Annotated in this window: 57 protein-coding genes, 1 tRNA gene, 1 other RNA gene and 1 pseudogene (1 of these 60 running past the window's edge); 49 read left to right on the top strand and 11 right to left on the bottom strand. The window is 31.2% G+C overall.

Features of this window, described 5'->3' with window-relative positions:
- Nucleotides 1-218 precede the first annotated feature (218 nt).
- The 12 genes from rpsL to FBF22_RS02455 all read left to right on the top strand — a co-directional run bounded on the left by rpsL (nucleotide 219) and on the right by FBF22_RS02455 (nucleotide 9,604).
- The gene (gene rpsL, locus FBF22_RS02400) at nucleotides 219-605 is read left to right on the top strand and encodes a 30S ribosomal protein S12 (protein ID WP_002782934.1); all 387 of its coding nucleotides are present in this window, start codon (nucleotides 219-221) and stop codon (nucleotides 603-605) included.
- Between the two features lie 69 nt (nucleotides 606-674).
- On the top strand, nucleotides 675-1,145 hold the full coding sequence (gene rpsG / locus FBF22_RS02405; protein WP_002779471.1) for a 30S ribosomal protein S7: 471 nt from the start codon (nucleotides 675-677) through the stop codon (nucleotides 1,143-1,145).
- Nucleotides 1,146-1,157: 12 nt separating this feature from the next.
- Nucleotides 1,158-3,233, top strand: a complete 2,076-nt coding sequence (fusA, locus tag FBF22_RS02410) for an elongation factor G (protein WP_002797112.1) — start codon at nucleotides 1,158-1,160, stop codon at nucleotides 3,231-3,233.
- A 28-nt stretch (nucleotides 3,234-3,261) separates the two neighbouring features.
- Nucleotides 3,262-3,338 (top strand) — tRNA-Arg (locus tag FBF22_RS02415).
- Between the two features lie 17 nt (nucleotides 3,339-3,355).
- Nucleotides 3,356-3,505, top strand: a complete 150-nt coding sequence (locus FBF22_RS02420; protein ID WP_002854981.1) for a hypothetical protein — start codon at nucleotides 3,356-3,358, stop codon at nucleotides 3,503-3,505.
- A 5-nt stretch (nucleotides 3,506-3,510) separates the two neighbouring features.
- Complete coding sequence (locus FBF22_RS02425; protein ID WP_002854777.1) at nucleotides 3,511-4,212, top strand: tRNA1(Val) (adenine(37)-N6)-methyltransferase; 702 nt, start codon at nucleotides 3,511-3,513, stop codon at nucleotides 4,210-4,212.
- Nucleotides 4,202-4,576 (top strand): YkgJ family cysteine cluster protein, encoded by a 375-nt coding sequence (locus FBF22_RS02430; protein ID WP_002855009.1) that lies wholly within the window; start codon nucleotides 4,202-4,204, stop codon nucleotides 4,574-4,576. Before FBF22_RS02425 ends, FBF22_RS02430 begins: the two co-directional genes overlap by 11 nt.
- Entirely contained in the window at nucleotides 4,549-5,826 is a 1,278-nt protein-coding gene (locus FBF22_RS02435) for a lipoprotein (RefSeq protein WP_002855132.1), read from the top strand. The genes FBF22_RS02430 and FBF22_RS02435 overlap by 28 nt, the downstream gene beginning before the upstream one ends.
- Entirely contained in the window at nucleotides 5,823-6,599 is a 777-nt protein-coding gene (trpC, locus tag FBF22_RS02440) for an indole-3-glycerol phosphate synthase TrpC (RefSeq protein ID WP_002854779.1), read from the top strand. Before FBF22_RS02435 ends, trpC begins: the two co-directional genes overlap by 4 nt.
- Nucleotides 6,600-6,608: 9 nt before the next feature.
- Nucleotides 6,609-7,094 carry an HIT domain-containing protein gene (locus FBF22_RS02445; RefSeq protein WP_002854919.1) on the top strand — a complete coding sequence of 162 codons (486 nt, stop codon included), beginning with the start codon at nucleotides 6,609-6,611 and terminating at the stop codon, nucleotides 7,092-7,094.
- Nucleotides 7,084-8,082: a tRNA 2-selenouridine(34) synthase MnmH gene (gene mnmH, locus FBF22_RS02450; RefSeq protein WP_002854897.1), complete on the top strand. Its 999-nt coding sequence runs from the start codon at nucleotides 7,084-7,086 to the stop codon at nucleotides 8,080-8,082. Before FBF22_RS02445 ends, mnmH begins: the two co-directional genes overlap by 11 nt.
- 286 nt (nucleotides 8,083-8,368) lie before the next feature.
- Nucleotides 8,369-9,604, top strand: coding sequence for an ammonium transporter (locus FBF22_RS02455; RefSeq protein WP_002855055.1), 1,236 nt, complete (start codon nucleotides 8,369-8,371; stop codon nucleotides 9,602-9,604).
- 59 nt (nucleotides 9,605-9,663) lie between these two features.
- Here FBF22_RS02455 and hemH read toward each other — a convergent pair whose 3' ends face one another.
- Genes hemH through FBF22_RS02470 form a run of 3 tightly spaced genes read right to left on the bottom strand, consistent with a single transcriptional unit; the run spans nucleotide 9,664 to nucleotide 12,516 of the window.
- On the bottom strand, nucleotides 9,664-10,575 hold the full coding sequence (hemH, locus tag FBF22_RS02460) for a ferrochelatase (protein WP_002859048.1): 912 nt from the start codon (nucleotides 10,573-10,575) through the stop codon (nucleotides 9,664-9,666).
- Nucleotides 10,572-11,438 (bottom strand): Gfo/Idh/MocA family oxidoreductase, encoded by an 867-nt coding sequence (locus FBF22_RS02465; RefSeq protein ID WP_002859910.1) that lies wholly within the window; start codon nucleotides 11,436-11,438, stop codon nucleotides 10,572-10,574. Before FBF22_RS02465 ends, hemH begins: the two co-directional genes overlap by 4 nt.
- A 4-nt stretch (nucleotides 11,439-11,442) precedes the next feature.
- Nucleotides 11,443-12,516, bottom strand: a complete 1,074-nt coding sequence (locus tag FBF22_RS02470) for a DegT/DnrJ/EryC1/StrS aminotransferase family protein (RefSeq protein WP_002867665.1) — start codon at nucleotides 12,514-12,516, stop codon at nucleotides 11,443-11,445.
- 114 nt (nucleotides 12,517-12,630) lie between these two features.
- On the opposite strand from FBF22_RS02470, the gene alaS reads away from it, so the two are divergent.
- From alaS to FBF22_RS02485, 3 genes are read left to right on the top strand one after another with little or no spacing between them, the layout of a single operon-like run.
- A complete protein-coding gene (gene alaS, locus FBF22_RS02475) occupies nucleotides 12,631-15,159 on the top strand; it encodes an alanine--tRNA ligase (protein WP_002859051.1) in 2,529 nt (842 codons plus the stop codon).
- Complete coding sequence (maf, locus tag FBF22_RS02480; protein WP_002855005.1) at nucleotides 15,159-15,710, top strand: septum formation inhibitor Maf; 552 nt, start codon at nucleotides 15,159-15,161, stop codon at nucleotides 15,708-15,710. Before alaS ends, maf begins: the two co-directional genes overlap by 1 nt.
- Nucleotides 15,707-17,638 (top strand): penicillin-binding protein 1A, encoded by a 1,932-nt coding sequence (locus tag FBF22_RS02485; RefSeq protein WP_002885707.1) that lies wholly within the window; start codon nucleotides 15,707-15,709, stop codon nucleotides 17,636-17,638. The genes maf and FBF22_RS02485 overlap by 4 nt, the downstream gene beginning before the upstream one ends.
- A gap of 27 nt (nucleotides 17,639-17,665) precedes the next feature.
- Here FBF22_RS02485 and FBF22_RS02490 read toward each other — a convergent pair whose 3' ends face one another.
- Nucleotides 17,666-20,239, bottom strand: coding sequence for an AAA family ATPase (locus FBF22_RS02490; protein ID WP_032590777.1), 2,574 nt, complete (start codon nucleotides 20,237-20,239; stop codon nucleotides 17,666-17,668).
- 111 nt (nucleotides 20,240-20,350) lie between these two features.
- On the bottom strand, nucleotides 20,351-20,641 hold the full coding sequence (locus tag FBF22_RS02495) for a metal-sensing transcriptional repressor (RefSeq protein ID WP_002884545.1): 291 nt from the start codon (nucleotides 20,639-20,641) through the stop codon (nucleotides 20,351-20,353).
- A gap of 126 nt (nucleotides 20,642-20,767) precedes the next feature.
- Here FBF22_RS02495 and FBF22_RS02500 point away from each other — a divergent pair, with 126 nt between their 5' ends.
- From FBF22_RS02500 to FBF22_RS02550, 11 genes and pseudogenes are all read left to right on the top strand, one after another.
- The gene (locus tag FBF22_RS02500) at nucleotides 20,768-22,102 is read left to right on the top strand and encodes a S41 family peptidase (protein WP_002884543.1); all 1,335 of its coding nucleotides are present in this window, start codon (nucleotides 20,768-20,770) and stop codon (nucleotides 22,100-22,102) included.
- A gap of 1 nt (nucleotide 22,103) precedes the next feature.
- On the top strand, nucleotides 22,104-22,814 hold the full coding sequence (gene purC, locus FBF22_RS02505) for a phosphoribosylaminoimidazolesuccinocarboxamide synthase (protein ID WP_002854922.1): 711 nt from the start codon (nucleotides 22,104-22,106) through the stop codon (nucleotides 22,812-22,814).
- An 8-nt stretch (nucleotides 22,815-22,822) separates the two neighbouring features.
- Nucleotides 22,823-23,068, top strand: coding sequence for a phosphoribosylformylglycinamidine synthase subunit PurS (purS, locus tag FBF22_RS02510; protein ID WP_002884541.1), 246 nt, complete (start codon nucleotides 22,823-22,825; stop codon nucleotides 23,066-23,068).
- A gap of 1 nt (nucleotide 23,069) precedes the next feature.
- A pseudogene (purQ, locus tag FBF22_RS02515) lies at nucleotides 23,070-23,742 on the top strand (phosphoribosylformylglycinamidine synthase I).
- Nucleotides 23,714-24,910: an SH3 domain-containing protein gene (locus FBF22_RS02520; protein WP_002884539.1), complete on the top strand. Its 1,197-nt coding sequence runs from the start codon at nucleotides 23,714-23,716 to the stop codon at nucleotides 24,908-24,910. The pseudogene purQ and the gene FBF22_RS02520 overlap by 29 nt, the downstream one beginning before the upstream one ends.
- The gene (locus tag FBF22_RS02525) at nucleotides 24,891-25,583 is read left to right on the top strand and encodes a lysophospholipid acyltransferase family protein (RefSeq protein ID WP_002867672.1); all 693 of its coding nucleotides are present in this window, start codon (nucleotides 24,891-24,893) and stop codon (nucleotides 25,581-25,583) included. Before FBF22_RS02520 ends, FBF22_RS02525 begins: the two co-directional genes overlap by 20 nt.
- Nucleotides 25,577-25,945 carry a fluoride efflux transporter CrcB gene (crcB, locus tag FBF22_RS02530; RefSeq protein ID WP_002859058.1) on the top strand — a complete coding sequence of 123 codons (369 nt, stop codon included), beginning with the start codon at nucleotides 25,577-25,579 and terminating at the stop codon, nucleotides 25,943-25,945. The genes FBF22_RS02525 and crcB overlap by 7 nt, the downstream gene beginning before the upstream one ends.
- 72 nt (nucleotides 25,946-26,017) lie before the next feature.
- The gene (htpG, locus tag FBF22_RS02535) at nucleotides 26,018-27,844 is read left to right on the top strand and encodes a molecular chaperone HtpG (protein WP_002866408.1); all 1,827 of its coding nucleotides are present in this window, start codon (nucleotides 26,018-26,020) and stop codon (nucleotides 27,842-27,844) included.
- On the top strand, nucleotides 27,841-28,158 hold the full coding sequence (locus FBF22_RS02540; RefSeq protein ID WP_165433253.1) for a rhodanese-like domain-containing protein: 318 nt from the start codon (nucleotides 27,841-27,843) through the stop codon (nucleotides 28,156-28,158). The genes htpG and FBF22_RS02540 overlap by 4 nt, the downstream gene beginning before the upstream one ends.
- Nucleotides 28,158-28,592 carry a hypothetical protein gene (locus FBF22_RS02545; RefSeq protein WP_002869868.1) on the top strand — a complete coding sequence of 145 codons (435 nt, stop codon included), beginning with the start codon at nucleotides 28,158-28,160 and terminating at the stop codon, nucleotides 28,590-28,592. Before FBF22_RS02540 ends, FBF22_RS02545 begins: the two co-directional genes overlap by 1 nt.
- A gap of 3 nt (nucleotides 28,593-28,595) precedes the next feature.
- On the top strand, nucleotides 28,596-30,365 hold the full coding sequence (locus FBF22_RS02550; protein ID WP_002884536.1) for a Na/Pi cotransporter family protein: 1,770 nt from the start codon (nucleotides 28,596-28,598) through the stop codon (nucleotides 30,363-30,365).
- On the opposite strand, the gene FBF22_RS02555 is transcribed toward FBF22_RS02550, so the two are convergent.
- From FBF22_RS02555 to mltG, 5 genes are all read right to left on the bottom strand, one after another.
- The gene (locus FBF22_RS02555) at nucleotides 30,362-32,170 is read right to left on the bottom strand and encodes a penicillin-binding protein 2 (protein WP_002858598.1); all 1,809 of its coding nucleotides are present in this window, start codon (nucleotides 32,168-32,170) and stop codon (nucleotides 30,362-30,364) included. The genes FBF22_RS02550 and FBF22_RS02555 overlap by 4 nt on opposite strands.
- A 6-nt stretch (nucleotides 32,171-32,176) precedes the next feature.
- Nucleotides 32,177-32,473, bottom strand: a complete 297-nt coding sequence (gene fliE / locus FBF22_RS02560; protein ID WP_002856884.1) for a flagellar hook-basal body complex protein FliE — start codon at nucleotides 32,471-32,473, stop codon at nucleotides 32,177-32,179.
- Nucleotides 32,474-32,479: 6 nt separating this feature from the next.
- Nucleotides 32,480-32,974 (bottom strand): flagellar basal body rod protein FlgC, encoded by a 495-nt coding sequence (gene flgC, locus FBF22_RS02565; protein WP_002867675.1) that lies wholly within the window; start codon nucleotides 32,972-32,974, stop codon nucleotides 32,480-32,482.
- Nucleotides 32,975-32,983: 9 nt separating this feature from the next.
- Complete coding sequence (gene flgB / locus FBF22_RS02570; protein ID WP_002859066.1) at nucleotides 32,984-33,415, bottom strand: flagellar basal body rod protein FlgB; 432 nt, start codon at nucleotides 33,413-33,415, stop codon at nucleotides 32,984-32,986.
- A gap of 79 nt (nucleotides 33,416-33,494) precedes the next feature.
- Nucleotides 33,495-34,496, bottom strand: coding sequence for an endolytic transglycosylase MltG (mltG, locus tag FBF22_RS02575; protein WP_002859925.1), 1,002 nt, complete (start codon nucleotides 34,494-34,496; stop codon nucleotides 33,495-33,497).
- On the opposite strand from mltG, the gene FBF22_RS02580 reads away from it, so the two are divergent.
- The 21 genes from FBF22_RS02580 to FBF22_RS02680 all read left to right on the top strand — a co-directional run bounded on the left by FBF22_RS02580 (nucleotide 34,411) and on the right by FBF22_RS02680 (nucleotide 56,157).
- Nucleotides 34,411-36,981 (top strand): DUF3971 domain-containing protein, encoded by a 2,571-nt coding sequence (locus FBF22_RS02580; RefSeq protein ID WP_002884525.1) that lies wholly within the window; start codon nucleotides 34,411-34,413, stop codon nucleotides 36,979-36,981. The genes mltG and FBF22_RS02580 overlap by 86 nt on opposite strands.
- A 116-nt stretch (nucleotides 36,982-37,097) precedes the next feature.
- Entirely contained in the window at nucleotides 37,098-39,302 is a 2,205-nt protein-coding gene (locus FBF22_RS02585) for an NADP-dependent isocitrate dehydrogenase (protein ID WP_002884524.1), read from the top strand.
- Nucleotides 39,299-40,201, top strand: a complete 903-nt coding sequence (locus FBF22_RS02590; protein WP_002884523.1) for a malate dehydrogenase — start codon at nucleotides 39,299-39,301, stop codon at nucleotides 40,199-40,201. Before FBF22_RS02585 ends, FBF22_RS02590 begins: the two co-directional genes overlap by 4 nt.
- Nucleotides 40,202-41,365, top strand: coding sequence for an ADP-forming succinate--CoA ligase subunit beta (sucC, locus tag FBF22_RS02595; protein WP_002884522.1), 1,164 nt, complete (start codon nucleotides 40,202-40,204; stop codon nucleotides 41,363-41,365).
- Nucleotides 41,366-41,374: 9 nt separating this feature from the next.
- On the top strand, nucleotides 41,375-42,244 hold the full coding sequence (gene sucD / locus FBF22_RS02600) for a succinate--CoA ligase subunit alpha (RefSeq protein ID WP_002855278.1): 870 nt from the start codon (nucleotides 41,375-41,377) through the stop codon (nucleotides 42,242-42,244).
- A gap of 14 nt (nucleotides 42,245-42,258) precedes the next feature.
- Nucleotides 42,259-42,570: a 4Fe-4S binding protein gene (locus FBF22_RS02605; RefSeq protein ID WP_002884521.1), complete on the top strand. Its 312-nt coding sequence runs from the start codon at nucleotides 42,259-42,261 to the stop codon at nucleotides 42,568-42,570.
- An 8-nt stretch (nucleotides 42,571-42,578) separates the two neighbouring features.
- Nucleotides 42,579-43,703 (top strand): 2-oxoglutarate synthase subunit alpha, encoded by a 1,125-nt coding sequence (locus FBF22_RS02610; RefSeq protein WP_002818913.1) that lies wholly within the window; start codon nucleotides 42,579-42,581, stop codon nucleotides 43,701-43,703.
- Nucleotides 43,704-44,549 carry a 2-oxoglutarate ferredoxin oxidoreductase subunit beta gene (locus FBF22_RS02615; RefSeq protein WP_002818915.1) on the top strand — a complete coding sequence of 282 codons (846 nt, stop codon included), beginning with the start codon at nucleotides 43,704-43,706 and terminating at the stop codon, nucleotides 44,547-44,549.
- Nucleotides 44,546-45,103, top strand: coding sequence for a 2-oxoacid:acceptor oxidoreductase family protein (locus FBF22_RS02620; protein ID WP_002812564.1), 558 nt, complete (start codon nucleotides 44,546-44,548; stop codon nucleotides 45,101-45,103). Before FBF22_RS02615 ends, FBF22_RS02620 begins: the two co-directional genes overlap by 4 nt.
- A gap of 138 nt (nucleotides 45,104-45,241) precedes the next feature.
- Nucleotides 45,242-45,505, top strand: coding sequence for a DUF2018 family protein (locus FBF22_RS02625; protein WP_002854834.1), 264 nt, complete (start codon nucleotides 45,242-45,244; stop codon nucleotides 45,503-45,505).
- Between the two features lie 2 nt (nucleotides 45,506-45,507).
- Nucleotides 45,508-46,044, top strand: coding sequence for a hypothetical protein (locus FBF22_RS02630; protein ID WP_002855217.1), 537 nt, complete (start codon nucleotides 45,508-45,510; stop codon nucleotides 46,042-46,044).
- A gap of 13 nt (nucleotides 46,045-46,057) precedes the next feature.
- A complete protein-coding gene (locus FBF22_RS02635; protein WP_002858511.1) occupies nucleotides 46,058-46,951 on the top strand; it encodes a hexaprenyl-diphosphate synthase in 894 nt (297 codons plus the stop codon).
- Nucleotides 46,951-48,249, top strand: a complete 1,299-nt coding sequence (gene hemA / locus FBF22_RS02640) for a glutamyl-tRNA reductase (protein WP_002884520.1) — start codon at nucleotides 46,951-46,953, stop codon at nucleotides 48,247-48,249. The genes FBF22_RS02635 and hemA overlap by 1 nt, the downstream gene beginning before the upstream one ends.
- A complete protein-coding gene (locus FBF22_RS02645) occupies nucleotides 48,233-49,942 on the top strand; it encodes a proline--tRNA ligase (RefSeq protein WP_020837007.1) in 1,710 nt (569 codons plus the stop codon). Before hemA ends, FBF22_RS02645 begins: the two co-directional genes overlap by 17 nt.
- Nucleotides 49,939-50,328, top strand: coding sequence for an FxsA family membrane protein (fxsA, locus tag FBF22_RS02650; RefSeq protein WP_002854991.1), 390 nt, complete (start codon nucleotides 49,939-49,941; stop codon nucleotides 50,326-50,328). Before FBF22_RS02645 ends, fxsA begins: the two co-directional genes overlap by 4 nt.
- Complete coding sequence (hemC, locus tag FBF22_RS02655) at nucleotides 50,325-51,248, top strand: hydroxymethylbilane synthase (protein WP_002820769.1); 924 nt, start codon at nucleotides 50,325-50,327, stop codon at nucleotides 51,246-51,248. Before fxsA ends, hemC begins: the two co-directional genes overlap by 4 nt.
- On the top strand, nucleotides 51,245-53,047 hold the full coding sequence (locus FBF22_RS02660; protein ID WP_002867682.1) for a menaquinone biosynthesis decarboxylase: 1,803 nt from the start codon (nucleotides 51,245-51,247) through the stop codon (nucleotides 53,045-53,047). The genes hemC and FBF22_RS02660 overlap by 4 nt, the downstream gene beginning before the upstream one ends.
- Nucleotides 53,048-53,203: 156 nt before the next feature.
- The gene (locus FBF22_RS02665) at nucleotides 53,204-53,569 is read left to right on the top strand and encodes a FlaG family protein (RefSeq protein ID WP_002858519.1); all 366 of its coding nucleotides are present in this window, start codon (nucleotides 53,204-53,206) and stop codon (nucleotides 53,567-53,569) included.
- A gap of 2 nt (nucleotides 53,570-53,571) precedes the next feature.
- On the top strand, nucleotides 53,572-55,503 hold the full coding sequence (gene fliD, locus FBF22_RS02670; protein ID WP_002884515.1) for a flagellar filament capping protein FliD: 1,932 nt from the start codon (nucleotides 53,572-53,574) through the stop codon (nucleotides 55,501-55,503).
- Between the two features lie 11 nt (nucleotides 55,504-55,514).
- The gene (fliS, locus tag FBF22_RS02675; protein ID WP_002776169.1) at nucleotides 55,515-55,901 is read left to right on the top strand and encodes a flagellar export chaperone FliS; all 387 of its coding nucleotides are present in this window, start codon (nucleotides 55,515-55,517) and stop codon (nucleotides 55,899-55,901) included.
- Nucleotides 55,882-56,157: a hypothetical protein gene (locus FBF22_RS02680; protein WP_002776186.1), complete on the top strand. Its 276-nt coding sequence runs from the start codon at nucleotides 55,882-55,884 to the stop codon at nucleotides 56,155-56,157. The genes fliS and FBF22_RS02680 overlap by 20 nt, the downstream gene beginning before the upstream one ends.
- On the opposite strand, the gene rnpB is transcribed toward FBF22_RS02680, so the two are convergent.
- Nucleotides 56,155-56,475: RNase P RNA component class A (rnpB, locus tag FBF22_RS02685), an RNA gene on the bottom strand. The two genes, FBF22_RS02680 and rnpB, sit on opposite strands and share 3 nt — an antisense overlap.
- Nucleotides 56,476-56,588: 113 nt before the next feature.
- Between rnpB and efp the strand changes: the two genes are divergently transcribed.
- Together efp and FBF22_RS02695 are read left to right on the top strand one after the other, a co-directional pair.
- Entirely contained in the window at nucleotides 56,589-57,158 is a 570-nt protein-coding gene (gene efp / locus FBF22_RS02690) for an elongation factor P (RefSeq protein ID WP_002884512.1), read from the top strand.
- Between the two features lie 159 nt (nucleotides 57,159-57,317).
- On the top strand, nucleotides 57,318-57,671 hold the 5' portion of the coding sequence (locus tag FBF22_RS02695; protein WP_002884510.1) for a DUF969 domain-containing protein. Its footprint extends 339 nt past the window's final position; 354 of the gene's 693 nt are visible here — the first part of the coding sequence; it begins with the start codon at nucleotides 57,318-57,320; the stop codon falls past the right edge of the window.

Consider the following 57,671-nt stretch of genomic DNA (forward strand, 5'->3'; position numbering starts at 1 on the left):
TTTGGAATTTTTCATTTTATCTAAAATGAGTAAGATTATTTTTATAAGTAAAACAATAATTAAAAATTAGTTTATGTTTTATAAATATTAATGTAAATTATGTAGGTTTATTTTATAAAAATTTTTAAAAGCATTTAAATTATTTCTAGTTTATATTTTTGTAAGTAAATTTTAGATATCATCCAAAGTTTATTACATTTTTAAAGAAAGGAATTATTGTGCCTACCATAAATCAATTGGTTAGAAAAGAGCGCAAAAAAGTTTTAGAAAAATCTAAATCTCCAGCGCTTAAAAATTGTCCACAAAGAAGGGGAGTTTGCACTAGGGTTTATACTACAACACCTAAAAAACCAAACTCAGCGTTAAGAAAAGTTGCCAAAGTAAGACTTACTAGTGGCTTTGAAGTGATCAGCTATATCGGCGGTGAAGGTCATAACTTGCAAGAACACAGCATTGTTTTAGTGCGTGGTGGTAGGGTAAAAGACTTACCAGGGGTTAAATATCACATCGTTCGTGGTGCTCTTGATACAGCAGGTGTTGCAAAAAGAACAGTTTCTCGTTCTAAATATGGTGCTAAACGTCCTAAAGCAGGCGCTGCAAAATAATCATTCATACAGACAAATCCGTTAGATTTGATTTTGTTTGAGTAAAATTTAAAATTTGAAGGAAAAATAATGAGAAGAAGAAAAGCTCCGGTAAGAGAAGTCTTGCCTGATCCGATTTATGGTAATAAAGTAATCACAAAATTTATTAATTCTTTAATGTATGATGGTAAAAAAAGCACAGCTACAACAATTATGTATGGTGCTTTGGAAGCTATTGATAAAAAAGGTGGCGAGAAAAAAGGTATTGATATTTTTAATGATGCGATTGAAAATATTAAGCCTTTATTAGAAGTAAAATCTCGTCGTGTAGGTGGTGCAACTTATCAAGTTCCAGTTGAAGTTCGTCCTGCTAGACAACAAGCTTTGGCGATTCGTTGGATTATTTCTTTTGCAAGAAAAAGAAGCGAAAGAACTATGATTGATAAACTTGCAGCTGAGCTTTTAGATGCAGCAAATAGCAAAGGTGCTTCATTTAAGAAGAAAGAAGATACTTATAAAATGGCTGAAGCAAATAAAGCATTTGCTCACTATCGTTGGTAAGAAGGAGTGTGTATGTCAAGAAGTACTCCTTTAAAAAAAGTTAGAAATATCGGTATTGCTGCTCACATTGATGCGGGTAAAACGACTACATCTGAAAGAATTCTTTTCTTTACAGGTATGAGTCATAAAATCGGTGAAGTTCATGATGGTGCTGCAACTATGGACTGGATGGAACAAGAGAAAGAGCGCGGGATTACTATCACTTCTGCGGCTACAACTTGTTTTTGGAAAGATCATCAAATCAATCTTATTGACACTCCAGGCCACGTGGATTTTACAATTGAAGTTGAAAGATCTATGCGTGTTCTTGATGGTGCTGTTGCGGTATTTTGTTCAGTGGGTGGGGTGCAGCCTCAAAGTGAAACAGTTTGGAGACAAGCAAATAAATATGGTGTTCCAAGAATAGTATTTGTAAACAAAATGGATAGAATCGGTGCAAATTTCTACAATGTAGAAGATCAAATTCGCAACCGTTTAAAAGCTAATCCAGTTCCACTTCAAATTCCAATCGGTGCTGAGGATAATTTTAAAGGCGTAATCGATCTTGTAACTATGAAAGCTTTAGTTTGGGAAGATGATACTAAGCCAACGGATTATGTAGAAAAAGAAATTCCAGCTGAACTTAAAGAAAAGGCAGAAGAATATCGCACAAAAATGATAGAAGCAGTTTCTGAAACTTCAGATGAGTTGATGGAAAAATATTTAGGCGGAGAAGAATTAAGCCTTGAAGAGATTAAAACAGGGATTAAAGCAGGATGTTTAAGTCTTTCTATCGTTCCTATGCTTTGCGGTACAGCGTTTAAAAATAAAGGGGTTCAACCTTTACTTGATGCTGTTGTGGCTTATTTACCAGCTCCTGATGAAGTGGCAAATATCAAGGGTGAATATGAAGATGGCACAGAAGTTTCTGTAAAATCAACTGATGATGGCGAGTTTGCAGGACTTGCATTTAAAATTATGACAGATCCATTTGTAGGACAACTTACTTTCGTGCGTGTTTATCGCGGTTGTTTAGAAAGTGGTTCTTATGCTTATAACTCAACTAAAGATAAAAAAGAAAGAATTGGTCGTTTGTTAAAAATGCACTCTAACAAAAGAGAAGAGATTAAAGTGCTTTACGCAGGCGAAATTGGTGCTGTTGTAGGACTTAAAGATACTTTAACAGGGGATACTCTTGTAAGTGAAAAAGATAAGGTAATCCTTGAAAGAATGGATTTTCCAGATCCAGTTATTTCTGTTGCAGTTGAGCCAAAAACTAAAGCAGATCAAGAAAAAATGTCTATTGCTTTAAATAAATTAGCACAAGAAGATCCAAGTTTTAGAGTTTCTACAGATGAAGAAAGTGGCCAAACTATCATTTCAGGTATGGGTGAGTTACACCTTGAAATTATCGTTGATAGAATGCTTCGTGAATTTAAAGTTGAAGCTGAAGTAGGTCAACCACAAGTTGCTTATCGCGAAACTATTAGAAAAACTGTTGAACAAGAATACAAATACGCTAAACAATCAGGTGGTCGTGGTCAGTATGGACATGTATTCTTACGCCTTGAACCACTTGAGCCAGGTAGTGGATATGAATTTGTTAATGATATCAAAGGTGGAGTAATTCCAAAAGAATACATTCCTGCGGTTGATAAAGGTGTTCAAGAAGCATTACAAAATGGTGTTTTAGCAGGTTATCCTGTGGAAGATGTTAAAGTAACTGTTTATGATGGAAGTTATCACGAGGTGGATTCATCTGAGATGGCGTTTAAACTTGCTGCTTCTATGGGCTTTAAAGAAGGTGCTAGAAAAGCAGGTGCTGTGATCTTAGAGCCTATGATGAAAGTTGAAGTAGAAACTCCTGAAGATTACATGGGTGATGTTATTGGAGATCTTAACAAACGCCGTGGTCAAGTAAATAGCATGGATGAGCGTGGTGGAAATAAAATCATCACAGCATTTTGTCCTTTGGCTGAAATGTTTGGTTATTCTACTGATCTTAGAAGTCAAACTCAAGGTCGTGCGACTTATTCTATGGAATTTGATCACTATGATGAAGTTCCTAAAAATGTTGCGGATGAAATCATCAAAAAAAGAAACGGTTAAATTTTTAGCGGGATTTTTCCCGCTTTCTGTCCTCGTAGCTCAGCAGGATAGAGCGCAAAATTCCTAATTTTGAGGCCGTGAGTTCGAATCTCGCCGTGGACACCATTTTATGGGGTGTTATTATGATAAAAATTGCTTTTTTTATAACTTTTGTAATTTCTTTTTTGGCAGCACAAAGCCCAGTAAATTTTAAAGAAGATAATAATATAACAAAAGAACGAAATATATTTAAAGAACAATCTCCAAAACGCATTAAAATTCCAACGCATTAAAATATATGTCAGATCTGATTACGCTAGCACAATTATCACAAGGGTATCGTTACAATAGTGATTCTTTAATTTTAGCTGATTTTATTTTAAAACAAGGAATTAAAGGCGCTGTTTTTGATGTAGGTGCGGGCTGTGGTATCATAGGTATTTTACTTAAAAAAAATATTGCAAATTTAAGTTTATCTTTGATTGATATTCAAAAAGAAAATATAAAATTGATTGAAAAAAATTTAAAATCCAACAAAATACAAGGCGATATTTTTCATGATGATTTTAATCAATTTCAAATCATAAAAAAATTTGACTTCATAGTCTGCAATCCTCCATTTTATAGACAAGGAGCTTACAAGAGTGAAGATCAGCATAAAGCTATAAGTAAATTTCAGGAATTTTTACCCTTGCATAGCTTTTTAGCTAAAACAAATTCTATGCTTAAGCCAAATGGTGCTTTGTATTTTTGCTATGAAGCTTTAGCTTTAGATGAAATTTGTTTTATTTTAAAAGATATGAAAATGAAAATAACAAAGCTTTGCTTTGTACATACACATCAAAACAAAAAAGCAAGACTTGTTTTGATACAGGTAAAAAAAGGTTCAAAATCGCCTTGTGAGATTTTACCTCCTTTTTTTGTATATGAAAATGAAATTTTAAGCAAACAAATGCAAGAAATTCACTTAAGATTTAGGTTAAAAAGTTATGATATTTGATAAAAATTTTTCTTATGCTTTTGATGAAAATGCTTGTGAGAAATGCGGTGGAAAGTGTTGCACTGGAGAAAGTGGCAATATTTTTGCGAGCAAGGAAGAATTAGAAGCATTAAGAAAGCATTTAAATTTAGAAAGCAAAGAATTTGCTGAAAAATACTTGAGAAAAGTGGGCTTTAAAATGAGTTTTAAGGAAGTCGAATGTGAAGATGGTTTTGCTTGCATTTTTTTTGATACTCAAAAAAGAAATTGTAGTATCTACGATTTTCGTCCAAAACAATGCAGAACTTTTCCATTTTGGGAATATTTTAAAACACATCAAAAGGAATTAGAAAAAGAATGTATAGGTATTTGTTATTTGTCTTAGCAGCCTTTTTTTTGGCAGCTTGTGGAAGTTCAAAAATCAATGTTGTTTATCCTGATTATACAAAATATAAAAGCAATGATTTTGATTTAAGGGTTATGAAGGCTTATAATTATGAGTATTATAAACAATACAAAGAAGCCAGAGATGAATTTTTAAGTCTTTATCAAGATTATAATAATACTAATTTTTTAGAAAATGCATTTTTACTTACTTTAGCAAACAATCTTGACAAGCAAGCAGAGTTAGATAATCTAGCAAAGCCTTATTTAAATCAAAATGACAATCTTAAGCGACTTAGTGCTCTTTATGCTTTAAATTCAAATGATATCAACAATGCTCAAAAACTTATGAAAGAGCTTTTAACAAAAAAGGATAGTGATCCTAGAAATTTAGAGCTTTATGGTGATATTTTGGTTAAAAAAAATGATTTAAAAAATGCTACAAAATACTATAGATCTGCTTATAATCAAGTGCAAAATGAAGAAATTTTATTTAAACTCATAGGAATTTATGCGATTTTGAATGATACTTTAAATATTAAAAATGTTTTAGAATTTTCAAGAAAAACCAATGGTTGCACTCTCAAAACTTGCGTCTTGCTTGCTAAAATTTATTTTGATGAAAAAAATATCGAAGCTTTAAAAAGTATATATAAAGAGCTTTATCAACTTACCAAAAATAAAAGTTTTGTATTGGCTTTAGTTGAGCTTTTAAATTCTCAAGGCAAAACAGAAGAAGCTTTAAAAATTTCTTTGCAGTATGATTTAGATGATGACATTAAACTCGCTTTGTATCAGAATTTAAAACGCTTTGATGATGCTAAAAAAATGAGTTTAGCTCTTTATCATAAAACAAAAAATAAAGAATATCTTCTACGAGCGGCAGTTTTTGAATTTGAAGCTGCAAATGAAGCTAAAAAAATCACTCCAAAAGTAATTGATTCTGTAAAAGAAAAATTCGAACAGGCTATCGATAAAGATAGCAATGCTTTGTATTTAAACTACTATGGATATTTGCTTATAGATTATGATTTAGATGTTAAAAAAGGTATAGAGCTTGTGAAACTTGCCTTAGAAAAAGATCCACAGAATTTGTATTATTTAGATTCTTTAGCTTGGGGGTATTATAAACTAGGCGATTGTAAGCAAGCATGGGAAATTTTAAAACAAACATTAGATGATAAAGAATTTGCAAATTCTGATGAGAGCAAAGCTCATATAAAAGCGATAAAGGCGTGTATAAAACCATGATATTGGATAAAATTTTTGAAAAAACAAAAGAAGATTTAAAAGAACGCAAACTAAAACTTCCTTATGATATGTTAGGGCGTTCTTTAGCTTCAAATCCTTTCTTTCCAAAAGATGTGATTAAGGCTTTAAAAAGAGTAGAAAAAGAAGTTAAAATCATAGCAGAAGTAAAAAAAGCAAGCCCTAGCAAGGGAGTCATTAGAGAAGACTTTGATCCTTTGAGTATCGCTTTAAATTATGAGAAGAACAAAGCTGCGGCGATTTCTGTTTTAACTGAGCCGCATTTTTTTAAAGGTTCTTTAGAATACTTAAGTCTTATACGCCGTTATACGCAAATTCCTTTACTTAGAAAAGATTTTATCTTTGATGAGTATCAAATTTTAGAAGCTTTGGTTTATGGGGCGGATTTTGTATTATTAATCGCTAAAATGCTAAGCATGAAAGAGCTTAAAAAACTGCTTGAGTTTGCAAGACATTTAGGTCTTGAGGCTTTGGTTGAAATTCATGATAAAGAGGATTTGAGTAAGGCTATTTTTGCTGGAGCGGATATCATTGGTATCAATCATCGTAATTTAGAGGATTTTACTATGGATATGAGTTTGTGCGAAAAACTTATCCCACAAATCCCAAATTCAAAAATCATCATCGCAGAAAGTGGTTTAGAAAATAAAGAATTTTTAGAGCATTTGCAAAATTTAGGCGTTGATGCTTTTTTAATCGGCGAATATTTTATGCGCGAAAAAGATGAAGGAAAGGCTTTAAAAGCTTTGCTTTAAGGAGGGAAAATGCAGTATTTGTATGCACCATGGCGGAGTGAGTATTTTGAAAAAGAAAAAAGCATTTGTCCATTTTGTGATTGTGCTAATAAGATCAAAAGCGATGAAGAATTAGGCGTGATTTTTAGAGCAAAGCATTGTTTTGGAGTGATGAACCGCTATCCTTATTCTGCAGGGCATTTTATGGTGATTCCTTATATACATGAAGAGCATATAGAAAATTTAAGTGATGAAATTTGGCAAGAAATGAGTTATTTTGTGCGTTTGGGGGTAAAAATTTTAAAAGAGCAAATTCATGCAAATGGAGTGAATATCGGTATGAATTTAAGCAAGGATGCAGGAGCTGGCATAGCTTTTCATTGTCATTATCATCTAGTGCCACGCTGGTCAGGAGATACAAATTTTATCACAACCATAGGAGAAACTAGGGTTTGTGGCACTAATATAGAGCAAGTTTATCAAAAACTTGTTTTGGCTTTTAAAAATGCTCAGTGAAGTTGAATTTGTAGAGTTTCAAAAAGAAAATTTCTCTTTTTTAATCGATGCAAGAAGCCCTAGAGAATTTTTGCATTCTCACTTGATAGGAGCTTTAAATTTTTATGCACTCAATGATGAAGAATATCAAGAAATAGGAACAATTTATAAGAAAAATCAAGCTTTAGCTAAGGCTATGGGTGCGAGTTATATTTGTCAAAATACCGCTAAGCATATATTAGAAATCACTCAAAATTTTCGCATAGGAGAAAAGGTGGGGATTTATTGTTCTCGTGGGGGTTTGCGTTCAAAGTCTATCGCAGTGATTTTAAGTGAGCTTGGCTTTAGGGTGGTGCGTTTAAAAGGTGGGTTTAAAGCTTATAGAACTTTTGTAACGCATTATTTCGAAAATGAAATAAATTTTGATTTTTTTGCTCTTTGTGGTAATACAGGTTGTGGAAAAACAGAGCTTTTAGAACAACTCCCACAAGCTATAAATTTAGAAAAAATGGCAAATCATTTAGGCTCGTCTTTTGGTGATATTTTAGGAAAACAACCTACGCAAAAAGCTTTTGAAGCAGAACTTTTTCACAATATTCAAAATTTAGAAAATTTTGCTTTCATAGAAAGCGAAAGTCGCAAAATAGGGGATATTATCTTACCTTTGAAATTTTATGAAAAAATGCAAAAGGCTTTTAAAATTTATTGTTTTTGTTCTTTGGAAAATCGCGTTAGAAGAATACAAAAAATTTATCAAGAAAAAATGACTCCTTTGAAATTTCAACAATGTGTGCAAAAAATCAGTCCTTATATCAGCTTAAATTTACGCCAAGATTTGCTTCAAAGTTATGAGAGAAAAGAATGGCAAAAGCTTATTGTTATGCTTTTGGAGTATTATGATAAAACTTATAAAAAACCAGATAAGATTGATCTTGAGTTAAATACTGATGATATTTTAAAAGCTAAAGAAGAGCTTTTAGATCATTTTAAAGCGCAATTACTTTTTTAATATCAGATAATTTTATTAAATAATCAAATTTTTTCTTCATCATCTTGTAATAATCCTTTTTATCTTTGTTGTTTTTTAACTTGGCTCAAATTTTTATTTTAATGCTAGTAATTTTGAATTATAGAGAAGTAAAATATTTTTTAAAATACCTATTTATAGTAATTTAAGATAAAAAAATAAATTTTGATAAAAAAAATATATAAAATATTTCTTAAATTTATATTTTTTTAAATCATTTTAAATATAATTATCTCGCAATTAAATTTTTGTAAGAAAGGACAGGTAAATGAATGCGATAAATTCAAGTTTTATTGTGTTGTGTACTTTGCTAGTTTTGCTTATGACTCCAGCTTTGGCAATGTTTTATTCAGGTATGGTAAGAAGTAAAAATACTCTTAATACTATAATGAATTGCTTTATTGTTTTTGGTGTTATTACTTTACAATGGGTAGTGCTTGGATTTAGTCTTTCTTTTGGTAAAGATGAAGGACTTGGGCTTGTAGGAAATTTCGAGAATTTCCTCTTAGAGGGTATTAGCGGATACAACGCTTCAGGCGTTCCAAATATTCTTTTTGTGATTTTTCAAATGATGTTTGCACTTATTGCATCTGCCATCATAACAGGCTCTTTGGTGGGAAGAATTAAACTGGGTGTTTTGGTGATATTTCTACTTTTTTGGAGTACTTTAGTTTATGATGTGTTAGCACATATGATTTGGAGCAGTGAGGGATTTTTGCTTAAAAGAGGAAGTCTTGATTTTGCTGGGGGCGGTGTTGTGCATATTAGCTCTGGGGTTGCTGGACTTGTAGGAGCTTTGATGGTAGGCGCTAGAAAAAGTGATGATGAGGATAAAAACGCGCATTCTATTCCTTATGCTTTCTTAGGTGCGATTTTGCTTTTTATAGGATGGTTAGGTTTTAATGCTGGAAGTGCTGGCGAAATGAATGATGTTGCTATCAATGCTTTTATAGTAAGTATTATATCAGCAGCTTGCGGCTTTTTATCTTGGGTGGTACTTGAGTGGCTCATCCATAAAAAACCGACTATTTTAGGTGGACTTAGTGGGCTTGTAGCAGGGCTTGTGGGAATTACTCCAGCTTGCGGTTATGTAGATATTTATGCTTCTCTTGTTATAGGGACTTTGTCTTCTGTGTTTTGTTATTTTGGTTTAAGTTTTATTAAATACAAACTCAAATGGGATGATTCTTTAGATGCCTTTTCTTTACATGGAATCGGAGGTATTTGGGGAGGAATTGCCACAGGGCTTTTTGCAAGTGCTAAAGTAAATCCTAATGTGATTGCCCAAAATGCACTTGGCGAGGGATTTTTTATCAGCGGAAGTTTGGAACTTTTAAAAGAGCAAATTTTTGCTATTGTGATTTGTGTGGTTTTGTCAGCTCTTATAAGCTTTGTTATTTTTAAGATTATCTCTTGTTTTACAGATTTAAGAGTAAAAGAAGAAGTAGAGCAAAAAGGCTTAGATGTGAGTTTGCACGGAGAAAAAGCTTATACTTTAGCTTAGTTGGCTAAATTTTTACTAAAAAGTCCTTGTAATCATAAACAAGGACTTCAAAATCATTCTTAATTAAAATCAGACAAATACTTTAAAATAAAGTGGATAAATTCATCACTATCATTTGGGCAAGTGATTAAATCATAATCGCACTTTGCTAAATGTTTATACTCCATACCTAGCTCAAAAATCGTTTCAGAACAATCAATGCAAAAAGAAATAGGGTAAATCAGAGCTTTATCGTTTAAATTTGCCAAAACATCGCTTGTATTTGGTTCAAGCCATTTTACAGGGCCTAGTTTAGACTGATAAGCTAAAATAAATTCATCAAAATGATCTTTTAGCTTTTCTTTTAAAATTTCTACATGATCATTTACATGCTTTTCATATAAATCACCTTTATCAATAATGCTTTGTGGTAAAGAATGCGCTGAAAAAATCAAAATTTTGGCATCAAATTTACTTTTTTTAGCCAAAATGTGCGAAACTATCATCTCGTTATAAAGCTCATTTTTGTAAAAAATATCTATAGTTTTTACTTTTGCTTGAATTTTTTGCTTTGAAATTTCATTTTGCAGAACTTCTAAAGATGAAGTTACTGTGGTGCAAGAATGGTGCGGATAAAGTGGAAAAAGAATGATTTCATCACTTGCATTTAAAGTGTATTTTTGCAAAATTTCTGTGGCAAAAGGAGGAACATAAAGATTTACAAAATCAAATTTAAATTCATCTTGTTTTAAATTAAGCTTGTCACACAGGCTTTGAGTAAGTTCGTTTAAAGGGGATTTTCCGCCCATTTTTTTATAGTTTTCTTGCATGGCTTTAACGCGAGCCTTTGTTATGATCCATGCTACAAATTTTCTTAAAAATCGATTTTTGATTCCTAAAATATAAGGATCATTAAACATATTTTTTAAAAAAACTTCACAATCTTGTAAATTCGTAGCTCCGCCCATATTTAAAAATAAAACTAATTTCACGCAAACCTTTCTAAAATTTCTTGAACTTTGTAAGCATCGCTCGTGCTGGCTAAATGATTGGGTTGATTATCGATAAGTTTTAACAAAGCTTCGTGTTCTGAAAAAAGTGGACTTTGTTGAGTAAGTTCTATAAAATTTCCATCTTTTAATAAAGAAAAGTCATTTAAATTGGCTTCATAAAAATGATTTTTAGTAATAAGATGAATTTTTCTTAGTTTTTGTGTGCTATTCCAACTTTGATGTATGCTAGCAATACATTTTTCAAGCTCACATAGAATAATGCTTTCACTTTCTCTTGTTTGATCTTGGGTGTATTTTTTAAGCAAATTGGTTTTTGTTATTTCTTGTTTGCTTAAAAAACAAAGCAAATCAAGATCATGCACAGCCAAATCTTGCAAAATCCCTACATCGCTGATTCTTTGTGGGTAGGGTGAAAATCTTTGTATGTTAATGCTGATAATTTCTTCATTTTCAAGCTCTTTTTTTAGGGCTAAAACCGCAGGATTAAATCTTTCGCAAAAACCTACACCTACTTTTATGCTGTATTCTTTAGCTAAATTTGAAATTTCGTCTATTTCTTTTAAATTTAGAGCTAAAGGCTTTTCGATTAAAACGCATTTGCATTGTTTAAAAACTTTTTTTGCTATTGTTAAATGTGAATTTGTAGGTGTTGCTATGATGATAATATCATTATTTTGATTTAAAAATTTATCCAGATCATCATAAAAAATATCATCAAAAATATTTAGGTTTGGATTTTTGCAAAGATCAAAAAGTGCATTAAGTTTAAAATGAGAATTTTTACTAAGTTCATTTAAGTGGTTTTGCCCCATTTTTCCAAGGCCTATGATACCTATTTTCATGGAATCAATCTTTAAAAATACAAATAACTTGCTCTTGCTCTTCTTCACTTAAAAAAGGTGAAAAAGGCAAAGATAAGATGTGTTCGCTTGCGTATTCTGAATTTTTAAGTTCTAAATTTGAAAACTCACTAAAGCAAGGTTGTTTATGCAAAGGGGTTGGATAGTGTATAGCATAAGGTATATTAGCTTTTTCAAATTTTTGCAATACACTAGCTCTATCTTCAACTAAAACACTGTATTGTGCATAAGCGCTAAAAGCATTTGGATTAATTTGTGGAATTTGACAGTTTTTTAAATTTGCATTATAAATTTGTGCTAATTTTTGTCTTTTGTCTAATTCTTTTTCTAGGTATTTTAACTTAACATTTAAAATCGCTGCTTGTAAGGTGTCAAGGCGTCCATTTATACCTATAAATTCATGTTTATAACGCTGAGTTTGTCCGTGATTGAGTAAAATTCTTATTTTTTTAGCAATTTCATCATCATGGCAAAAAATAGCCCCGCCATCGCCATAAGCTCCCAAAGGCTTCGAAGGAAAAAAGCTTGTGCATGAAATTTTAGCTATAGAGCAGGATTTTTCTCCTTTGAAACTTGCGCCAAAACTTTGTGCACCATCTTCGATCAAAGTGATATTTTTATCTTTTAAAATTTCTTCTAAAGCCCTTAAATCACTCATTTGTCCAAACATACTCACTACTATAACAGCTTTAGTTTTTGGAGTTATTGCTTTTTGCACTGCTTCAAAATCAAGATTGTAATTTGATAAATTTATATCTACAAAAACAGGTTTTGCACCTACCAAGGCCACAACTTCAGCTGTTGCTATGAAAGTAAAACTAGGCACTATAACTTCATCATCTTTGCCAATATCTAAGGTTCTTAAGGCAAGATATAAAGCACTGGTTCCACTTGAACAACCTATAGCGTGTTTAACACCTAAAAAATGAGCTAAATTTTGCTCAAATTCGTTAAGCTTTGTACCGCCTATAAAAGAAGAGCTTGATAAAACGCTTTCAATTTCAGCATTGATTTCATCTTTGTATGCGAGATATTGGGCTTGAAGATTGATAAAATTCATAAAAAACCTTAGAGAAATAAAATTAAATAAAAATGTTTATTGTATTTTAGTTTTACTTAATTTAAAGTAATTTTGGTATGATATGTTTTTATAAAAATTTCTTTAGGAAAATTCATGGATATTAGAAAAGCTTATTTGGATTTTTTTGCATCAAAAGGACATGAGATAACCCCGTCAAGTCCTTTAGTTCCTGATGATGCAACTTTACTTTTTACTAATGCGGGTATGGTGCCTTTTAAAAGTATATTTACAGGAGAAATTCCACGCCCAAACCCTCCACGCAAAACAAGCTGTCAAACTTGTATAAGAGCGGGTGGAAAGCACAATGACTTAGATAATGTAGGATATACCGCACGCCATCATACTTTTTTTGAAATGCTTGGGAATTTTAGTTTTGGGGATTATTTTAAAGAACAAGCCATAGCTTATGCTTGGGAATTTGTAACTGAAGTTTTAAAACTACCTAAAGATAGACTTTATGTAACCGTGCATGAAAACGATGATGAAGCTTTTAATCTATGGCAAAAACACATTCAAAAAGAAAGAATTTACAAATTTGGCGATAAAGATAACTTCTGGCAAATGGGCGATACTGGTCCTTGTGGTCCTTGTAGTGAGATTTTTTATGACCAAGGACAAGAGCATTTTAACTCAAGCGAAGATTATATGGGCGGAGATGGAGATAGATTTTTAGAAATCTGGAATCTTGTTTTCATGCAATACGAAAGAAGTGCTGATGGAGTGCTTAGCCCACTGCCAAAGCCAAGCATTGATACAGGAATGGGGCTTGAAAGGGTAACAGCGATTAAAGAAGGTAAATTTAGCAATTTTGATAGCTCGCTTTTTATGCCAATCATCAATGAAATTTCAAAACTTTGTAATAAAACTTATGTTTATGAAAGCGGAGCAAGTTTTAGAGTCATAGCTGATCATATAAGATCAAGTGTATTTTTGCTTGCACAAGGGGTAAGTTTTGATAAAGAAGGTAGAGGTTATGTTTTGCGTCGTATTTTGCGTCGTGCTTTAAGACATGGATATTTGCTAGGTTTTAAACAAGCTTTTATGTATAAACTAGTTGATATTGTGTGCGATTTAATGGGCGGACATTATACCTATCTTAATGAGAAAAAAGACTTTATAAAAGAACAAATTCGCCTTGAAGAAGAAAGATTTTTAAGCACTATAGAAAATGGGATTGAAATTTTTAATGAAGAGCTTAAAAACACTAAAGAAATTTTTAGCGGAGAAGTAGCCTTTAAGCTTTATGATACTTATGGTTTTCCGCTTGATTTAACGGCTGATATGCTAAGAGAAAAAAATCTTAAAGTTGATGAAGAAAAATTTGAACTTTTCATGAATGAGCAAAAAGCACGCGCTAAGGCTTCTTGGAAAGGAAGTGGAGATAAAACTGCAAGCGGAGATTTTAAAAACTTACTTGAAAAATTTGGAGAAAATCATTTCGTAGGTTATGAAAAAGCAGAATGCGAAAGTAAAATTTTAGCCCTTTTAGATGAAGATTTTAAAGAAGTTTCCACCCTTAAAGATGCGGGTTGGGTGATGCTTGAAAACACACCTTTTTATGCAACAAGTGGGGGGCAAAGTGCTGATAGTGGATTTATAGCTAAGCGTGAAGTTTTAGATACGCAAAAGTTTTTTAATCTCAATCTTAGCTTTATAAAAGCAGGCGAAGAACTAAAAGTTAACGATATAGTTCATGCAAGAATCGATACAGAAAAAAGAGAGCAAATCGCACGCCACCACTCAGCCACTCATCTTTTACATCATGCTTTAAGAGAAATTTTAGGTTCTCATGTAAGCCAAGCAGGATCTTTGGTTGAAAGCAATAAACTAAGATTTGATTTTACTCATCATAAAGCTTTAAACAAAGAAGAGCTAGAAAGCATTGAAAAAAGAGTCAATAAAATGATTATAAACTCAAGCGAAGCTATCTTAGAAAATATGCCTTTAGAAGAAGCTAAAAAAAGCGGTGCTATAGCATTGTTTAATGAAAAATACCAAGGCAATGTGCGTGTTTTAACTCTAGGTGAAAGCAAAGAACTTTGCGGGGGAACTCATGTTAAAAATACTGCTCAAATAGGAAGTTTTTACATAGTTAAAGAAAGTGGTGTGAGTGCTGGAGTTAGACGTATTGAAGCTGTGGTTTCTAAAGCGGCTTTAGAATTTGTAAAAAATCAACTCGAAGAACTTTCTAAAGTAAAAGATGAACTTAAAAATAATGATATTTTAAGCGGGATTAAAAAGCTTAAAAATGAAATTTTAAGTTTAAAAAATGAGCTTAAAAATTCAAGTAAAACCGAGCTTGATTCTAAAAATATCCAAGGTGTTGAAATTTGCGTAAAACGTATAGATAATGGCGATATTAAAGCTATGATTGATGATTTTAAAAACAAATTTGCTAAAGCGGTGATTTTACTTATCCAAGTAAAAGATGAAAAAATCACTTTAGCAGCTGGCGTTAAAGATGTGCCTTTAAAAGCAGGAGCTTTGGTTAAAGAAGCGGCGCAAATTTTAGGTGGAAATGGTGGCGGAAGAGATGATTTTGCTACTGCAGGTGGAAAAGATTTAAGCAAAATCAATGAAGCTTTAAAACAAAGCTTAGAAACGATAGAAAAAGCACTTTAATGTTAATTCTTGCTTCAAGTTCCATTTCAAGAGCTAACTTGCTTAAAACCGCAAAGATTGATTTTAGGCAAGTTAGTTTTGATTATGATGAAAATTTAAATAAAAATATTTCACCTTTTTTATATGTTCAAAAAATAGTTCTTGAAAAAGAAAGACAATTTTTAAGTACTTTAGGCAAAGATTTTCAAAACCAAAATTTGCTTTTTGCAGATAGTATAGTTTGTATAGATGAAAAAATTCTTACCAAAGCAAAGGATAAAAAAGAAGCTTATGAAATGCTTGCCTTGCAAAATGGAAAGTATGCAAGTATTTTATCGGCTTTTTTGCTTGTAAAACCTGAAAAAAGAGTTTTTTCTCTTTCAAAAACTACGCTTTATTTTAAAAATTTTGATGAAAATGCTTTAAGAGATTATGTAGAAAATGATCTTTATAAAGGCAAGGCGGGTTGTATTATGTGTGAGGGTTTTCATCAAAATTTCATCACCCAACAAGTAGGAAATCTAAGCACTGCTTTAGGGCTTGATATCCAAACTTTAAAGGCTTATTTATGAAAATATTAAAATATATTTTTTCATTTTTTACTCTTTTGTTTATAGCTGGATTTATTTATGTGGCTTATCTTTTCACAAGTGCTGATACTGAGGGTTATACTTTTAAAGAATACAAACCTCTTCTTACAACACAAATTTACGATAGAAATGGCAAGCTTGTGGCTAATATTTTTGAACAACATCGTTTTTACGCTCCTTATGAAGAGCTTCCTCCACGCCTTATAGAAGCTTTGGTTGCTATAGAAGATACAAGCTTTTTTGAACATAATGGAGTTAATATCGATGCCATTTTTAGAGCTGCTGTAAAAATCATAAAAAGCGGTGGAAAAACCATGGAAGGAGCTTCCACTCTTACCCAGCAATTTATTAAAAACACGGAATTAACCCCTGAAAGAACTATTACGCGTAAAATTCGCGAAGCTTTGCTTGCTTATAAAATGGAAACCATTTTAACTAAAGAGCAAATTTTAGAAAGGTATTTAAATTTTATTTTTTTTGGACATGGGTATTATGGAGTAAAAACCGCAGCTTTGGGGTATTTTCATAAAAATTTAAATGAATTAAGCCTTAAAGAGATTGCTATGTTAGTAGGTATGCCAAAAGCACCTAGCAGTTATGATCCTACAAAGCATTTAGATCTTTCCATTTCAAGAGCAAATAATGTTATTTCAAGAATGTATAATCTAGGTTGGATTTCAAAAGCAGATTATGATACAGCCATTAAAGAAATTCCGCAAGTTTATGATGATACGCTTACTCAAAATGCTGCTCCTTATGTCGTAGATGAAGTGATTAAACAATTAAGCCCTAATATCAAAGACTTAAAAACAGGTGGATATAAAATCATTTTAAATATAGACTTAGATGTTCAAAATATGGCACAGAATGCTTTAAAATTTGGTTATGATGAGATAGTAAAACGCGATAAAGATGCAAATTTAAGCACTTTAAACGGAGCTATGGTCGTGGTAAATCATCAAAGTGGTGATGTTTTAGCTTTGGTAGGTGGAGTTGATTATGAAAAAAGTAATTATAACCGCGCTACTCAAAGTATGCGTCAACCTGGAAGCTCTTTTAAACCTTTTGTGTATCAAGTGGCGATTAATTTAGGATATTCGCCTATGAGTGAAATTGCTGATATTTCTAGAATTTTTGAAGGTGGAGCGGGTAATAATGAGGATTGGAAACCTAAAAATGAAGGGGGTAAATTTTTAGGTTTAATTACCTTAAAAGAAGCTTTAACAAGATCAAGAAATTTAGCTACCATTAATCTCGCACTTGATATGGGGCTTGATGTTCTTTACTCTAAACTAATGGAATTTGGATTTAAAGATATACCGCCTAATTTATCAATCGTATTGGGAAGTTTTGGTATTTCTCCTTTGGAGTATTCGAAATTTTATACTATGTTTGGGAACTATGGTACGATTAAAGATCCTCAAATTATCAGACAAGTTCAGGATAAAACCGGTAAAACCATCATGGAATTTAACTCAAATGAGCGTAAAGTCAGCGATGAAGCGCAAAGTTTTCTGGTTTTAGATATGATGAGAAATGTTGTTGAAAAAGGCACAGGGCGTAATGCAAGAGTAAAAGATATAGAAATAGCAGGAAAAACAGGAACAACGAATAAAAGTGTTGATGCTTGGTTTTGTGGACTTACGCCTGAAATAGAAGCAATCATTTGGTATGGAAATGATAACAACAAGCCTATGCGTTATACAGAAGGTGGGGCTAGAACAGCTGCTCCTGTGTTTAGAGAATTTTTAACTCAATATATAGAAAAATTCCCTGATACAACTAGAAAATTTAGCATTCCTAATGGAGTTTATCGTGGAAATTATAAAGGAGAAAGTGCTTATTATACCACCAAATCACCATTACCAAAAGCAAATATGAAATTTAATGAAAGCGAGATTATATTTTGAAAGTAGAAAGATCTACTTTCAAAATGATTAAGCTTTTTTGATGATTATTTCATCATCTTTTGCATCAATGATAATGCTATCATTTTCATGAAGTTCATCAGCAAGTATCATATCGCTTAATTTATCTTCTATAAGATCATAAATAGCTCTTCTTAAAGGTCTAGCACCAAAATCAGGGTCAAAACCATCTTTAGCGATTAAAAGGGCTGCATTTTCGCTTAAACTTGCTTTTATTCCCTTGTTTTCTAAGCTCATTTGTAAATCTTTAAATAAAAGCTTGACTATTTCATAAGCTTCATCTTTTCCAAGTGGATTAAAGGTGATAATATCATCTAAACGGTTTAAAAACTCAGGTTTAAAGAAATTTTTTAACTCATTTTTTACCGCATCTTCTTGTTCTTTTCCGCTTAAATTCATAATGGCGCTTGAGGCGATATTAGAAGTTAAAATGATAATGGTATTTTTAAAATCCACTGTTACACCTTTACTATCGGTTGCTCTACCATCATCTAAAATCCCTAAAAGCACATTAAATACATCTTTATGTGCTTTTTCAACTTCATCAAACAAAAGCACGCTATAAGGTTTTCTTCGTACGGCTTCAGTAAGCTCTCCACCTTCTTCATGTCCTATATATCCTGGAGGCGCACCTAAGAGTCTTGAAACACTATGTTTTTCCATAAATTCACTCATATCAAAGCGAATCATTGCTTTTTCATCATCAAATAAAAATTTTGCCAAAGCTTTGGCCGATTGTGTTTTTCCTACCCCTGTTGGCCCTAAAAATAAAAAGCTTCCTATAGGTTTATTGTCCGCATTAAGCCCTGCTTTGTTACGTTTAATGGCTCTAGCTAAAGCACTTAAGGCCTTATCTTGTCCTATGACACTTTCTTTTAAATGTTTTTCCACTTCTAAGAATTTTTGTTTTTCAGAAGTTAACATTTTTTGCACGCTAATACCCGTCCATTTGCTTAAAATTCCAGCAACCAAATCCTCATCCACTTGATTTTTAAGTAAAACTCCATTTTCACTCATTTTTTTCCATTTATCTTCTAAAATTTCTACTTCTTTTTCAAGACTTGGAATTTTTCCATACTCTAGCTCGGCTGCTTTTTGAAATTCACCTCTAGCTTTAGCCAAAGAAGCTTCATTTTTAAGCAGATCAATTTCTTTTTTCTTAGCACTTATGCCATCAAAAACACTTTTTTCATTTTCAAACTGTGAATTTAGGGCATTTTGTTTTTCTTTTAAATTAGCTAGTTCTTTTGCGATTTCATCGAGTCTTTTTTGATTTTTTTCATCATTTTCCATTTTTAAAGCTTCATTTTCAACTTCTAAAGTTTCTATATCTTTTCGTACTTTTCTTAAAGAACTTGGTTCGCTTTCAATTTGCATTTTTAGTTCAGCTGCAGCTTCATCGATTAAATCAATGGCCTTATCAGGTAAAAAACGATCTGTTATATAACGCTTTGAAAGTTTAGCTGCGGCTACTAAAGCACTATCATTTATGGTTACATTATGATGAATTTCAAGCTTTTCTTTTATACCCCTTAACATAGCCAAAGCCTCATTAACACTTGGCTCACCTACATTTACAGGTTGAAAACGGCGTTGCAAGGCTGCATCTTTTTCAAAATATTTACGATATTCTTTTAAAGTAGTTGCACCTATGGTATGGAGTTCACCTCTTGCAAGAGCAGGTTTTAAAATATTTGCCGCATCCATGCTGCCTTCACTCGCTCCAGCTCCTACTATAGTGTGAATTTCATCGATAAAAAGAATGATATTTTCACTTTTTATCACTTCATTAACCACAGCTTTTAATCTATCTTCAAATTCTCCTCTGTATTTTGCACCTGCAATTAAAGCACTCATATCAAGAGCGATGACTTTTTTATTTTGCAAAGATTTTGGAACATCTTTTTTAATAATTCTTTGTGCTAAAGCTTCTACTATAGCTGTTTTTCCTACGCCTGGTTCACCTAAAAGTATAGGGTTGTTTTTGGTTTTGCGTATTAAAATTTGCATTAAACGTTCGATTTCTTCTTCTCTGCCTATAACAGGATCAAGTTTACCCTCGCTTGCCTTTAAGGTTAAATCTATACCAAATTTATTTAAGCTATCTAAAGTTTCATCGCTTGTTTTGCTATCCATTTTTCGTCCCGCTCTTAGACTTTCAAGCTCTTTTTGAAATTCTCTTAAATCTAAAAATTGCGCCAAAATTTCTTTAATAGGACTTTTTTGACTTTCACTTATAAGCCAAGTATCCACACTTAAATAACTATCTCCATTAGCACTCATTAATCCTTTAGCATTTTCTAATGAATTTATAAGTTCATTGGAAAAGCGTATATTTTCACGGTTTACATTTGAACTCGTTGCAAGTTTTGAAATTCTGCTTTTAATTTCAAGCTCTAAGGCTTCTTTAGAAATATTTAATTTATTTAAAATTTGATTTAAAATACTTGCATTATCTACGCTTAAAGCCCATAAAAGATGTAAAGGTACAACTTCATTATTTTTAGAATGTATAGCTAAAGATGCTGCACTTTCAAGGTTTGAAAGCATATTATCAGTTAAAAAATCTTGTATATTTGCCATGTTTTATCCTTTATTTAGTTTATATACTTGCTATTATATAACTTTAGTCATATAATGTCAAGTTAATTGAGTAAAATTTTTTAAATAATAGGACAAATGACTAATTTTAGATTATTTCATAAACATATCTATAGCCTTGTTTAATTCTTCTATACTTTGAATATCATTTTCTTCTATAGCATGTACCATACAATGAGCTAAATGTTCTTTTAAAACTATTTTTGCAGTATTGTTAACTTCGGCTTTTACGGCAGCAAGCTGGATTAAAATTTCACTACAGTCTTTGTCATTTTCAACCATTCTTTTAATAGCGCTTAAATGCCCTATGGTTCTACTTAGACGATTGCAAACTGCTTTAAGATGTTTTTGAGAATGTGTATGAGTATGTTTTTCTTGGCACATTGTATTAACTTTCTTTTTGGAATTTTTAGTCTATTTTAACATATTTTTAAGAATTTAAATTTATTTACGAAGTTTTAAGCAATTTTTATTAAAATTTACTCTTTAAACTAATTAAACTAAAACTCAATGATGGAGCTTATTTTGAAAACAAAACGATTTTTTGCGGGTCTTGCAGGCTTTGCCACTACTTTTATTTTATGTCTATTTTTAACAAGTCATTTACAAGCTAAAGTTGATCAAAAAGAAGAGCAGGTTCAAAAACGCCTAGAAGCTTTAGATAAGCTTACAAAAACTCTTGCTATAGTAGAGCAATACTATGTGGATGATCAAAATATCAGCAATTTGGTGGATAAATCTTTATCAGGACTTTTAAGCAATCTTGATGCGCATTCTTCTTTTTTAAATGAAAAAGATTTTAATGATATGAAAATTCACACCAATGGTGAATTTGGTGGCCTTGGTATAACCGTAGGTATGAAAGATGGCGCTTTAACAGTTGTTTCTCCTATAGAAGGAACACCAGCAGATAAAGCAGGGATAAAATCAGGAGATATTATTTTAAAAATTAATGATAAGGCCACTTTAGGAATTAATCTCAATGATGCTGTAGATAAAATGCGTGGTAAGCCAAAAACTCAAATCACTTTAACCATTTTTAGAAAAGGTACAACAAAACCTTTTGATGTTACACTTACAAGAGAAATTATTAAGATAGAAAGTGTTTATGCAAAAATGATAGAAAATGAAAACATTCTTTATCTTAGGGTTACAAATTTTGATAAAAATGTTGTAGATGTGGCAAGTAAAGAACTTAAAAAATATCCTAATGTTAAAGGAGTTATTTTAGATCTTAGAAATAATCCTGGTGGACTTTTAAATCAAGCCATAGGACTTGTAAATTTATTTGTAGATAAAGGTGTTATTGTTTCTCAAAAAGGACGCATCGCAAGTGAAAATCAAGAATATAAAGCCGATCCTAAAAACAAAATTTCTAATGCTTCTTTGGTTGTGCTTGTAAATGGTGGAAGTGCTAGTGCAAGTGAAATCGTAAGTGGAGCTTTACAAGATCTTAAACGCGGTGTTATTGTGGGTGAAAATACTTTTGGAAAAGGTAGTGTTCAACAAATCATACCTATTAATAAAACTGAAGCTTTAAGGCTTACTATCGCAAGATATTATCTTCCAAGCGGACGTACTATTCAAGCAGTGGGTGTAAAACCTGATATTGAAGTTTTTCCAGGTAAAGTAAATACTCAAGAAGATGGTTTTTCTATAAAAGAAAGCGACTTAAAACAACATTTAGAAAGTGAGCTTGAAAAAATAGATAAAAATAAAAAAGAAGATAAACAAGAAAATAAAGACAATAAAAATCTAATCAGTCAAAAACAAATCAATGATGACGCACAGTTAAAATCGGCTATTGATACTATTAAAATTTTAAATATCAAACAAGGACAATAAAATGACAAAAAAAGAAATGCTCTACGAAGGAAAAGGTAAAAAACTTTTCAAAACTGATGATGAAAATTTACTAATTAGTGAGTTTAAAGATGATTTAACTGCTTTTAATGCAGAAAAAAGAGGCAATGAAAGTGGAAAAGGCGCATTAAACTGTAAAATCAGTACTGAAATTTTTCATTTGCTCGAAAAAAATGGGATTAAAACCCATTTGGTAGAAACTATAAGCGATACAGAACAAGTGGTTAAAAAATGTAAAATTGTTCCTATTGAAGTTATAGTACGCAATGTTGCAACAGGTTCTCTTACAAAAAGACTGGGCATTAAAGATGGCACTGTGCTACCTTTTGCTTTGGTGGAATTTTGTCTTAAAGATGATGCCTTAGGCGATCCTTTTATCAATGATGAGCATTGTTTGATTTTAAATTTAGTGCAAAATGAAGCTCAAATTAGTGAAATTAAAAATATGGCTAGAAAGATTAACTCTATTTTAACTCCATTTTTTGACAATAAAAATTTAAGGCTGATTGACTTTAAAATCGAACTGGGTTTAACTAAAGATAATGAACTTGTTTTAGCCGATGAAATAAGCCCTGATAGTTGTAGATTTTGGGATAAATTTAGTAATGAAAAATTAGACAAAGATAGATTTCGTCAAGATCTAGGTAATGTAAAAATGGCTTATGAAGAAGTTTTAAAAAGAATATTAAATTAAGGAAAAATATGGAAGTTATTGTAAATATTTCTTTAAAAAATGGGGTTTTAGATCCACAAGGCAAAGCGGTGGAAAAAGCTTTGCATTCTTTAAATTTTAATAGTGTTAAAGAAGTAAAAATAGTAAAACAAATCAAAATTTCTCTTGATGAGAAAGATGAAAAATTAGCCAAAGAACAAGTAAAAAAAATGTGTGAAGAGTTGTTGGTAAATAGCGTCATTGAAGATTATGAGCTTATAATTGAGAAAGAGTAAAATGAAAGTTGCTATTATTAGATTTCTAGGGACAAATTGTGAATTTGATACAGCTTATGCCTTTGAAAAACTTGGAGTAAAAACGCAGATTATTTGGCATGAAGAAAAAGAATTTGATGCAGATTTAGTTGTTTTGCCAGGCGGATTTTCTTATGGAGATTATCTAAGATGTGCAGCTATTGCAAAACTTGCTCCTGCTATGCAAGGTGTTTTTAATCATGCAAAAAAGGGAGGATATATCTTAGGTATTTGTAATGGTTTTCAAATTTTACTTGAAAGCGGTCTTTTAAAAGGTGCAATGAAGCATAACAACAATCTTAGTTTTATCTCAAAAAACCAAAATTTAAGAGTAGTTTCTAATGGTAATGCCTTTTTGAAAAATTTCAAAAAAGATGAAATTATTAATTTACCAATTGCCCATGGAGAGGGAAATTATTACGCTGATGAGGCTACTTTAAAAGAATTGCAAGATAAAGATCTTATTACTTTAAAATACGAGCCAAATCCAAATGGTTCTGTATTTGATATCGCAGGAATTTGTGATGAAAACAAAAAAATCTTTGGACTCATGCCACATCCTGAGCGTGCTTGTGAAAAAGTCCTAGGTAATGATATAGGTTTGAAAATGCTTAAAGGCTTTTTATTTTGAAAATTTTATTAACTTTAATTTTTAGTGTTGTTGTATTGTTTGGCAGGGGTGAAATTTCTGTATTTAGCGGCCAAGATGAAAATATGCAAAAAGAATTACAAAAATTACCCCAAGAAGAACAAAAAATTTATCAAAATATTCCGCCAAGTGATGAAAACAATGACTTTGAAAGCAATGTAGATGATCCTTTTGTAGCTAAAGGGAGTTTGGTTCTTACAAATAATGAATATCCAAGTAGGGTATATGTTGGAGAAGTTTTTCCTATTACGATCTATGCTCGCACTACGGAAAATACAAAATTTGATTTTAACATAAGCGTAGAAAAAACTAACTTATCTTTTTTAAATCCAGATGCAAAATGGGAATTTATCAATAACGAATATAAAACAACTTTATGGTTTGAAGCCAAAAATTCAAATGCTAGTTTGAGTAAAATTTCTATCAAACTTCTTAGAAATAATGAAGCTTTTCAAGAGGCTGATATCAATCTTAATCCTATCAAATTTGAAAATACTTTATCCAATAAAGATTTTTCACACCTTGTGGCAAGTTCTTTGGAAATTAAAAAAGTTAAAGCGAGTTATTTTGATGATGCTAATATCATTATGATGGTAGAACTAAACGCAACCAATACAAATCTTAAAAGCTTTTTTATAGAAGGAATTCAAAAGCAAGGTATTGAAAATTTAAAAGGGGATTTTAATGCTTCTAGTGCTTTTTATTATGCTATTTTGCCATTAAGTAAAACAAATTTTGAATTTTCGTATTTTAATAAGGACAGTAAAAAGCTTGAAAATATAAATTTAAAACTAAAAATTAGTGACGATGAGATCAGCACTCAGAGTGATTTAAATCCTGTAAATAAAGACTTAAATATTTATAAACAATATACCTTATGGTTTTTAGCGGTTTTATTTGGAGCTTTATTTGTATGGAGAAAAAATTACATTATTCTGGCTTTGGCAGTTGTTTGTTTTGCACTTAGTTTTCTTGTAGATACCAATACTCAAAATGCAATTATCAAGACTGGTTCTAGGGCTAAAATTTTACCTACAGAGCCTTCAACTTATTTTTATACGGCAAATGCAGATGAAAAAGTAGAAGTTTTGGGCAAAAGACAAAATTATATTAAAGTATTGTTTTCTGATGGAAAAATAGGTTGGGTTAATAAAGATGATTTACAAAAAAATTAAAGCTCTTTATTTTTGGATTTTTTTTGTTTTAAGTGTTGCTTTGGTGATTTTTTGTTTTTGCTTTACAAAATCTCAAAACACACTTTGGAAAATCCGCAAAATTTGGGCTAAATTTCAAAGATATACTATCTCTTATAAACAAGAAATCATTGGTACTTTTAATCCGCAAGCTCAGATGATTTTAATGAATCATCAAAGTGCTTTAGATATCATCGCTTTAGAAGAATTATATCCTAAAAATTTGTGCTGGATTGCCAAAAAAGAATTAGGAGAAATTCCTATTTTCAAAGTTGCTATGAAAAAACCAAAACTTCTTTGTATAGATAGAAAAAATCCGCGTGATTTGGTACGAGTTTTAAAAGAAGCAAAAGAAAGAATTAGTGAAGATAGGGTTTTGGCTATTTTTCCAGAAGGAACTAGATCTAAAAATGAAAAAATGCTTAAATTTCAAAGTGGAGCAAAAATTTTAAGTGAAAAATTAAATCTTAAAGTTCAACCCATTTTAATTGTGGATTCTGCAAAAATTTTAGACACAAAAAGTTTTAGTGCAAGCAGCGGAGTGCTTAAAATCATTTGTATGGATTTAGTCGATACAAATGATGACAAATGGCTTGAAAACACTAGAAAAAAAATGCAAGAATTACTCGATCAAGAAAGAGCTAAGCTTTGCTAAATACCCTTTTAGTTGTTGGTTTTGGGGGATTTATAGGAGCAATCTTAAGAATGTTTTCTATTAATTTAGTGAATAAATTTTTTCCTTATTCTATCAGCCTTGGAACTCTTTTTGTTAATGTTTTGGGTTCTTTTATCATAGGACTTTTGTTTTCTTATGCACAAAATAAAGGTTTATCTCCTTTACTTAAAAGCTTTATAAGTACAGGTTTTTTAGGAGCTTTTACAACTTTTTCTACTTTTTCTTATCAAAATTTACTTCTTTTGCAAAGTGGAAATTATCTTCATTTTGCGTTAAATATTATCTTAAATGTCTTTCTTTGCTTATTTGCCGCATGGCTTGGTTTTATAATTTTCAAATAAATCTTTAAATTTACTTTAGAATTTGTATTTTTTGCTAAAATACCACTTTAAAAAATCACAAAGGAAGTTAAAATGCAATTTCAAACCGAAGTCAATCAGCTTTTACAGCTTATGATACATTCTTTATATTCTAATAAGGAAATTTTTTTAAGAGAACTTATTTCAAATGCAAGCGATGCTTTAGATAAGCTTAATTTTTTAAGCGTAAGTGATGATAAATATAAAAGCTTAAAATTTGAACCTAAAATTGAAATCAAAATTGATAAAGATAAAAAAACTTTAAGTATTAGTGATAATGGTATAGGTATGGATAAAGATGATCTTATCAACAACCTTGGAACCATAGCAAAAAGCGGCACTAAAAGCTTTTTAGAAAATTTGAGCGGTGATGCTAAAAAAGATTCTCAACTCATAGGACAATTTGGAGTAGGTTTTTATTCTGCTTTTATGGTGGCTAGTAAAATCGAAGTTTTAAGCAAAAAAGCTTTAGATGATAAAGCTTATCTTTGGAGTTCTGATGCAAATGGTTATGAGATTAATGACGCAAACAAAGAAGAACAAGGAACAAGCATTACTTTATACTTAAAAGATGATGAGTTTGCTAATACTTATAAAATCGAAAGCATTATAGAAAAATATTCTAATCATATTCAATTTCCAATTTTCATGGAAAAAGAAGAATTTACTCCTGCTAAAGAAGGCGAAGAAGAAGGAAAAACTGAACTTAAAATTTCTCAAATCAATAAAGCCAACGCTTTATGGAGAATGCAAAAATCAAGCCTTAAAGTAGAAGATTATGAAAGATTTTATGAGCAAAATTTTCATGATTCAAACAAACCTTTACTTTATCTTCACACCAAAAGCGAAGGAAAATTAGAATACAATTCTTTATTTTTCATACCACAAAATGCACCTTTTGATTTATTCCGTGTGGATTATCAAAGTGGCTTAAAACTTTATGTAAAACGCGTATTTATCAGCGATGACGATAAAGAACTTTTACCAACTTATTTGCGTTTTGTGCGGGGGATTATCGATGTAGAAGATTTACCACTTAATGTAAGTCGTGAAATTTTACAAGAAAATCAAATTTTAAAAGGTGTTAAAGAAGCTAGCGTTAAAAAGATTTTAGGTGAACTTGAAAAACTTAAAAACAATGATAAAGAAAAATACTTATCTTTCTTTAAAACCTTTGGCAAGGTATTAAAAGAAGGACTTTATGGTTTTGGCGGAGAAAAAGACAGTCTTTTAAAACTCATGCTTTATAAAAGCACCAAAGGTGAAAATTTACGCTCTTTAGAAGAGTATAAAAATGACCTTCAAGGCGAACAAAAGGAAATTTTTTATATAGCAGGAAATAATGAAAGTTTATTAAGAACCTCTCCTTTGCTTGAAGAGTATAAACAAAAAAATATAGAAGTTTTACTCATGGATGATGAGATTGATTCTTTGGTAACTCCTATGCTAGAATTTGAAGGTTTGAAATTTGTAGCTATTAATCAAGTAGAAGATAAAAATGAACTAAGCGATGAAGAAAAAAATACTTTTGCTCCACTTGTAGCTAAATTTAAAGAACTTCTAAAAGATCAAGTTGAAGATGTAAGACTAACCAGTCGTTTAAAAGATAGTCCAAGTTGTATAGTTTATGATAAAAATAAACCTGATTTTGCTATGCAACAACTCTTAAAACAAATGGGTCAAGAACAAAATTTCAAACCTATTTTAGAAATCAATCCAAAACATGCTATTTTTACAGGTCTTAAAAACAACGAAAGTTTTAGTGCAGATATAGCAACCCTAGTTTTAAATATGGCAAAACTAAGCGAAGGTATGGGAGTGGATAATCCTGCTGAATTTAATGCAAGCCTTACAAAAATTATCAATAAGGCTTTTTCATGATAGAAAATATCCCTGCAAGTCTTTGGACAAAGCAAGATTTAAACGCATATCAAATTTTTGATGTGCGTACTCCTTTAGAATGGGAAGAGGGTATTTTACCTAATGCGCAATGTGTGGCTTTATATGATAATCAAGGGCTTTTAAATGCTAAATTTTTAGATGAATTTCAAAGCAAAAGAGATGAAAGTAAAAAACTTGCTTTTATTTGTCGTAGTGGCTATAGAAGCATGGTTGCAGCTGAATTTATAGCTGAAAAATTGGGACTTGAAAGCATCAATTTAGATGGCGGAATGCTAGCCCTTAAGGGTTGTTAATGCTAGGAATTTATTTACTCATAGCAGCTTTGTCTTTTTTAGCTCTTTATTTTGCTGTTAAAAAGCTTACTTTAAATATAGACGAGCAAACCCTTTTAGAGCCTATTAAAATGGATGTTTATCCGAAATTTTGCGATTTAATCGATGAAAAAATCAGACAATTTAAAGAAAATGTCCAAAATACTAATTTAGCATTAAAAAATTCTGATCAAAAAGATGAATTTTTAGAAAAACTTGGGGATTTAAGCAGAGAGTTGACTTTCATACAAACCATGAATTTAAGCAATAAAAACGATAGTATCTGGCAAAATGAACTTTTTTCTTTTTTAAAGGAATTAGAAAATTTATTGCTTGAGTATCTAGAAAAAGGCGAAGAAGAAGCCGAAAATTTAAGAGAATTTCTGATGAATGAATTTGAAAAACTAAAAGGTTAGGCATTGCAAGAGGAAAGAAATTCTTTAAAATATTTTAAATTTATTTCATGGAGTATTTTTACTTTAGTTCTGATTTTTATTTTAATTCGTTATGACGAGCTTGCCAATCTTTTAGCAGGAGTGGCAATACTTCTTATTGGAATGACTAATTTAGGTATAGGTTTTAAAGCTTTTAGTGGTGGTTTGCTTGAAAAAATTTTAGCGAAGTCAACCGATACAAAGATAAAAAGTATACTTTTTGGTACTTTAAGTACTTTAATTATGCAATCTTCAACTTTAGTTTCTATTATTACGATTTCTTTTTTGAGTGCAGGGCTTATTTCTTTGGGTGCGGGCATAGGGATTATTTTTGGAGCAAATTTAGGAAATACGGCAAGCTCTTGGCTGATTGTTGGTTTGACAAATATTAAAATTTCAATGCTAGCTATCCCACTTTTGATTATTGGAGTATTATTTTTCTTTCAAAAAGATAGTGTTTTAAAAGGTTTGGGTAATATTTTTATTGGTATAGGATTTTTCTTTTTGGGTGTGGATTATATTAAAAGTGGTTTTGAAAATTTTAAACATATAATTGATCTTTCTCGTTTTGATTTTGCTGGTTTTAAAGGAGTTTTTGTTTTTTTAGGATTAGGTGCTTTGCTTACAGGAGTTATGCAATCAAGCACAGCTACAATGGCTATGATTGTTGCTGCTTTACTTGCAGGACAAATCAGTTTGGAAAATTCCTTAGCAGCAACTTTAGGCACTAGTGTTGGAGGAGTTGTAACGGCTGTTTTAGCTTCTTTAAGTACCAATATTGAAGGAAAGAAATTAGCGTTTGCAAATTGTATTTTTAATTTTGGTATAGCTTTTTTAATAGTGCTTATTTTTCCTTATTTTATACATTTTCTTAATTTTTTATCCATTGTATTAAACATAGAAGATATAGCTTTGAAAGTAGCATTATTTCACACTTTGTTTAATTTAATTGGCGTTGTGCTTTTTTCATTCTTTACTCCTCAAATTGTTCTTTTTTTAAATAAGATAGTAAAAGCTCCTAAAGATAAGAATAAAGACAAGCCTTTATATCTTGATGGTAGTTTGGTTAAGTTTAGTGACACAGCCATCGAAGCTTTAAGGAAAGAAAGCGAGCATCTTTATAACAATACCTATGTAATTGTTGCTCATGCTATAGGTTTTAGTCGTAAAGATATACAAAGTGATAAAAGTTTTAAAGAAATTTTAGAAAATAAAAAGTGGTTTAGTAAAAATGTGGATTTAGACTATTTGTATCAAACTAGGATAAAGGTTCTTTTTGAAGCTATTATCGATTTTTCAACTAAAGCACAAGTTTATATTAACGATGAAACAAAGAATCATAAAATTTTTACCTTTAAGATGGCAGCTAAAAATTTAGCCGAAACAACTAAAAATTTAAAAATTATCCAAGCAAATATTAAGAAATATTCTAGTTCTTCTAATGAATTTTTGGCTTTAGAGTACAATAAAATTAGATCGAATTTAGGAGAGCTTTTAAGAAGTATCGAAGAGCTTAGAGTTGTTGAAGATCGTGAAAAGCTTTATTTGATTATTAAAAATCTTCAAAAAGGAAAAGAAATTTTAAAAGAAATCGATACTTTAACCTTGAGCAATGTTGAACATCTTATTTCAGTAAGAAAAATCACAACAGCTGAAGGAATTTCAATACTTAATGATACAACTTTTGCTGCTAAGATTGCTGAAGAACTTATAGGTGCTGTTGAGGTGATATTTTCTAAAGATATATCAAACTAGTTGTTTGTGCTAGTTTGGTTATTGTCTTGTATAGGCGTTAGAAATTCTTCATTGATTAAAATATCAACAACATCTTTAAACATAGGCAAAGCACTTTGTGCAGCATAATAACTATAAGGTTTAGTAGGATGTCTTACGAGAACTCCTATGGTATAGGCGTGATTTAAATCATTTGCAAAACCAAAAAAGGATGCATTGTAGCGATTTGAGGTGTAACCTTGTCTTTCGGCTATTCTTGCCGTTCCTGTTTTACCTCCTGCAATAATACCTTGTGTAATTGCCTTTTTTCCTGTTCCTTTTTCTATAACATTTATAAGAACATTTTGCATCGTTTTAGCGGCTTCGCTAGAAAGAATTTTTTCTTTTTTTACATCATCATCAAGATTTGTAAAGCGTCCATTTTGATAGAATTTTTCAGCTAAACGTGGTGTGATATAAAACCCATCATTGTTGAAAACATTATAAGCTGCAAGGAGTTGTATAAAGGTTGTTTTAAGTCCATAACCATAACTTAAAACAGATTTTTCTATATCTCTTAAGCGCTTAGGATTTGGAATTTCTCCTTTTTGTTCATAGGGTAGATCAATACCACTTTTTTCGCCAAATTTAAATATTTTAAGTCCTGATACGATTTCTATATTGTTAAGCCTTTTAGCAATTTGTATCATGCCTATATTTGAAGAATATCTTATAACTTCCTCCATAGTCATTTTGTCCATTTTGTGATCGTCTTTGATGGTGAAACGTCCTAGCTTGTAAGAACCGCCATAAGTATTAATCACTTCATCCATTTTTATTTTACCAAGTCTTAAGGCTGTTGTAAAGATAAAAGGTTTGATAACAGAACCTGCTTCATAGCCGTATTCTATAGCGCTTGCATTAAGAACTGATAGATCCTTTCCGCGATTTTGTGGGTCATAACGCCTTGAGCTTGCTAGAGCTAAAATTCTTCCTGTTTTACTTTCCATTACCCCAACGATGATTTCATTGGCTTTTAAATCCTCATTTCTTTGATCTATAGCTTTCTCTATACTTTTTTGCAGTTTTAAAGAAAGATTTAAATATAAATCACAACCATTGATCTTTTTTTGTTGTAGTGAATTTAGATTTAAAATAATATTTCCACCTATATCTTTAAGTCCTTGAATTTTTTCATTTTGAACAGGGCTTAGACATGCATCGTAGTATTTTTCTAAACCTTTAACTCCTATATTTTTTAAAATTCCACTTTCTGGATCTAATATCATTTTAGTATAACCGATAATAGGAGTAAAAGAATCTTTTGACATGTAAATTCTATCTTCTTCATGTTCGATGATATTTAATCCTCTTGTTTCAACTCTTCCTGAGTTATTTGTAAAAGCTTTGAAAAAACCTTGTATATAAAGTTTTTTAGCAAGATCTTTAAGGTAGCTTGCTTGCTTGGAGTCTAAGTTTTGTAAAAGAACAAAATTATAAGAGCGTTTTTTTTGATTTTGCATTCTTTTTTTAATATCTGCTACTTGATCGTTACTTATCCCACTATAAATTTGAAAAAGCTTTAAAAATAGATCAAATTTATCTTTGTTAATGCTTCTAAGATCAATTTCAGCACGATAAATTTGTTTAGAACTTGTGATAGTAAAATTATCTTTGGTTATAATCGATCCTCTTAGAGCAAGAGCGTATTGATCTTTTTCAGTGTTAGGTATATGACGTTTTGATGTAAGAAAAAAAGTAGAGCTGATAAAAATAATCATAAACAAAAGTGCCATGCAGTAGGCAAAGGCAACTTTTGAAACCCTATTTTTTTTATATTCTTGCATTAGGGTTTAAATTTGAGTTCTTGTGATTTCTTTATAAGCACTGATCGCTTTATTTCTTACTTCTAGCATAAATTTCATGCTGCTTTCAGCTTTAGTGATAGCTATAGCTGCTTGATGTAAATCTTTTACTTGTCCTGTGGCAATGTCTGTCATTGCAGCTTCTCCACTTTCTTGTGCTTTATTTAAATCATCGATTTCATTTTTAAGCATCTTGGCAAATTCATCACCAATTCCTGTGGAATTTTGACTTTTGTTGGTATTTGAAATATTATTATTTAACCTTAAATCATTAATATTGTTCATTTTTTATTATCCTCTTAATAAATCAATCGCACTTTGAGCTATAGTTTTTGCACTTGTAAAAGCACTTACATTGGCTTGATAAGCTCTTGTAGCTTCAATCAAATCTGCCATTTCAATAACAGGGTTTACATTTGGATACGCTACATAACCTTCAGCATTTGCATCAGGATGACTTGGATCATACTTCATACGAAAATCTTTGTCATCTCTGACCACTTTATCCACTACAACACTTTGAATAGCAGGTTTAGCTTCTTCTGGCGAACTTGGATCATTTAAAGGATTTTCATATTTTAAAAAATTATTATCTTTGTTAATTCGCTCATTTAAAAGCTTATCAAAATCTGTTGCTTTAAAGATCACTTCGCGTCTTCTATAAGGCCCACCTTCAGCTGTTCTTGTAGTGTTTGCATTAGCTATATTAGAGCTAATAACATTCATTCTAAAACGTTGAGCACTTAAACCATAACCACTAATATCAAAATCACTTAAGTATGCCATAATTTACCTTTAACTTAATTTAGAGCTTGCATCAAGTATAGAACTAAAGATATTGCTTTGTCTTCTTAAAACTCCATCAAGAGCTGTTATCATAACTGTATTTTTACTCATTTCTGTAGTTTCTACATCTAGATCAACAGTATTTGCATCATTTCTTGCTAAATGACCATCTCTTAAGTAAATAGTAGATTTACTAGGATCAGGAAATTTCCAAGGTTTTTGATGCCCTTCTTCGGTTACTGCCAATTCTAATTCTTTTTTGTCATTTTTTTTGAAAATTTCATTTGCACGATTTACCAAAGCTGTTTCAAATTCAATATCTCTTGCTTTATAAAAAGGAGTATCAACATTTGCAAGATTGGCATTGATGAGTTGATTTCTTAGATTTCTACCCGCTAAAGCACCAGTGACTAGTTCTTTTGATTTAAATGGGTTAATCATTTTTTATCCTTTTTATAATTTTTAATATTAACAAGCAAATACTGTTCCAATTTAACTATTTTGTATAAAAATATCAAAATTATTTTCCTTTTTGTAAATTTATGGCTTTATTGTGATCATCTATATTTGTGCTAAAAATATGAACTCCAGTATTTTTATCACGCACAAAATATAAATAATCTGTCTTTAAAGGAAAAATAGCTGCACGAATAGCAGCTAAAGAAACATTACAAACCGCTTCTTTAGGCAATCCTGTAAATTTATAGGTATTATAAAAGCTATTATCTTGTCTTATTCTTTGTGGGGTAACTTTTACATGGGAGTAAATTCCATAATTTAAAGTTCCATCCATTTGAAGCTTCATACCTTTTTTAAGTCGATTGTAAATTACGCTTGCAACTATAGGCATTTCATTGTCATTAGCAGCTTCTTTTTGTATTACAGAAGCGATGATGATATATTGGTGCCATTTTTTTGGATTATAATCACCAAAAATTTTCTCAGAAGTTTTTTTATTGGAAATTTCAGCATGGTTTAAAAGCATTTGAATGAGTAGATTTTCTGTAATGCCTTTCGGGATTTTATAAGTTTCTGGTAAAAAAACTCCTTCATCATAAGGAGCTTGAGCTTGAAATTCTTTTAAAAGTATATCTTTATCAAGTCCAAGTTGTTTGGCTGCTTGTTCTAGAAAGATTACGCTTGTTTCTCCTGGGATAAGAGTAATGGTTTGAAGTGCTGCTTTAGCAATAGTGAGTTTATGTAGAAATTCAGCTCTATTTAAATCTTTTGTACCTATGTTGATCCAGCCTGATTGAGGGTGTCCTAAAAAAAATAAAATATATTTATCAATATTACTCATCTGATATTTATTTTGCTTTAAATATGTTATAATTTGAGAAATTGAACCTTGGGGAATAAATACCACAGAATTGCTTTTTAAAGGCTGAGTTAGATAATAAAAAATCCCCAAAATAAATATCAAAAAGAAGTTGCGTATGAAAAAGAAAATTTTATATATTGTTGTATTTTTTGTTGTGCTTATATTAGCTTTGTTTATAGTGCTTAAAAATGGAATTGTCATCTCTAGTATCCAATTTGATTTTTTAAAATTGGAACAATTATATATTAAATTAGATAAAAAATTAATTGTACGAGCAAAAAATATCACTATAAATGAGACTCAAAATTCCGAAATTTCATCACAAACCCACTCTTCTGACAATGCTTCAACAGAGATTTTAAAAATAACAAAAAATTTAAAATATCTATATACTTTTATTAAAGAGATTGATATACAAAATTTAAATATAAAAGATAATCATGTGCGTATTTTATTTAAAGATAATGAATTTTTTATAGATAATGATTTATTGTTTTTAAAATTAACATTACAGCGTCAAAATAAAGAACTTATAGCTGATATTAAAAAACTTTTATTAAAAGATTATGATTTAAGTATTGATGGAAATTTAAGCATCAATACTAAGAGCGAGTTTTATTATTTTCAAGGTAGAGCAAGTGGAGAATTGCTTGACTTTAACGCAAGCATCTCTTACAAAGATAAAAATTTAGCTTATAAAATAGAAGATTTAAACATTAGAAATATTACGGAAATTTTTAAAAGAGTTAATAAAAGAATAGAACTTCCGCAGAGTTTAAATCTTTGGGTAGCATATAGGGCTAAGGGAGAATTTTATCATTTAGATTATTTGCAGGGCTTTATAGATTTTACTAAAGATAATTATTATTTAGACAATATTAGTGCATCAGGTTATGTTAATAATGTCAAAGTTCGCTTGGATGATAAAATGAATGCTATTGAAATTCCAAAACTCGATTTAAATTTAAACAAACAAAAGCTCGATTTTGTCTTTAATAAAGCTTTCTATAATGGTGCTGATTTAAGTTCTGGTAAGGTTTATCTATATGATTTGTTTGATGAAAAAAAAGTTGGGATTTATTTGCGCATTAAGTCTGATAATCTAAAATTTGACGAAAAACTTGCTAAAGCTTTAGAGGATTATCATTTTTCACTACCTTTTTATCAAAAAAGCGGAAAAATTAAAAGTGATTTGGAACTTAAAATTGATTTTCATGATAAGGGTGAAATTTCTTATAGTGGTATTTTAGCTTTAGAGAATGCTAGTATTTCTTTGGCTGATTTTAATATTACAAAAGCATTTGTAAAATTAAATCAAAATGATTTAAATATAGAAAATGCCAGTGTTAAAAATGGCTTTTTAGAAGCTGATTTTAATGCTAAATTTGACTTACAAAAACAGCAAGGAAATTTCAATACTCAGATTTCAAGGCTTTATTTTGACAATGGAGAGCTTTTAGATTTAAAAAATCAAAATGTAGAAGTAAAATTAGATTATTCGCAAAATGTTAACATTAGCATTCCTCAGTGGAATTTGATTTTAAATTTTAAAGATGGACTTGAGGCTAATCTTAATAATCCTAAGATTTTATTTTCATTTTCTCCATTACTTAAAAAGCTTGGGTTTATCGATGCTAAAAATGTTTATTATAAAACTTTAAATTTTGAAGATTTTAATGCAAGTGTTAATGATGCTTATTTTAAAAATAATTTACTTATCAACGGTCAAACTCCTTATGAAAATGATAGCTTTGATATTGTAAAAAATAAGGGCATTATGGAAATTCATACTCAAAGTGATACAGCAAGTGCTAAAATAAGTTCTGATAATAAAGAAATTCATTTAAAAAATTTAAGTTATATTTATAGAAAACATTCCAACTCTTCAAATTCAACATTTGATATTGCTACTAATACCCAAAATATTAGTTTTGGTGGAGCAAATGTAGCTTTAATTTTGGCAGATTCTAATAAAACTTTGGCTTTTGATAGAGTAGAAGCTGATTTAAAAGGCAATGCTTTAGATCTTAAAGGTTCTAGAGGAAATGCAAAATTTGATCTTTATTATTCTTCTAATGATTTAAATTTAAACGTTAGCAATATTGATGATAATTATTTAAATGAGTTTTTACAAAAACAAGCTGTTCAAGATGGAGTGTTTAACTTAAGTATAAAAGGAAGTGGATTGGAGTATTTTGATGGACAGATCGATTTTAAAAATACTTATGTGAAGGATTTAAGAGGTATAAATCAGCTTATTTCCTTTATCGATACTGTACCAAGTTTATTGATGTTTAAATCTCCAACTTTTAATCAAAAAGGTTTAAGCTTACATGATGGAAAGATTATTTTTAATAGAAAAAAAGATCTTTTAAGTGTTTCAGCTATTAATTTAAATGGCGATAGTGTAGATATATATGGTTTAGGATCAGCAAATTTAAGATTAAATACAGTGGATTTTAGTTTAGAGCTTAAAACTTTAAAATCAGCTTCAGAAGCTATATCCAAGGTTCCAATTTTAAATTATGTAATTTTAGGTAAAAATCAAGAAATTAGCACAAACTTAAAAATAGATGGAAGTATAGATGACCCTAAATTTCATACCGAAATTTTAACAGATACCCTAAAAACCCCTTTTAATCTTATTAAAAATATCATACAACTTCCTGCTAATTTACTTAATTAAAAATATTTAAAGTTTGTTTGAAAACTAAAACAAACTTTAAACTTACTCTTGCATTTTTTTTTATTTGTAATATACTTAAAAATGAAAATAAAAATAAGTATTTTAAAGGACTAAAAATGCAAATTACTTATACCTTAACAGATGAGTCTCCAGCTCTTGCGACTTATTCGTTTTTGCCTATAGTGAAAGCTTTTTTAAGTAGGGCACATATAGGAGTAAAAACCTCGGATATTTCTTTGTCTGGAAGGATTTTAGCTACTTTTAGTGAGTATTTAAAAGAGGAACAAAGATGTGAAGATGCTTTAGAACTTTTAGGTGAGCTTGTCAAAAGATCGGATGCAAATCTTATTAAAACCCCAAATATTTCAGCTTCTATTCCTCAGCTTAAGGCGGCGATTAAAGAATTGCAAGATAAGGGTTACATGTTACCAAATTACCCAGATGAGCCAAAAAATGATGAAGAATTGCAAATTAAAACAAAATATCAAAAAGTTTTAGGTTCAGCGGTTAATCCTGTATTAAGACAAGGAAATTCAGATCGTCGTTCAACAAAAGCGGTAAAAGATTATGCAAAAAACAATCCTTATCGTGTGGTTGAGTTTAATCCAAACTCAAAAACTCGTGTTTCTTACATGAAAGAAGGGGATTTTTTCTCTAATGAAAAAGCGGTTTTAATCGATCAAGATTGTGTGGCTAATATAGAATTTACAAGCGTTGATGGTAAAAAAGAAATTTTAAAAGAGGGCTTAAAACTTGAAAAAAATGAAATTTTAGACGCTACTTTTATGGATGTGCAAAAACTTCAGGAATTTTATGCAAAAGAAATTAAAGCAAGCAAAGATGATGATGTGCTTTTTTCTTTGCATTTAAAAGCTACAATGATGAAAGTAAGTGATCCTATACTTTTTGGTTATGCGGTAAAAGTATTTTTTAAAGAATTATTTATCGAATTTCAAGATGAATTTGAAAAATTAGGCATTAATCCAAATAATGGTTTAAGTGAGCTTTTAAGTAAGATCGAAAATTCAAGCAAAAAAGATGAAATTTTAAAAAAATACAATGAAATTTTAGCTAAATCTGCAGATATTTCTATGGTAAATTCAGATAAAGGCATTACAAATCTTCATGTTCCAAGCGATGTTATCGTTGATGCTTCTATGCCTGCAATGCTTAAAAATGGCGCAAGATTGTGGGATAAGGAAGGTAAGGAAAAGGACACAAATGCCGTAATTCCTGATCAAACTTACGCAACTATTTATGAGGCGGTTATTGAAGATTTGCATAAAAATGGTACTTTAAATCCTTCAAAACTTGGCAGTGTATCTAATGTAGGTTTAATGGCTAAAAAAGCTCAAGAATATGGATCGCACGATAAAACCTTTGTGGCTAAAGAAGAAGGAACTTTTAAAATAGTTTCTAACGGTAAAGTTTTATTAGAACATAAGGTTAGAAAAGGTGATATTTATAGAGCTAATCAGGCTAAATTTGATGCAGTGTTAAATTGGATTGATTTAGGTATAGAAAGATCAGAACTTAGTGGAGCCGAAGCTATTTTTTGGTTAGATAGCAAAAGAGCTAGTAATAAAATCATGATAACTTTGGTACAAAATCGTTTAAAAGAAAAGGGTAAAAATGTAGCCATTTTAACTCCAAAAGAAGCTTGTTTAAGAAGTTTAGAGTTAATCCGAGAAGGTAAAGATGTTATTTCTATCACGGGTAATGTTTTAAGGGATTATTTAACCGATCTTTTTCCTATTTTAGAGCTTGGAACAAGTGCAAAAATGCTTTCTGTTGTGCCTATGTTAAATGGTGGAGCTATGTTTGAAACAGGAGCAGGGGGTTCAGCACCTAAACAAGTAGAACAATTAGTCGAAGAAAATCATCTGCGTTGGGATAGTTTGGGTGAATTTTTGGCTTTGCAAGCAAGTTTGGAATTTTATGTAAATAAGTGTGGCAATCATAAAGCTAAGGTTTTAGCAGAATGTCTTGATGAAGCTATAGGCGAATGGCTTGAAAATAATAAAGCTCCATCAAGAAAAGTCAAAGAAGATGATAATAGAACAAGTCATTTTTATTTAGCAATGTATTTTGCAAATCATTTAGCAAGACAGGCAAGTGATATGGAGCTTCAAAGCTTTTTTAAAGATATCGCCCTAGAGCTTTCTTCTAATGAAGAAAAAATCAGAGCCGAATTTAACGATGCACAAGGTGTGAAAGTGGATTTGGGTGGGTATTATAAATTTGATGATGAAAAAGCAAATAAAATCATGCGTCCAAGTGCAACTTTTAACGCTATTTTAGAAAAAATAGGACAAAGATGAAAATCACTGTTATAGGGGCTGGCAATGTAGGTTCAAGCGTAGCTTATGCTTTGATTTTAAGAGAAATAGCAAATGAAATTGTTTTAGTAGATATTAACGAGGATTTGCTTTACGCAAAAGAACTAGAGCTTACTCAAAGCATAGCTGCTTTAAATTTAAATATAGATTTACTTTGCACTAAAGATTATACTCATACCAAAAATTCAGATATAGTGCTTTTTAGTGCAGGTTTTGCTAGAAAAGATGGGCAAAGTAGAGAAGAATTGCTTCAGTTAAATACAAGCATTATGCTTGATTGTGCTAAAAAAATTAAAGATTTTACAGAAGATCCGCTTTTTATTATTTTAACTAATCCTGTGGATTTTCTACTTAATACTCTTTATGAAAGCGGGATTTTTTCATCAAAGAAAATTATAGCCATGGCGGGTGTTTTAGACAATGCAAGATTTAAGTATGAACTTGCCAAAAAACTTAATGTCAAAATGTCAAGAGTGGATACAAGACTTATTGGTTTTCATAATGATGATATGGTTTTGGTAAAATCTTACGCAAGTGTTAAAAATAAAAATATAAGCGAATTTTTAAATGAAGAAGAATTTGAGGATTTAGAAAATGAAGTTAAAACAGGTGGAGCTAAAGTAATCAAACATCTTAAAACTTCAGCTTATTTGGCCCCTGCTAGTGCTTGTATAAGAATGCTTGAGTCTATAAGAAGTGGCGAGTTTTTACCTATGAGTGTGATTTTACATGGAGAATTTGGAGTGCAAAACAAAGCCTTGGGAGTTATGGCAAGATTAGGACTTGAAGGTGTGATTGAAATCATGAGAATGGATCTTAGTTTGCAAGAAAAAGACAAATTAGAAAAATCTTTAATCAAATATCAATATAAAGGAGAATAAATGAACATACATGAGTATCAAGCAAAAGCAATTTTTGTAGACAATGGCATCCCTACCTTAAAGGGAAAAGTTGCATTTAGCGTAGATGAAGCTGTGGCTAATGCTAAAGAATTAGGCGGTAGTGTTTGGGCAGTTAAAGCTCAAATTCATGCAGGAGGCCGTGGTCTTGGTGGTGGTGTTAAAATCGCTAAGAATTTAGATGAGGTAAAAGATTATGCAAGTAAAATTTTAGGAATGAATTTAGTAACTCATCAAACAGGACCTGAAGGCAAACTTGTGCAAAAACTTTATATAGAAAGTGGTGCTAATATAGTAAAAGAGTATTATTTGGCTATTTTGTTTAATAGAATGGCAGAGCAAATTACCATTATCGCTTCAAGTGAAGGAGGGATGGATATAGAAAAAGTAGCCAAAGAAAGTCCTGAAAAAATTGCAAAAGTAGGTATTGATCCACAAATTGGATTTAAAATGTTTCATGGACTTGAAGTAGCGAGAGTTTTAGGACTTGATAAAGATGAAGGCAAAAAACTCATTTCTATGTTAGCTAAACTTTATAAGCTTTACATGGATAAAGATATGAATATGCTTGAAATCAATCCTTTAATTAAAACTGCAGAAGGGGATTTTTATGCCCTTGATGCAAAATGCAGTTTTGATGATAGTGCGCTTTATCGTCATCCTGAAATTGCTGAACTTAGAGATATTACTGAAGAAAATCCTGCTGAAAGAGAAGCGGCTGAATTTGGCTTAAGCTATGTGAAATTAGATGGAGATGTAGCTTGTATGGTAAATGGTGCGGGTCTAGCAATGGCAACTATGGATATTATTAATTATAGTGGTGCAAAACCTGCAAATTTCTTAGATGTAGGTGGGGGAGCTTCTCCAGAAACTGTTGCAAAGGCTTTTGAAATTATTTTAAGAGATAAAAATGTAAAAGTTATATTTATCAATATCTTTGGTGGTATTGTTCGTTGTGATAGGATAGCAAATGGAATTTTAGAAGCTACTAAGAATGTTGAGGTAAATATTCCAATTGTAGTGCGTCTTGATGGCACTAACGCAGCAGAAGCAAAGACAATTTTAGATAATTCAAATCTTAAAAATATCAAAGCATCAACCAATCTTAAAAACGGTGCAGAGCTTGTAAAAAGTTTAGTAGGATAAGGATGGAAAATGAGTATATTGGTTAATAAAAATACAAAAGTAATAGTTCAAGGTTTTACAGGTAAAGAAGCAACTTTTCACGCTGAGCAATGCATGGCTTATGGTACAAATATAGTTGGAGGTGTCACCCCTCATAAAGGCGGACAAACTCATTTAGGTAAACCAGTTTTTGATACCGTTGCAGATGCGGTTAAAGCAACAAAGGCTGATGTGAGCTTGATCTTTGTCCCTGCTTTTGCTGTGGGTGATAGCGTGATTGAAGCAGCTGATGCGGGTATTAAGCTTGCAGTTGTAATCACCGAGCATACGCCTGTAAAGGATATGATGTTTGCTAAGCAATATGCCAATAAAAAGGGTATGAAAATCATTGGACCAAATTGTCCAGGTATTATCACTTCTGAAGAATGTAAGTTAGGTATTATGCCAGGTTTTATTTTTAAAAAAGGTTGCGTGGGGCTTATTTCAAAAAGTGGAACTTTAACTTATGAAGCTGCTAATCAGGTAGTTCAAGGTGGTTATGGAATTTCTACTGCAGTAGGAATTGGTGGTGATCCTATCATAGGTCTTGCTTATAAAGAACTTTTAAGTGAATTCCAAAAAGATGATGAAACTAAAGCTATTGTAATGATAGGTGAAATTGGTGGTAGTTTGGAAGTGGAAGCGGCTAAATTTATTAAAGAAAATATTAGCAAACCTGTGGTAGCATTCATTGCAGGTGCAACTGCTCCTAAAGGCAAAAGAATGGGGCATGCAGGTGCCATAGTAGGAAGTGCTGATGAAAGTGCTGCAGCTAAAAAAGAAGCTTTAAAAAGCTATGGAATTCATGTGGTGGATTCTCCGGCTTTGATTGGTGAAGAAATTCAAAAAATATTAGGTTAATAAAGGAAAAAAACATGAGTATGACAGCTCCAAAAGATACCCCTGTTTGGGTAGATGAGCATAGATGTAAAGCATGTAATATTTGTGTTAGCTATTGCCCCGCTGGGGTTTTAGCTATGCGCGATGATGTGCATGCGGTTTTAGGACAAATGATAGAGGTGGTACACCCTGAATCCTGTATAGGCTGTACCGAGTGTGAGACACATTGCCCTGATTTTGCTATTATGGTGGCAAAAAGAGAGGAATTTAAATTTGCCAAACTTACTGCTGAGGCTAAAGATAGAGCTGTAGCCGTAAAAAATAACAAATACAAAAAATTAGCATAGGAAAAATAATGAGAGAAGTTATAGCAACAGGTAATGTTTTAATCGCCAAAGCTGCGATTGATTGTGGATGTAAATTTTTTGGAGGTTATCCTATTACACCAAGTTCTGAAATTGCACATGAATTAAGCCATATGCTTCCTGCAAATGATGGAACTTTTATACAAATGGAAGATGAAATTTCGGGTGTAAGTGTGACTATTGGTGCTGCTATGAGTGGCGTAAAATCAATGACCGCAAGTAGTGGTCCTGGAATTTCGCTTAAAGCAGAGCAAATCGGTCTTGCTTTTATCGCTGAAATTCCACTTGTTATTGTAAATGTTATGCGTGGTGGTCCTTCAACAGGTCTTCCAACAAGGGTGGCTCAAGGGGATTTATTTCAAGCAAAAGCACCTACTCATGGGGATTTTGCTAGTGTGGCTATCGCACCAGCGAGTTTAGAAGAAGCTTATACAGAAACCATAAGAGCGTTTAATTTGGCTGAAAAGTATATGACTCCTGTATTTTTACTTATGGATGAAACTGTAGGGCATATGAATGGTAAAGCGGTATTGCCTGATTTAAAAGATATAGAAATTATTAATCGTAAAAAATTCACAGGCGATAAAAAAGATTATAAACCTTATGCAGCGGGCGAAAATGAACCTGCAACACTCAATCCATTTTTTACTGGCTATCGCTATCATGTAACCGGACTTCATCATGGAGATATAGGTTTTCCAACAGAAGATGGCGCTATAGTTAAGAAAAACATGGAAAGACTTATAGGTAAAATTAAAAACAACCAAGATGATATTTGTACTTATGAAGAATATATGCTTGATGATGCTGAATTTTTAATCATAGCTTACGGAAGCGTAAGTCGTTCTGCTAAAGAAGCTATCAATAGGCTCAGAGAAGAGGGTATTAAGGTAGGACTTTTCCGCCCTATCACACTTTATCCTGTAGCTGAAAAGAAAATTGCTGAAGTGGTAAGCAAATTTAAAAAGGTAATGGTAAGCGAATTAAATATGGGACAGTATCTTGAAGAGATTGAAAGAGTAACTTCGCGTCGCGATTTTATTAGTTTGCACCGTGCAAATGGTCGTCCTATCACTCCAAGTGAAATTATTGCTAAGGTAAAGGAGAATATATAAATGGCTTTTAATTATGATGAATATCTAAGAGTAGATAAAATGCCTACTCAATGGTGTTGGGGATGTGGCGATGGTGTTGTTTTAAAATGTATTATCCGCGCGATAGAAAAACTTGGTTGGAATATGGATGATGTTTGTCTTGTTTCGGGTATAGGTTGTAGTGGCAGAATGAGTTCTTATGTAAATTGCAATACCGTGCACACTACTCATGGTAGAGCTATTGCTTATGCAACAGGCATAAAACTAGCCAATCCTAGCAAACATGTTATTGTAGTAAGTGGCGATGGTGATACTTTAGCAATTGGTGGAAATCATACTATACATGGATGTCGTAGAAATATAGATTTAACTCATATTGTAATCAACAATTTTATTTATGGGCTTACTAATTCTCAAACTTCTCCAACTACTCCAAAAGGTTTTTATACAGTAACTGCACAATTTGGAAATATCGATCCAAATTTTGATGCTTGCGAATTAACTAAAGCCGCTGGAGCTTCTTTCGTGGCAAGAGGAAATGTTATTGAGGCAAATAAATTAGAAAATTTAATTTATAAAGCTTTAGCACACAAAGGTTATAGCTTTGTTGATGTTTTCTCAAATTGTCATATTAACCTAGGTAGAAAAAATAAAATGGGTGAAGCAGTGGCTATGCTTGATTGGATTAAAAATCGTGTTGTGGATAAGTCTAAATTTGAAAGTATGGATTTTGAAGAAAGAAAAGATAAATTCCCAACAGGTGTTTTATATGAAGATAGCACGCAGCCAGAATATTGTCATGCTTATGAAGAAGTGCGTCGTGCAGCCAAAGAAAAAAGAATGGTTGATTTAGGAGCCTTAAAATGAAATATCAATTAAGATTTGGTGGTGAGGGTGGTCAAGGTGTTATCACCGCAGGAGAAATTTTAGCAGAAGCAGCCATTAAAGAAGGTCGTCAAGCTTTTAAGGCTTCTACTTATACTTCACAAGTGCGTGGCGGTCCTACTAAGGTGGATATTATCATTGATGATAAAGAAATTTTATTTCCTTATGCTGTAGAAGGGGAAGTAGATTTTATGCTTTCGACTGCAGATAAGGGTTATAAAGGTTTTCGTGGGGGTGTAAAAGAAGGAGGTATTATAGTTGTAGAGCCAAATTTAGTACATCCTGAAAGTGAAGATTATAAAAAATGGCAAATTTTTGAAATCCCTATTATTACCATAGCTAAAGATGAGGTAGGAAATGTGGCTACTCAATCAGTTGTTGCACTTGCAATTGCTGCTTATATGAGCAAATGTATAGATTTAGATGTTTTAAAAGAAACTATGCTTCATATGGTTCCTGCAAAAACTCGTGATGCAAATGCTAAAGCTTTTGATCTGGGTGTAAAATACGCCACTCAAGCAAAACCATATTCATAATAAATTCCGCATCATGCGGAATTTAACTTCTAAAATTTTACACATTGCAAATAAAATTTAAATTTTAATTATTTTAATTTAGCTACTTTTAACGATTAAAATTTTATAATCAAAAACTTATATTTTCAAGGAAAATTAATGGATTTTTTTGATGAAATGTTTAATAAAACTCCAAAAGAAAAATTTATAGAAATTATACAAAATGGAAATTTAGGAGCCTTAGAAAAAGTTTTTGAGGAATTTTTTGCTGATCATATTGCTATGGTGGAACTTTTGGAAAAACAAGGTCTAACAGAAATGGATGTAAAAAATTTCATATTAGAAAATGGTGATTTCATAGAAGAAAGGCAAAATGATATTTATATAGAATTGGGCGCAAAAATTTTAGGACACGAAGGCTAAAATTGTTTAAAATAAGCCCCTATTTAATTTGTATTTTTTTTATTTTTAGTAATGTTTTAGCATCTGAACCAACTTTTGATTATACTTATAAATTTATACTTAAAAAAGATGAGAGAGCTAGTGTGCAGATTAAAGAAATAGGCTATGAAGATAAGGTGCAAAATTTTGATTTTTATTGGACTTTGTTTGATAATACTAATATCATCGTACATTCGAAATTTCGCAAATATCCGCGTCAATTTGTGATGAGTTTAAGAAGAAATTTAGATTGGGTAACTCAAACTTTAATACCTGATTATACCAATCCACACATTGATAGAGCAAGACTTATTTTAGAATTTAGTGGTTATAATAAAGGTTTGGCAACTTTTACGGTTTATATAGAAGATAAGGAATCTCGCTTAATGGTAGAATTTTTAGATCCGAGAAAAAAAGCTTTACAAAATCCACCGCAAAATAATCAGGTTGTTCCTATGATTAATTTTAACGAACCTCAGGTAAAACCATTAACAAGCAAAGAAAATAATAATAGCAATTAACAAGGAAAAGATAGTGCAAAAAATAGATGAATTAATAAAACAGTTTTTAGAAGAACTTGGCTATGAACCTATTTTAAATATGCTTTCAAATGTAAAATCAGGAAAGAAATTACGCTCTAAATTATTATTAGCTATCGCAGATGAGAGTGAGATTGCTTTTAAAATTTGTGCAGCTATAGAATTGATACATCTTGCTAGTTTATTACATGATGATATTATCGATGAGAGTGAATTAAGGCGTGGGGCAAGATCTGTTAATGCTGAATTTGGTACAAAAAATGCTCTTATGTTGGGCGATATTTTGTATTCAAAAGCCTTTTATGAATTAAGTAAAATGGATGCTAGATTTGCAAGTATTATTTCAGACGCTGTTGTAAAGCTTGCTATAGGCGAACTTATGGATGTTGATTTGGGAGAGAAATTTAATATCAATAAAGAAGCTTATTTGAAAATGATCTATAATAAAACAGCTGTTTTGATCGAAGCAAGTGCGAGATGCGGAGCTATTTTGGCTGGATTATATGAAAAAGATTTTGCAGAATATGGAAAAAATTTAGGACTCGCTTTTCAGATGATTGATGATATTTTAGATATTAAGAGTGATGAAAAAATTCTTGGAAAACCTGCTATGAATGATTTTAAAGAGGGTAAGACTACCTTACCTTATATTTATCTTTATGAAAATTTACAAGAACAAGATAGGATATATTTGCAGACTTTATTTAAAAAAGATTTAAATGAAAATGAAAAAGAGTGGCTAAAAACTAAATTTGAAGAACAAAAAGCTTTAGAAAAAGCTATTTTAGAAGCTAAAACTTATGCAAAAAAGGCTAGTAAAGCGATTGAAAAATATGATAATAACAAGCTTAATGATATTATTAAAGCTATGATAGATAGGGAATTTTAATGTATTATTGTATATCTTTTACTCATAAAAATACAGATATTGCCTTAAGGGAAAAGTTAAGCTTTTCCAATGAAGCTAAAAAAAGTGAGTTTTTAAAAATCATTAGCACTCATGAAAATATTGAAGAATGTTTGGTTATAAGTACTTGCAATCGTGTTGAAATTGTTGCTTTTGTAAAAATGGCCTGTGCGGAGTTTATTGTTAAATCTTTGGCTTTACTTTGTGATGTTGATAAAGATATTTTACTTGAAAAAGCTGATATTTTTGAAGATAGTGGAGCAATCCACCATCTTTTTTCTGTAGCAAGTTCTTTGGATAGTTTGGTGGTTGGAGAAACTCAGATAGCAGGACAATTAAAAGATGCCTTTGCTTTTGCTGTAAAAAATAATTTTTGTGGAGTACACCTTTCAAGAGCAGTACATAGTGCTTTTAAATGTGCTGCTAAGGTACGCAATGAAACTCAAATTTCTAAAAATTCTATTTCTGTAGCTAGCGTTGCCGTGGCAAAAGCAAAAGAACTTGCAGATTTAACGCAAAAAAAAGCTGTTGTTATTGGAGCTGGAGAGATGGGAGAACTCGCGGCAAAACATTTAATTGCTGCGGGTGCTAAGGTGATTATTTTAAATCGTGATTTACAAAAAGCTAAAGATTTGTGTGAGAGACTTGGTGTTTTAAGCGAATATGATAGTTTAGAAAATTTAAAAAAATATTTAAATCAATACGAGTTTTTTTTCTCAGCTACCAATGCACCAAATGCTATTATTACAAATTCTTTAATAGAAGAACTTTCTTATAAAAGGTATTTTTTTGATATTGCAGTTCCAAGGGATATTGATATCAATGAAAATGAAAATATATCTGTTTTTGCTGTAGATGATCTTGAAATTGTGGTTCAAAAAAATTTAGCACTAAGAGAACAAGAAGCTCGTATGGCTTATGGGATAATAGGTCGTGAAACAAGTGAATTTTTTAGGTATTTAAACGATTTGGCTTTGATGCCTATTATCAAAGCTATACGCTTGCAAGCTAAAGAATATGCAGATAAACAACTTGAAATTGCGTTAAAAAAAGGATATTTGAAAAAATCTGATAAAGAAGAGGCTAGAAAGTTGATTCATCAAGTTTTTAAGGCTTTTTTACACACGCCTACTATGAATTTGAAACATTTACAAGGTAAAATGCAAAGCGATACAGTGATTAATGCTATGCGTTATGTTTTTGATTTGCAAAATAATCTTGAAGGTTTAAATCAATATAAATGTGAATTTGATATGGAGAATAATGATGAGATTTACTAAATTTTATGCACCAAGTTTAAAAGAAGCGCCAAAAGATGCGAGTTTACCTAGTCATATTTTTTTAACGCGTGCAGGTTTTGTAGAACAAATTGGTAGCGGACTTTATAATTTCTTGCCTTTGGGAAAAAGAGTTTTAGATAAGATTAAAAATATAGTTAAAGAAGAAATGGATAAGGCTGGAGCACAAGAAGTAAATCTTAGTTTTATCACTCCTGCAAGTTTGTGGCAAGAAAGTGGGCGTTATAATGTTTTTGGAAAAGAACTTTTGCGTTTTAAAGACAGAAAAGAAAATGAATTTGTTTTAGGTCCAACACATGAAGAAGCTATGCTTTCTTTGGTAAAAAACAAAATCACAAGCTATAAACAACTTCCTTTGCATTTATATCAAATTGGACTTAAATTTCGTGATGAAGCAAGGCCTAGATTTGGGCTTTTAAGATGTCGTGAATTTCTAATGAAAGATGGATATAGTTTTCATGCTAATGAAGAAGATTTAGGGCGTGAGTTTGAGCTTATGTATAAAACTTATTCTCAAATTTTACAAAGAATGGGGCTTGATTTTAGAGCAGTTGAAGCTGATAGTGGGGCTATTGGTGGAAGTGGCTCTAAGGAATTTATGGTTTTAGCAAAAAATGGGGAAGATGATATTTTAATTTGTGAAAATTGTGATTATGCGGCTAATGTTGAAGCTGCAAAAAGAGCTAAAAAAACTTGTCAAGATGAGCGTCCTGAAGCAAATTATGCAAGTAAATTTCACACTCCAAATATTAAAACTATAGATTCTTTAGCACAATTTTTTAAAATTAATGCTTTTTATACGATTAAAGCAGTGGTAAAAAAAGCTATTTATGAAAATGAAAGTAAATTAGTTGTGTTTTTTATAAGAGGAAGTGATGATTTGCAAGAGGTTAAGGCTCAAAATGCTTGCAGTGCCCTTGAACTAGTCGATGCGAGCGAAGAAGAATTGGAAAAAGCTGGCTTAGTAGCTGGTTTTATAGGTTTTGTGGGATTAAAAGATATAGATTTTTATATAGATTTTGAGCTTGAAAACGAAAAGCAAATGATTATGGGTGCGAATGAAAAAGATTATCATTTAATCGGTATTGATGTTGTAAATTTAAATAAAGATCGTTTTAAAGATTTGATTGAAGTTAAAGAAGGGGATTGCTGTGTTAAATGTGGAGCAAAATTAAAACAAAGTAAAGGTATAGAAGTAGGGCATATTTTTAAGCTAGGACAAAAATATTCTAAAGCGATGAATGCAAATTTCTTAGATGAAAATGGCAAAAGTCAGCCTTTTTATATGGGATGTTACGGCATAGGTGTTTCACGCTTGTTGGCTGTAGCTATTGAAGCAAGTCATGATGAAAAAGGATGTATTTGGAATAAAACTTTAGCTCCTTTTGTGCTTGAAATTATTGTTTCAAATCTCAAAGATGAAAAGGCTTTAGAATTTGCCAATAAGCTTTATGAGGATTTAACTAATCTTGGATTAGAAGTCTTGCTTGATGATAGAAATGAGCGTTTTGGGGTTAAAATGAATGATTTTGAACTTATGGGTTTTCCTTATGCGTTAGTTATTGGCAAGGGATTAGAAAATAATGAAATAGAGCTTATCCAAAGAGAAGATTTGGTAAAAGAACTTATAAAAACTGATGAACTTATGGAAATTCTTAAAAAGAAAGTGTTATGAATTATAAATTAAGTTTAAGTCCTTTATTTGTACTTGAAATTATTGCAAGTATACTTTTTATAGTGTTTTTTGGTTTTGGTAATTTTTTATTTTTCATACTTTTGAGTATGATTTTTGGTGCGGTTTTATTGGGAATTTTTTGGAAAAATATGCTTGAATTTCAAATGGGTGGCTTAAAGGATATGTTAACACAATTTTCTTTTGTTATCGCAGGGTTTTTACTTGTTTTTCCAGGGATTATTACAAGTGTTTTTGGAATTTTTGTATTTTTCTTTGGTATTGCTTTGAAATTAATAACTAAATCAAAATATCAATACACCAAGCAAGAGTATCAAAATTCTAATGAAGAAATTATTGATGTTGAAATTATAGAGGATAGAAAATGAAGCTTATTATTGCAACAAGAAAAAGTCAATTAGCTCTTTGGCAAAGTGAACATGTAGCCCAAATTTTAAAAAATACACATCAAATTGAAGTGCTTTTAGAAGGTTTTAAAACAAAAGGCGATGTTTTGCTTGATTCTCCTTTGGCAAAAATTGGTGGTAAAGGACTTTTTACAAAAGAACTTGAAGAAAGTATGTTAAGAAAAGAAGCACATTTAGCAGTGCATAGTTTAAAAGATGTGCCTAGTTTTTTTCCTCAAGGTTTAGTTTTGGCAGCGGTAAGCAAAAGAGAGCAAAGCAATGATGCTATGCTAAGTCAAAATTATAAAGATTTTCTTTCTTTACCAAAAGGTGCAAAAATAGGCACTACTAGTCTTAGACGCAAGATGCAGCTTTTATTATTAAGACCTGATTTAGATATTATTTCTTTGCGTGGTAATGTCAATTCTCGTATAGAGAAATTAAAAAATAATGATTTTGATGCGATTATTTTGGCAATGGCGGGAATTAAACGCTTAAACTTAGATAAGCAAGTGAATTTTGTTTATGAATTTAGCAAAGATGAGCTTATTCCTGCGGCTTCTCAAGGAGCTTTAGGTATTGAAAGCATAAATGATGAAAAAATTTTAGAACTTTTAAAATGTTTAAATGATGAAAATGCTTTGATTGAAACAAGCATTGAAAGAGAATTTATTGCTACTTTAGAAGGAGGTTGTCAAGTTCCTATAGGTATTAACGCAGAGCTCTTGGGAGATGAAATTTGTGTGCGTGCGGTACTTGGACTACCCGATGGAAGTGAAATTTTAAAAGATAAGAGAATGATTAAAAAGAATGATTTTAAAGGTTTTGGAGAGAGTTTGGCTAAGGAGTTTATTGCTAAAGGTGCTAAAGAACTTTTAAAAAAAGCTGAGAGTATGATATGAAAGAATTTATTCAAATTTTAAAAGAAAATGATCTTTTAAGGGTAATTGAAGAACCTGTAGATGTAGATCTTGAAATCGCTCATTTAGCCTATATAGAAGCTAAAAAAGGAGAAAAAGGGAAGGCTTTATTATTTAAAAATCCTATAGATAAAAAATTAAATAAACAATATAAATTTCCTGTTTTGATGAATACTTTTTGCAATGAAAAGGCTTTAAATTTAGCTTTTGGACGTGATTATGAAGAGGTGGCTGAAGAAATTTCAAAACTCACCAAGCTTCATATTCCTACGAGTTTTAAAGCAAAAATGGATTTTTTTATGAATTTGTTAAGTTTTAAAAATATTCCTCCTAAAAGACTGAAAAAAAATAAAGCCTTGTATGATTATGAAATTTTAAACTCACTTGAAGAACTTCCCATACTAAAAACTTGGGAAGATGATGCGGGTAAATTTATTACCATGGGGCAAGTTTATACACAAAATTTAGATAAAACTCAAAATAATCTTGGAATGTATCGTTTGCAAATGAGTGATAAAAATGAACTTTTAATGCATTGGCAAATTCATAAAGATGGGGCAAATTTTTATCACGAATACAAAAATGCTGGTTTTAAAAAAATGCCTGTAAGTATAGCCATAGGTGGAGATCCGCTTTATATTTGGTGTTCTCAAGCACCTTTACCTAAGGGAATTTTTGAACTTTTACTTTATGGTTTTATTAAAAAAACTCCTGCAAAAATTACTCCTTGTGAAAATGGTATTTTTATACCTTATGATAGTGATGTGGTTATTGAAGGTTATGTGGATTTAGAAGAGTTTAAAATCGAAGGTCCTTTTGGAGATCATACGGGTTTTTATACTCCTGCTGAACTTTTTCCTGTGATGAAAGTAGAAAAAATTTATGCTAAAAAAGATGCGATCTATCAAGCAACGGTTGTAGGAAAGCCTCCTTTAGAAGATAAGATCATGGGGCTTGGTACCGAAAGAATTTTTTTACCCTTGCTTCAAACTTCAGTACCTGATTTAATTGATTATAATATGCCTGAAAATGGGGTCTTTCATAATCTTATCTTAGCAAAAATCGATGCAAAATATCCCGCTCATGCGCAACAAATTATGCATGCATTTTGGGGAGTAGGGCAAATGAGTTTTGTTAAGCATGCAATTTTTGTGGATAAAAATGCACCTTCTTTGAAAGATTATGATGCTTTAATTCCTTATATGTTAGATCGTTTTAATACAAAGAAAATTTTAATTTCAGAAGGAATTTGTGATCAATTAGATCATGCTTCACCTAATTCTTGTTTTGGGGGTAAAGCAGGACTTGATGCTTGCGAAGAAATACAAGTTGAAGAGCTTGAAATTTTAGAAGATGAAAAATTACTAGAACTTTTTAAAACTAAGGTAGAACTTTTAAATTTAAAGCAATTTTATAAAGAAAGTAAAAGTCCTATAGTTTGTATTTTGCTTGATAAAAAAGAAAAAATCGAACAAAGTTTTGACAAACTTTTAGAATTTAAAAAACATTTTAGGATTTTAGTATTTTTAGATGCTGAAAATAAGCTTGAAAATTCTTATATGCTTGTTTGGCGTGTGGTAAATAATATAGATGCTAAAAGAGATATTTTTATCAAAGAAGAAAGACTTGGAGTAGATGCAAGTGCTAAAGGTGAAGCTGAGGGTTATTTAAGAGCTTGGCCTAAGCAAACAGATTGCACTAAAAGCGTGATAGAAGATTTGATCTTGCGTAATATTTTAGAAAATAATCCAGATCTTTTTAATAAATTTGAAATTTTTTAAGATAATTGAGATTTATTTTAAAATTTTGGCACAGTTTTTGCTTATTATTTTTTTATTATTGAAAAATAAAATTTTCTTTATAGGTGTTCATAAATTTATAAATTTGTCGATATAAGCTTTTAACTAGCAATAGGAAATTTTAAAAAGGATTTTAAAATGGAAATATCGAAGGCAAATGGGCAAATGGATACAGCTTTGGCAAACATTAGCCAAAGAACAAGTGAGACACAGGCTAGTTTAAACATTCAAACCGATAGAAGTCAAAGCCAAGGAGGCGATGATGGACAGCAACGAGGTGTGAGTGAAAAGTTAGCTGATATTACAAAAAAGTTAAATGAGCAAATGGATTCTCTAGATACCAATGTTCGTTTTGGTTATAGTGATAAAATCGGTTCTATGTATATTAGCGTGACTGAAAAAAGTACTGGAAGGGAAATCCGTCAAATTCCTAGCGAAGAAGCTATGAGATTAGCTGAGTATTTTAGGGATGTGATAGGAATGATATTTGATAAGGAGAGTTAAAAATGGCATTTGGTAGTCTATCTAGTTTAGGATTTGGTTCTGGGGTTTTAACTCAAGATACTATAGATAAATTAAAAGAAGCAGAGCAAAAAGCTCGTATTGATCCTTATACTAAAAAAATTGAAGAAAATACAACCAAACAAAAAGATTTAACAGAAATCAAAACTAAATTACTAAGTTTTCAGACGGCTGTTTCATCATTAGCTGATGCTACGGTTTTTGCGAAAAGAAAAGTTGTAGGAAGTATTAGCGATAATCCTCCAGCAAGTCTTACAGTTAATTCGGGTGTTGCTTTACAAAGCATGAATATCAATGTTACTCAACTTGCACAAAAAGATGTATATCAAAGTCAAGGATTGGCAAATGACAGTGGTTTTATTAATGCAAATTTAGCTGGAACCACCGATCTTACTTTTTTTTCAAATGGCAAAGAATATACTGTTACGGTAGATAAAAACACAACCTATAGAGATTTAGCTGATAAAATTAATGAAGCTAGTGGAGGAGAGATTGTCGCTAAGATTGTAAACACAGGAGAGAAAGGCACTCCTTACCGCTTAACTTTAACCAGTAAAGAAACAGGCGAAGACAGTGCGATAAGTTTCTATGCTGGAAAAAAAGATGCGCAGGGTCAGTATCAAAGTGATCCAGAGGCAGAAAAAATATTTTCAAATCTTGGATGGGAATTAGATAAAACGACTCAGACTATTGATCCAGCTAAGGATAAAAAAGGTTATGGTATTAAGGATGCTTCTTTGCATATCCAAACTGCGCAAAATGCAGAATTCACACTTGATGGTATTAAGATGTTTAGATCAAGTAATACTGTTACCGATCTTGGTGTAGGAATGACTTTAACTTTAAATAAAACAGGTGAAATTAATTTTGATGTACAGCAAGATTTTGAAGGTGTGACAAAAGCCATGCAAGATTTGGTGGATGCTTATAATGATTTAGTAACCAATCTTAATGCTGCAACTGACTATAATAGTGAAACTGGAACAAAAGGAACTTTACAAGGCATCAGTGAAGTAAATTCAATACGCTCAAGCATTCTTGCTGATTTGTTTGATTCTCAAGTTGTTGATGGAACTACTGAAGATGCAAATGGTAATAAAGTAAACACTAAGGTTATGCTTTCTATGCAGGATTTTGGCTTAAGTTTAAATGATGCAGGCACTTTGAGTTTTGATTCTTCTAAATTTGAACAAAAAGTTAAAGAAGATCCAGACTCTACTGAAAGTTTTTTTTCAAATATTACTAAATACGAAGACATTAATCACACAGGAGAGGTAATTAAGACAGGAAGTTTAAGTAAATATCTTAATTCCAATGGAGGTAATACTAATGGTTTAGCATTTAAACCAGGAGATTTTACTATAGTTTTTAATAATCAAACATATGATTTATCTAAAAATTCTGATGGTACTAATTTTAAATTAACAGGGAAAACAGAGGAAGAATTGCTTCAAAATTTAGCTAATCATATAAACAGTAAAGGTATTGAAGGCTTAAAAGTTAAGGTTGAATCCTATAATCAAAACAATGTTACAGGGTTTAGGTTGAATTTTAGTGGAGATGGTAGTTCGGATTTTTCAATCAAAGGAGATGGTAGCATTCTTAAGGAATTAGGTTTGTCTGATGTAAATATAACCTCTAAGCCTATAGAAGGTAAAGGTATTTTTTCAAAATTAAAAGCCACGTTGCAAGAGATGACTGGAAAAGACGGTTCAATTACAAAATATGATGAGAGTTTGACAAATGATATTAAATCATTAAATACCTCTAAAGACTCGACTCAGGCTATGATTGATACAAGATATGATACAATGGCGAATCAATGGTTGCAATATGAGAGTATTTTAAATAAACTCAATCAACAGCTAAATACTGTGACTAATATGATTAATGCGGCAAACAATTCTAATAATTAAGGATAAAAAAGATGCAAAATAATTTAGCCTATAATGCTTATTCTCAAAATCAAGTGGGGATAGAGTCCCCGCAAAAACTTATTGAAATGCTTTATGAGGGAATTTTGCGTTTTTGTGCAAGAGCTAAAGTAGCCATAAGAAATGAAGATATAGAACAAAGAGTGTATTTTGTAAAAAGAACCACGGCTATTTTTATAGAGCTTATTAATACTTTAAACTATGAAAAAGGCGGAGAAGTGGCACATTATTTAAGCGGGCTTTATACAAGAGAAATTCAACTTTTATCTTTGGCAAATTTAGAAAATAACGAAGATAGAATCAATGAAGTTATAAATGTAACCAAAGGTTTGCTAGAAGCTTGGAGAGAAGTGCATAACAATGAAACAGTGGCTCAGTGATTTTAAACTTGCATTAATCCAAGAAGATGTCAATAAACTTGAAAATTTACTTGATGAACTTGATATGAAAGCTTTTATTAAAAATTTAGCCAAAGAATCGCCTTCAGAAGATTTTTTAAAAGAAAATGCAAATGATGTATTTTATCAAGTTCAAGCTCTTTTGCAAGAAGCTGTTATACTGATTGAACAAAAGAAAAAAACAAAAGCTGTTGAAATTCAAAAATTTCAAAAAGCGTTGACATATTTTAAATCTTAAAAAAGCATAGCGATAAGCCGAGTTCTGTCTTGAATGCTCATTTATCTAGTTTTGTTTTTGCAAACAAAATCAAGCGAAGGGTTAAAACAAAGACGCTAACCATCCCTTCTTGCTGCACATTGGGTTTACATAGCCGAAATTGTTACCAAAATCGCTGGTGGGCTTTTACCCCGCCGTTTCACCTTTTCCACTTGCGTGGTAGTTTTCTTTCTGTTGCACTATCCCTTAGGTTACCCTAGCCATCTGTTAGATGGAATGTTTGTCTTTAGCAGCTCGGACTTTCCTCTCCTAAAAAGAAGCGAGCATTTACTATGCTTTAAATTTGGATTTTAACGTAATTTTACTTATTTTTTCATCAAATAAAATAATTTTATTGTGATATCAATCAAAATTTGATAAAATTGTTTTTTATTTTTTAACAAAGGAAATTTATGGCATCTTATTCAATGGGTGATTTAAAAAAGGGACTTAAAATAGAAATCGATGGAATTCCTTTTAAAATAGTTGAGTATCAGCATGTAAAACCAGGCAAAGGTCCTGCTTTTGTGCGTATTAAAATCAAATCTTTTATTGATGGTAAAGTACTTGAAAAAACTTTCCATGCAGGTGATAAATGTGAAGCTCCAAATTTAGAAGATAAAACTATGCAGTATCTTTATGATGATGGTGAAAATTGCCAATTTATGGATACGCAAACATATGAACAAGTAGCTATTAGTGATGATGATGTAGGTGAGGCGAAAAAATGGATGCTTGATGGTATGATGGTAGATGTGCTTTTCCATAATGGTAAAGCTATCGGCGTAGAAGTTCCACAAGTTGTTGAACTCAAAATCATCAAAACAGCTCCAAATTTTAAGGGTGATACTCAAGGATCAAATAAAAAACCGGCTACATTGGAAACAGGCGCAGTAGTGCAAATTCCTTTTCATGTGTTAGAAGGTGAAGTTATACGCGTTGATACCGTGCGTGGTGAGTATATAGAAAGAGCGAACAAATAATACAAAAAAAGCTTTTGGACTATTCCAAGGCTTTTTTAAATTTATATAAAATTTATTTTGTTACTTAATTTCTCATTCCATTCTTAAAAATATTTTTTTAAACTTTTCTTCAATTTAAAATTTCTATAATATTTCTAATTCATATTATGGAGATGGTTGATGGAATGGTTACTTCTTGCTTCTATACCTTTGATTGTTTTAGGTTTTGCTTTAAAGATTAACCCCTTTTTAGTGGTAACTTCAGTTGGAATTTATGCTGGACTTGTTTCAGGTTTTGATTTTGTTAAGGTTGTTAGTGATATAGGAAAATCTTTTGTAGATAATCGCTATGTTGCTATAATTTGGCTTATTTTACCTTTACTTGCTGTTTTGGAACGCAAAGGCTTAAGAGAGCAGGCTAAAAATTTAATATCCAAAATAAAAGTTGCCAGTACAGGACGAATTTTAATGTGTTATTTTGTTTTTAGACAAGTTACTGCAGCTTTAGGGCTTTTATCTTTAGGCGGACATGCG

The organism is Campylobacter sp. CFSAN093260 (assembly GCF_012890095.1).
Lineage (GTDB): Bacteria > Campylobacterota > Campylobacteria > Campylobacterales > Campylobacteraceae > Campylobacter_D > Campylobacter_D jejuni.

Excerpts from the sequence above, each read along its gene's own strand:
- rpsG (WP_002779471.1), top strand. The coding sequence starts at position 675 with ATGAGAAGAAGAAAAGCTCCGGTAAGAGAAGTCTTGCCTGATCCGATT.
- fusA (WP_002797112.1), top strand. The coding sequence starts at position 1,158 with ATGTCAAGAAGTACTCCTTTAAAAAAAGTTAGAAATATCGGTATTGCT.
- FBF22_RS02420 (WP_002854981.1), top strand. The coding sequence starts at position 3,356 with ATGATAAAAATTGCTTTTTTTATAACTTTTGTAATTTCTTTTTTGGCA.
- FBF22_RS02425 (WP_002854777.1), top strand. The coding sequence starts at position 3,511 with ATGTCAGATCTGATTACGCTAGCACAATTATCACAAGGGTATCGTTAC.
- FBF22_RS02430 (WP_002855009.1), top strand. The coding sequence starts at position 4,202 with ATGATATTTGATAAAAATTTTTCTTATGCTTTTGATGAAAATGCTTGT.
- FBF22_RS02435 (WP_002855132.1), top strand. The coding sequence starts at position 4,549 with ATGTATAGGTATTTGTTATTTGTCTTAGCAGCCTTTTTTTTGGCAGCT.
- trpC (WP_002854779.1), top strand. The coding sequence starts at position 5,823 with ATGATATTGGATAAAATTTTTGAAAAAACAAAAGAAGATTTAAAAGAA.
- FBF22_RS02445 (WP_002854919.1), top strand. The coding sequence starts at position 6,609 with ATGCAGTATTTGTATGCACCATGGCGGAGTGAGTATTTTGAAAAAGAA.
- mnmH (WP_002854897.1), top strand. The coding sequence starts at position 7,084 with ATGCTCAGTGAAGTTGAATTTGTAGAGTTTCAAAAAGAAAATTTCTCT.
- FBF22_RS02455 (WP_002855055.1), top strand. The coding sequence starts at position 8,369 with ATGAATGCGATAAATTCAAGTTTTATTGTGTTGTGTACTTTGCTAGTT.
- FBF22_RS02465 (WP_002859910.1), bottom strand. The coding sequence starts at position 11,438 with ATGAAAATAGGTATCATAGGCCTTGGAAAAATGGGGCAAAACCACTTA.
- FBF22_RS02470 (WP_002867665.1), bottom strand. The coding sequence starts at position 12,516 with ATGAATTTTATCAATCTTCAAGCCCAATATCTCGCATACAAAGATGAA.
- alaS (WP_002859051.1), top strand. The coding sequence starts at position 12,631 with ATGGATATTAGAAAAGCTTATTTGGATTTTTTTGCATCAAAAGGACAT.
- maf (WP_002855005.1), top strand. The coding sequence starts at position 15,159 with ATGTTAATTCTTGCTTCAAGTTCCATTTCAAGAGCTAACTTGCTTAAA.
- FBF22_RS02485 (WP_002885707.1), top strand. The coding sequence starts at position 15,707 with ATGAAAATATTAAAATATATTTTTTCATTTTTTACTCTTTTGTTTATA.
- FBF22_RS02490 (WP_032590777.1), bottom strand. The coding sequence starts at position 20,239 with ATGGCAAATATACAAGATTTTTTAACTGATAATATGCTTTCAAACCTT.
- FBF22_RS02495 (WP_002884545.1), bottom strand. The coding sequence starts at position 20,641 with ATGTGCCAAGAAAAACATACTCATACACATTCTCAAAAACATCTTAAA.
- FBF22_RS02500 (WP_002884543.1), top strand. The coding sequence starts at position 20,768 with ATGATGGAGCTTATTTTGAAAACAAAACGATTTTTTGCGGGTCTTGCA.
- purC (WP_002854922.1), top strand. The coding sequence starts at position 22,104 with ATGACAAAAAAAGAAATGCTCTACGAAGGAAAAGGTAAAAAACTTTTC.
- purS (WP_002884541.1), top strand. The coding sequence starts at position 22,823 with ATGGAAGTTATTGTAAATATTTCTTTAAAAAATGGGGTTTTAGATCCA.
- FBF22_RS02525 (WP_002867672.1), top strand. The coding sequence starts at position 24,891 with ATGATTTACAAAAAAATTAAAGCTCTTTATTTTTGGATTTTTTTTGTT.
- htpG (WP_002866408.1), top strand. The coding sequence starts at position 26,018 with ATGCAATTTCAAACCGAAGTCAATCAGCTTTTACAGCTTATGATACAT.
- FBF22_RS02540 (WP_165433253.1), top strand. The coding sequence starts at position 27,841 with ATGATAGAAAATATCCCTGCAAGTCTTTGGACAAAGCAAGATTTAAAC.
- FBF22_RS02545 (WP_002869868.1), top strand. The coding sequence starts at position 28,158 with ATGCTAGGAATTTATTTACTCATAGCAGCTTTGTCTTTTTTAGCTCTT.
- FBF22_RS02555 (WP_002858598.1), bottom strand. The coding sequence starts at position 32,170 with ATGCAAGAATATAAAAAAAATAGGGTTTCAAAAGTTGCCTTTGCCTAC.
- fliE (WP_002856884.1), bottom strand. The coding sequence starts at position 32,473 with ATGAACAATATTAATGATTTAAGGTTAAATAATAATATTTCAAATACC.
- flgC (WP_002867675.1), bottom strand. The coding sequence starts at position 32,974 with ATGGCATACTTAAGTGATTTTGATATTAGTGGTTATGGTTTAAGTGCT.
- flgB (WP_002859066.1), bottom strand. The coding sequence starts at position 33,415 with ATGATTAACCCATTTAAATCAAAAGAACTAGTCACTGGTGCTTTAGCG.
- FBF22_RS02580 (WP_002884525.1), top strand. The coding sequence starts at position 34,411 with ATGAAAAAGAAAATTTTATATATTGTTGTATTTTTTGTTGTGCTTATA.
- mltG (WP_002859925.1), bottom strand. The coding sequence starts at position 34,496 with ATGACAATTCCATTTTTAAGCACTATAAACAAAGCTAATATAAGCACA.
- FBF22_RS02585 (WP_002884524.1), top strand. The coding sequence starts at position 37,098 with ATGCAAATTACTTATACCTTAACAGATGAGTCTCCAGCTCTTGCGACT.
- FBF22_RS02590 (WP_002884523.1), top strand. The coding sequence starts at position 39,299 with ATGAAAATCACTGTTATAGGGGCTGGCAATGTAGGTTCAAGCGTAGCT.
- sucC (WP_002884522.1), top strand. The coding sequence starts at position 40,202 with ATGAACATACATGAGTATCAAGCAAAAGCAATTTTTGTAGACAATGGC.
- sucD (WP_002855278.1), top strand. The coding sequence starts at position 41,375 with ATGAGTATATTGGTTAATAAAAATACAAAAGTAATAGTTCAAGGTTTT.
- FBF22_RS02605 (WP_002884521.1), top strand. The coding sequence starts at position 42,259 with ATGAGTATGACAGCTCCAAAAGATACCCCTGTTTGGGTAGATGAGCAT.
- FBF22_RS02610 (WP_002818913.1), top strand. The coding sequence starts at position 42,579 with ATGAGAGAAGTTATAGCAACAGGTAATGTTTTAATCGCCAAAGCTGCG.
- FBF22_RS02615 (WP_002818915.1), top strand. The coding sequence starts at position 43,704 with ATGGCTTTTAATTATGATGAATATCTAAGAGTAGATAAAATGCCTACT.
- FBF22_RS02620 (WP_002812564.1), top strand. The coding sequence starts at position 44,546 with ATGAAATATCAATTAAGATTTGGTGGTGAGGGTGGTCAAGGTGTTATC.
- FBF22_RS02625 (WP_002854834.1), top strand. The coding sequence starts at position 45,242 with ATGGATTTTTTTGATGAAATGTTTAATAAAACTCCAAAAGAAAAATTT.
- hemA (WP_002884520.1), top strand. The coding sequence starts at position 46,951 with ATGTATTATTGTATATCTTTTACTCATAAAAATACAGATATTGCCTTA.
- FBF22_RS02645 (WP_020837007.1), top strand. The coding sequence starts at position 48,233 with ATGATGAGATTTACTAAATTTTATGCACCAAGTTTAAAAGAAGCGCCA.
- fxsA (WP_002854991.1), top strand. The coding sequence starts at position 49,939 with ATGAATTATAAATTAAGTTTAAGTCCTTTATTTGTACTTGAAATTATT.
- hemC (WP_002820769.1), top strand. The coding sequence starts at position 50,325 with ATGAAGCTTATTATTGCAACAAGAAAAAGTCAATTAGCTCTTTGGCAA.
- FBF22_RS02660 (WP_002867682.1), top strand. The coding sequence starts at position 51,245 with ATGAAAGAATTTATTCAAATTTTAAAAGAAAATGATCTTTTAAGGGTA.
- FBF22_RS02665 (WP_002858519.1), top strand. The coding sequence starts at position 53,204 with ATGGAAATATCGAAGGCAAATGGGCAAATGGATACAGCTTTGGCAAAC.
- fliD (WP_002884515.1), top strand. The coding sequence starts at position 53,572 with ATGGCATTTGGTAGTCTATCTAGTTTAGGATTTGGTTCTGGGGTTTTA.
- fliS (WP_002776169.1), top strand. The coding sequence starts at position 55,515 with ATGCAAAATAATTTAGCCTATAATGCTTATTCTCAAAATCAAGTGGGG.
- FBF22_RS02680 (WP_002776186.1), top strand. The coding sequence starts at position 55,882 with ATGAAACAGTGGCTCAGTGATTTTAAACTTGCATTAATCCAAGAAGAT.
- efp (WP_002884512.1), top strand. The coding sequence starts at position 56,589 with ATGGCATCTTATTCAATGGGTGATTTAAAAAAGGGACTTAAAATAGAA.